This window comes from Vibrio sp. VGrn 2, from assembly GCF_009361695.1.
GTDB classification, from domain to species: domain Bacteria; phylum Pseudomonadota; class Gammaproteobacteria; order Enterobacterales; family Vibrionaceae; genus Vibrio; species Vibrio diabolicus.
Genome location: NZ_RBWD01000002.1, coordinates 1 through 57,671, shown reverse-complemented (window position 1 = coordinate 57,671; position 57,671 = coordinate 1). Strand labels below are relative to the sequence as shown.

The 57,671-nt window shown below is 43.4% G+C and carries 49 protein-coding genes and 1 pseudogene (1 of these 50 running past the window's edge); 31 read left to right on the top strand and 19 right to left on the bottom strand.

The genetic code is table 11. From position 1 onward, the window contains the following. The 4 genes from D8S93_RS04180 to D8S93_RS04160 form a co-directional block, all read left to right on the top strand. Positions 1 to 161 carry the 3' end of a cache domain-containing protein gene (locus D8S93_RS04180; RefSeq protein ID WP_152812145.1) on the top strand. It extends 1,879 nt beyond the left edge of the window, so 161 of the gene's 2,040 nt are visible here — the last part of the coding sequence; its start codon lies beyond the left edge, outside the window; the stop codon is at positions 159 to 161. Between the two features lie 217 nt (positions 162 to 378). After that, positions 379 to 1,971 (top strand): ABC-F family ATPase, encoded by a 1,593-nt coding sequence (locus D8S93_RS04170; RefSeq protein WP_012841837.1) that lies wholly within the window; start codon positions 379 to 381, stop codon positions 1,969 to 1,971. A gap of 1,122 nt (positions 1,972 to 3,093) precedes the next feature. Further along, positions 3,094 to 3,906 carry a hypothetical protein gene (locus tag D8S93_RS04165; RefSeq protein ID WP_152812143.1) on the top strand — a complete coding sequence of 271 codons (813 nt, stop codon included), beginning with the start codon at positions 3,094 to 3,096 and terminating at the stop codon, positions 3,904 to 3,906. A gap of 70 nt (positions 3,907 to 3,976) precedes the next feature. Then, the gene (locus D8S93_RS04160) at positions 3,977 to 5,725 is read left to right on the top strand and encodes a hypothetical protein (protein WP_152812141.1); all 1,749 of its coding nucleotides are present in this window, start codon (positions 3,977 to 3,979) and stop codon (positions 5,723 to 5,725) included. Between the two features lie 418 nt (positions 5,726 to 6,143). Here D8S93_RS04160 and D8S93_RS04155 read toward each other — a convergent pair whose 3' ends face one another. Further along, the gene (locus D8S93_RS04155) at positions 6,144 to 6,977 is read right to left on the bottom strand and encodes a formate dehydrogenase accessory sulfurtransferase FdhD (protein WP_319802958.1); all 834 of its coding nucleotides are present in this window, start codon (positions 6,975 to 6,977) and stop codon (positions 6,144 to 6,146) included. Positions 6,978 to 7,302: 325 nt separating this feature from the next. Here D8S93_RS04155 and D8S93_RS04150 point away from each other — a divergent pair, with 325 nt between their 5' ends. The 12 genes from D8S93_RS04150 (at position 7,303) to D8S93_RS04090 (ending at position 23,485) form a co-directional block, all read left to right on the top strand. After that, a complete protein-coding gene (locus tag D8S93_RS04150; protein ID WP_152812139.1) occupies positions 7,303 to 7,767 on the top strand; it encodes a DUF3305 domain-containing protein in 465 nt (154 codons plus the stop codon). After that, positions 7,757 to 8,386: a DUF3306 domain-containing protein gene (locus D8S93_RS04145; RefSeq protein ID WP_152812137.1), complete on the top strand. Its 630-nt coding sequence runs from the start codon at positions 7,757 to 7,759 to the stop codon at positions 8,384 to 8,386. The genes D8S93_RS04150 and D8S93_RS04145 overlap by 11 nt, the downstream gene beginning before the upstream one ends. Before the next feature lie 308 nt (positions 8,387 to 8,694). Further along, positions 8,695 to 10,356: a 4Fe-4S dicluster domain-containing protein gene (locus D8S93_RS04140; RefSeq protein WP_152812135.1), complete on the top strand. Its 1,662-nt coding sequence runs from the start codon at positions 8,695 to 8,697 to the stop codon at positions 10,354 to 10,356. Between the two features lie 9 nt (positions 10,357 to 10,365). Next, positions 10,366 to 10,992 (top strand): molecular chaperone, encoded by a 627-nt coding sequence (locus tag D8S93_RS04135; RefSeq protein ID WP_006742580.1) that lies wholly within the window; start codon positions 10,366 to 10,368, stop codon positions 10,990 to 10,992. Positions 10,993 to 11,065: 73 nt separating this feature from the next. Further along, positions 11,066 to 11,266, top strand: coding sequence for a twin-arginine translocation signal domain-containing protein (locus D8S93_RS04130; protein ID WP_005396171.1), 201 nt, complete (start codon positions 11,066 to 11,068; stop codon positions 11,264 to 11,266). 10 nt (positions 11,267 to 11,276) lie between these two features. Further along, on the top strand, positions 11,277 to 14,132 hold the full coding sequence (locus D8S93_RS04125; RefSeq protein ID WP_152812133.1) for a formate dehydrogenase subunit alpha: 2,856 nt from the start codon (positions 11,277 to 11,279) through the stop codon (positions 14,130 to 14,132). A gap of 11 nt (positions 14,133 to 14,143) precedes the next feature. Then, complete coding sequence (gene fdh3B, locus D8S93_RS04120) at positions 14,144 to 14,752, top strand: formate dehydrogenase FDH3 subunit beta (protein ID WP_005377536.1); 609 nt, start codon at positions 14,144 to 14,146, stop codon at positions 14,750 to 14,752. Between the two features lie 14 nt (positions 14,753 to 14,766). Continuing rightward, positions 14,767 to 15,819 (top strand): formate dehydrogenase subunit gamma, encoded by a 1,053-nt coding sequence (locus D8S93_RS04115; RefSeq protein WP_047008778.1) that lies wholly within the window; start codon positions 14,767 to 14,769, stop codon positions 15,817 to 15,819. Next, complete coding sequence (locus tag D8S93_RS04110) at positions 15,803 to 16,219, top strand: hypothetical protein (RefSeq protein ID WP_005396167.1); 417 nt, start codon at positions 15,803 to 15,805, stop codon at positions 16,217 to 16,219. The genes D8S93_RS04115 and D8S93_RS04110 overlap by 17 nt, the downstream gene beginning before the upstream one ends. Before the next feature lie 423 nt (positions 16,220 to 16,642). After that, positions 16,643 to 21,028 (top strand): RHS repeat-associated core domain-containing protein, encoded by a 4,386-nt coding sequence (locus tag D8S93_RS04105; RefSeq protein ID WP_193621572.1) that lies wholly within the window; start codon positions 16,643 to 16,645, stop codon positions 21,026 to 21,028. 1 nt (position 21,029) lies between these two features. Continuing rightward, positions 21,030 to 21,920 carry an immunity 49 family protein gene (locus tag D8S93_RS04095; RefSeq protein WP_031822097.1) on the top strand — a complete coding sequence of 297 codons (891 nt, stop codon included), beginning with the start codon at positions 21,030 to 21,032 and terminating at the stop codon, positions 21,918 to 21,920. Between the two features lie 344 nt (positions 21,921 to 22,264). Beyond that, a complete protein-coding gene (locus D8S93_RS04090; RefSeq protein WP_152812129.1) occupies positions 22,265 to 23,485 on the top strand; it encodes an ammonium transporter in 1,221 nt (406 codons plus the stop codon). A 32-nt stretch (positions 23,486 to 23,517) separates the two neighbouring features. Here the strand turns inward: D8S93_RS04090 and D8S93_RS24815 are convergent, their stop codons facing one another. Then, on the bottom strand, positions 23,518 to 23,691 hold the full coding sequence (locus D8S93_RS24815) for a hypothetical protein (RefSeq protein WP_193621571.1): 174 nt from the start codon (positions 23,689 to 23,691) through the stop codon (positions 23,518 to 23,520). 118 nt (positions 23,692 to 23,809) lie between these two features. Here D8S93_RS24815 and cobB point away from each other — a divergent pair, with 118 nt between their 5' ends. Then, positions 23,810 to 24,541, top strand: a complete 732-nt coding sequence (gene cobB / locus D8S93_RS04085) for a Sir2 family NAD+-dependent deacetylase (protein ID WP_053807417.1) — start codon at positions 23,810 to 23,812, stop codon at positions 24,539 to 24,541. A gap of 90 nt (positions 24,542 to 24,631) precedes the next feature. On the opposite strand, the gene D8S93_RS04080 is transcribed toward cobB, so the two are convergent. From D8S93_RS04080 to potA, 5 genes are all read right to left on the bottom strand, one after another. Then, the gene (locus tag D8S93_RS04080) at positions 24,632 to 25,669 is read right to left on the bottom strand and encodes an extracellular solute-binding protein (protein WP_053807418.1); all 1,038 of its coding nucleotides are present in this window, start codon (positions 25,667 to 25,669) and stop codon (positions 24,632 to 24,634) included. A gap of 247 nt (positions 25,670 to 25,916) precedes the next feature. Beyond that, positions 25,917 to 26,948: an extracellular solute-binding protein gene (locus D8S93_RS04075; RefSeq protein ID WP_012841832.1), complete on the bottom strand. Its 1,032-nt coding sequence runs from the start codon at positions 26,946 to 26,948 to the stop codon at positions 25,917 to 25,919. A gap of 106 nt (positions 26,949 to 27,054) precedes the next feature. Next, the gene (gene potC / locus D8S93_RS04070; RefSeq protein WP_152812127.1) at positions 27,055 to 27,825 is read right to left on the bottom strand and encodes a spermidine/putrescine ABC transporter permease PotC; all 771 of its coding nucleotides are present in this window, start codon (positions 27,823 to 27,825) and stop codon (positions 27,055 to 27,057) included. Next, the gene (gene potB, locus D8S93_RS04065) at positions 27,825 to 28,685 is read right to left on the bottom strand and encodes a spermidine/putrescine ABC transporter permease PotB (protein WP_012841831.1); all 861 of its coding nucleotides are present in this window, start codon (positions 28,683 to 28,685) and stop codon (positions 27,825 to 27,827) included. The genes potC and potB overlap by 1 nt, the downstream gene beginning before the upstream one ends. Continuing rightward, complete coding sequence (potA, locus tag D8S93_RS04060) at positions 28,666 to 29,781, bottom strand: spermidine/putrescine ABC transporter ATP-binding protein PotA (RefSeq protein WP_012841830.1); 1,116 nt, start codon at positions 29,779 to 29,781, stop codon at positions 28,666 to 28,668. The genes potB and potA overlap by 20 nt, the downstream gene beginning before the upstream one ends. A gap of 402 nt (positions 29,782 to 30,183) precedes the next feature. Here potA and D8S93_RS04055 point away from each other — a divergent pair, with 402 nt between their 5' ends. From D8S93_RS04055 to ttcA, 4 genes are all read left to right on the top strand, one after another. Then, positions 30,184 to 30,981, top strand: coding sequence for a hypothetical protein (locus D8S93_RS04055; RefSeq protein ID WP_005396476.1), 798 nt, complete (start codon positions 30,184 to 30,186; stop codon positions 30,979 to 30,981). Continuing rightward, positions 30,974 to 31,810 (top strand): glucosaminidase domain-containing protein, encoded by an 837-nt coding sequence (locus tag D8S93_RS04050; protein ID WP_048626391.1) that lies wholly within the window; start codon positions 30,974 to 30,976, stop codon positions 31,808 to 31,810. The genes D8S93_RS04055 and D8S93_RS04050 overlap by 8 nt, the downstream gene beginning before the upstream one ends. Before the next feature lie 13 nt (positions 31,811 to 31,823). Next, entirely contained in the window at positions 31,824 to 32,486 is a 663-nt protein-coding gene (locus D8S93_RS04045; RefSeq protein ID WP_005396478.1) for a DUF2987 domain-containing protein, read from the top strand. Positions 32,487 to 32,685: 199 nt separating this feature from the next. Beyond that, positions 32,686 to 33,579 (top strand): tRNA 2-thiocytidine(32) synthetase TtcA, encoded by an 894-nt coding sequence (gene ttcA / locus D8S93_RS04040; RefSeq protein WP_005377502.1) that lies wholly within the window; start codon positions 32,686 to 32,688, stop codon positions 33,577 to 33,579. A 138-nt stretch (positions 33,580 to 33,717) separates the two neighbouring features. On the opposite strand, the gene uspE is transcribed toward ttcA, so the two are convergent. From uspE to ccoN, 10 genes are all read right to left on the bottom strand, one after another. Continuing rightward, the gene (gene uspE, locus D8S93_RS04035) at positions 33,718 to 34,665 is read right to left on the bottom strand and encodes a universal stress protein UspE (RefSeq protein WP_053807422.1); all 948 of its coding nucleotides are present in this window, start codon (positions 34,663 to 34,665) and stop codon (positions 33,718 to 33,720) included. A 180-nt stretch (positions 34,666 to 34,845) separates the two neighbouring features. After that, positions 34,846 to 35,592 (bottom strand): FNR family transcription factor, encoded by a 747-nt coding sequence (locus D8S93_RS04030; RefSeq protein WP_005377497.1) that lies wholly within the window; start codon positions 35,590 to 35,592, stop codon positions 34,846 to 34,848. Between the two features lie 90 nt (positions 35,593 to 35,682). After that, positions 35,683 to 36,363: a sulfite exporter TauE/SafE family protein gene (locus D8S93_RS04025; protein ID WP_152812125.1), complete on the bottom strand. Its 681-nt coding sequence runs from the start codon at positions 36,361 to 36,363 to the stop codon at positions 35,683 to 35,685. An 8-nt stretch (positions 36,364 to 36,371) separates the two neighbouring features. Then, positions 36,372 to 36,536 carry a cbb3-type cytochrome oxidase assembly protein CcoS gene (ccoS, locus tag D8S93_RS04020; protein WP_012841826.1) on the bottom strand — a complete coding sequence of 55 codons (165 nt, stop codon included), beginning with the start codon at positions 36,534 to 36,536 and terminating at the stop codon, positions 36,372 to 36,374. A 15-nt stretch (positions 36,537 to 36,551) separates the two neighbouring features. Next, a complete protein-coding gene (locus tag D8S93_RS04015; protein ID WP_134646614.1) occupies positions 36,552 to 38,915 on the bottom strand; it encodes a heavy metal translocating P-type ATPase in 2,364 nt (787 codons plus the stop codon). 4 nt (positions 38,916 to 38,919) lie between these two features. Then, positions 38,920 to 39,396 (bottom strand): FixH family protein, encoded by a 477-nt coding sequence (locus tag D8S93_RS04010; protein ID WP_048626394.1) that lies wholly within the window; start codon positions 39,394 to 39,396, stop codon positions 38,920 to 38,922. Between the two features lie 105 nt (positions 39,397 to 39,501). After that, positions 39,502 to 40,476, bottom strand: coding sequence for a cytochrome-c oxidase, cbb3-type subunit III (gene ccoP / locus D8S93_RS04005; RefSeq protein WP_005396485.1), 975 nt, complete (start codon positions 40,474 to 40,476; stop codon positions 39,502 to 39,504). Then, positions 40,476 to 40,649, bottom strand: a complete 174-nt coding sequence (locus D8S93_RS04000) for a cbb3-type cytochrome oxidase subunit 3 (protein ID WP_005396487.1) — start codon at positions 40,647 to 40,649, stop codon at positions 40,476 to 40,478. Before D8S93_RS04000 ends, ccoP begins: the two co-directional genes overlap by 1 nt. 9 nt (positions 40,650 to 40,658) lie before the next feature. Further along, positions 40,659 to 41,279 carry a cytochrome-c oxidase, cbb3-type subunit II gene (gene ccoO / locus D8S93_RS03995; protein ID WP_005377475.1) on the bottom strand — a complete coding sequence of 207 codons (621 nt, stop codon included), beginning with the start codon at positions 41,277 to 41,279 and terminating at the stop codon, positions 40,659 to 40,661. A gap of 12 nt (positions 41,280 to 41,291) precedes the next feature. Next, positions 41,292 to 42,719, bottom strand: a complete 1,428-nt coding sequence (ccoN, locus tag D8S93_RS03990; RefSeq protein ID WP_005396488.1) for a cytochrome-c oxidase, cbb3-type subunit I — start codon at positions 42,717 to 42,719, stop codon at positions 41,292 to 41,294. Between the two features lie 257 nt (positions 42,720 to 42,976). Here ccoN and D8S93_RS03985 point away from each other — a divergent pair, with 257 nt between their 5' ends. The 8 genes from D8S93_RS03985 (at position 42,977) to D8S93_RS03955 (ending at position 52,585) form a co-directional block, all read left to right on the top strand. Continuing rightward, entirely contained in the window at positions 42,977 to 43,333 is a 357-nt protein-coding gene (locus D8S93_RS03985) for a hypothetical protein (protein WP_104974100.1), read from the top strand. Positions 43,334 to 43,446: 113 nt separating this feature from the next. Continuing rightward, positions 43,447 to 44,628 (top strand): FIST signal transduction protein, encoded by a 1,182-nt coding sequence (locus D8S93_RS03980; protein ID WP_152812123.1) that lies wholly within the window; start codon positions 43,447 to 43,449, stop codon positions 44,626 to 44,628. Then, complete coding sequence (locus D8S93_RS03975) at positions 44,618 to 46,339, top strand: ATP-binding protein (protein ID WP_048626397.1); 1,722 nt, start codon at positions 44,618 to 44,620, stop codon at positions 46,337 to 46,339. Before D8S93_RS03980 ends, D8S93_RS03975 begins: the two co-directional genes overlap by 11 nt. A gap of 217 nt (positions 46,340 to 46,556) precedes the next feature. Beyond that, positions 46,557 to 47,996 (top strand): site-specific integrase, encoded by a 1,440-nt coding sequence (locus D8S93_RS03970; protein WP_193621570.1) that lies wholly within the window; start codon positions 46,557 to 46,559, stop codon positions 47,994 to 47,996. Then, positions 47,980 to 49,353 (top strand): hypothetical protein, encoded by a 1,374-nt coding sequence (locus D8S93_RS03965; RefSeq protein ID WP_152812119.1) that lies wholly within the window; start codon positions 47,980 to 47,982, stop codon positions 49,351 to 49,353. The genes D8S93_RS03970 and D8S93_RS03965 overlap by 17 nt, the downstream gene beginning before the upstream one ends. A 19-nt stretch (positions 49,354 to 49,372) precedes the next feature. Next, positions 49,373 to 49,525 carry a hypothetical protein gene (locus tag D8S93_RS24810; RefSeq protein ID WP_193621569.1) on the top strand — a complete coding sequence of 51 codons (153 nt, stop codon included), beginning with the start codon at positions 49,373 to 49,375 and terminating at the stop codon, positions 49,523 to 49,525. Further along, on the top strand, positions 49,522 to 51,948 hold the full coding sequence (locus D8S93_RS03960; RefSeq protein WP_152812117.1) for a hypothetical protein: 2,427 nt from the start codon (positions 49,522 to 49,524) through the stop codon (positions 51,946 to 51,948). Before D8S93_RS24810 ends, D8S93_RS03960 begins: the two co-directional genes overlap by 4 nt. A gap of 70 nt (positions 51,949 to 52,018) precedes the next feature. Beyond that, positions 52,019 to 52,585, top strand: coding sequence for a hypothetical protein (locus D8S93_RS03955; RefSeq protein ID WP_152812115.1), 567 nt, complete (start codon positions 52,019 to 52,021; stop codon positions 52,583 to 52,585). A gap of 589 nt (positions 52,586 to 53,174) precedes the next feature. Here D8S93_RS03955 and D8S93_RS03945 read toward each other — a convergent pair. Then, complete coding sequence (locus D8S93_RS03945; RefSeq protein ID WP_319802957.1) at positions 53,175 to 53,495, bottom strand: helix-turn-helix transcriptional regulator; 321 nt, start codon at positions 53,493 to 53,495, stop codon at positions 53,175 to 53,177. Between the two features lie 103 nt (positions 53,496 to 53,598). On the opposite strand from D8S93_RS03945, the gene D8S93_RS03940 reads away from it, so the two are divergent. Both D8S93_RS03940 and D8S93_RS03935 read left to right on the top strand, forming a co-directional pair. Beyond that, positions 53,599 to 54,123 (top strand): hypothetical protein, encoded by a 525-nt coding sequence (locus D8S93_RS03940; RefSeq protein WP_152812111.1) that lies wholly within the window; start codon positions 53,599 to 53,601, stop codon positions 54,121 to 54,123. Further along, the gene (locus D8S93_RS03935; RefSeq protein WP_152812109.1) at positions 54,117 to 55,499 is read left to right on the top strand and encodes a DEAD/DEAH box helicase; all 1,383 of its coding nucleotides are present in this window, start codon (positions 54,117 to 54,119) and stop codon (positions 55,497 to 55,499) included. Before D8S93_RS03940 ends, D8S93_RS03935 begins: the two co-directional genes overlap by 7 nt. Before the next feature lie 139 nt (positions 55,500 to 55,638). Here D8S93_RS03935 and D8S93_RS03930 read toward each other — a convergent pair. Beyond that, positions 55,639 to 57,161, bottom strand: a pseudogene (locus D8S93_RS03930) (ISNCY family transposase). Positions 57,162 to 57,671 lie beyond the last annotated feature (510 nt).

Here is a 57,671-nt window from a genome sequence, read left to right as displayed (position 1 = left end):
AGCGAGAAGGTACAGGGTTAGGGCTGTCGGTCTCCCAAAGTATCCTCAGCCAAACGGGTGGTGAGCTAAAAGCCGAGTCGGAATGGGGAAAGGGCAGTAAATTTAGTATTTATTTACCTAAAAAAGCCGAGCTGATCCTAGAGGTGACGAATATCGCTTAGTCACTTTTTGGAAGTATTAATGAAAAAAGAGCCAGTGATGATGCTGGCTCTTTTTGGTATTCAATGACGCATTTGTGCTTGAGCTTTTTGCTTTGAAGAAGCACTGCGATGGTTTCACTAGCGATGAATTAATAAAAACAACACTTGCAGTATGTAGCATGAACAAGTACCGTTGCCCGGTTTTTCTAAATACACCCCAATTGCTAAGGTAAAGGTTTTGATCTCCACAGCGAATATTACTCAACAATTCGGCGCTAAGCCGCTATTCGAAAACATTTCAGTTAAGTTCGGCGAAGGTAATCGCTACGGCTTAATTGGAGCTAACGGTTGTGGTAAATCAACCTTTATGAAGATCCTCAGCGGCGAGCTTGAGCAAACCAGCGGTAACGTGAGTTACGATCCAAACGAGCGCGTTGCAAAACTAAACCAGGACCAGTTCGCTTACGAAGAATTTACGGTAATCGATACCGTTATCATGGGTCATAAAGAGCTATGGGAAGTGAAGAAAGAGCGTGACCGTATCTACTCACTTGCTGAAATGAGTGAAGAAGACGGCATGAAAGTGGCTGACCTAGAAGTTCAGTTTGCGGAAATGGACGGCTACATGGCAGAAGCCAAAGCGGGCGAGCTTCTTCTTGCGGTGGGTATTCCAATGGAGCAGCACTTCGGCCTAATGAGTGAAGTGGCGCCGGGCTGGAAACTTCGTGTGCTTCTAGCGCAAGTTCTATTCGCAGACCCAGACGTTATGCTGCTTGACGAACCTACCAACAACTTGGACATGGATACGATCCGTTGGTTGGAAGACACGCTAAATGCGCGTAACTGCACCATGATCATCATCTCGCACGACCGCCACTTCCTAAACTCAGTATGTACGCACATGGCTGACTTGGATTACGGTGAACTGCGCATTTACCCAGGTAACTATGATGAGTACATGACAGCAGCTTCTCAAGCTCGTGAACGTCTATTAAACGACAACGCGAAGAAGAAAGCACAAATTGCAGAGCTACAAACGTTCGTTGCACGTTTCTCAGCAAACGCATCGAAAGCAAAACAAGCGACATCTCGTGCTAAGCAAATCGACAAGATCAAACTGGATGAAGTTAAAGCGTCTAGCCGTCAAAACCCATTCATTCGTTTCGAACAGTCGAAAGAGCTGTTCCGTAACGCTCTGATTGTTGAAAACCTAAGCCAAGGTTTCGAAGAGGACTTGTTCTCAGACTTCAATGCAATTTTTGAAGTGGGTGAGCGCGTTGCGATCATCGGTGAGAACGGTGTGGGTAAAACAACACTTCTAAACACGCTTGCTGGTGTGCTTGAACCGCGTGCAGGTGAGTACAAATGGTCTGAAAACTCAAATATCGGTTACTACGCGCAAGACCACGCGCATGACTTTGCAGAAGACATGAACCTAACGGATTGGATGGGTCAATGGCGTCAAGAAGGTGATGACGAGCAAGTCGTTCGTGGTTTCCTTGGTCGTATGCTGTTTGGTCAAGACGACATTAAGAAGTCAGTAAAAGTACTATCTGGTGGTGAGCAAGGTCGTATGTTGCTTGGTAAGCTGATGATGCACAAGCCAAACATGCTGCTAATGGACGAACCAACCAACCACATGGACATGGAATCGATTGAATCTTTGAACACCGCGCTTGAGCAATACAAAGGCACGTTGTTCTTCGTATCTCACGACCGTGTATTCGTAGACTCGCTAGCAACTCGTATTATCGAAATTCGCGATGGCAAGATCACGGACTTCAAAGGCACGTACTCTGAGTTCCTAAAATCTCGTGGCGTTGACGCGTAATTACTCGTAAAGCGTTTAAAAAGCAAAAGCCTCGTATTTAGCCAAGCCGTTCTCTTAAATTGTTGAAAATTTAGCAATGAAAGACAATAAGACCTATAATTCAGTTAGTTAATGGATTATAGGTCTTTTTTTATGGGTAAGATATCTTTCCGAGAGGATTCTAAGGGCAAAGAACGGATACCCTTAAAAGAAGCTGATATTCAGGTGAATACTTGTAAAAATCCTAAATGCTCTCAATTCGGATTAGAGCCAGAGTTGAGGCGCAGTATTATACATAATTTCAATGACGGTCAACCTAAAAGAGATCCTTTTTATGCTATCAGCGGCTTGGCTGCTGACACTCCAGGGTTAAAGTGCAAGGCATGTAATGTTATCTCCCCAATCAAGAGCAATAAGGGCGTAAATCAAGAGTACAAGCGTCTTAGTCTGTACCTAGAGAGCCAAAAGCACGCTTGCCCTAACCATGAATGTAGTAATCATTTACTAGATGTAAATGCAAACCCAAAGTCATACTACAAATTTGGCTTGACCAATGGTTCTCAACGATTTCAATGTAAGTTATGTAGAAAAACCTTTTCTACAGGCTCAAAAGAAGAACCCAGAGGAAGTCTGAGAAGAACAAGCTGATTTACAGCCTACTCGTAAACAAAGTCCCAGTTAGACGCTGCTGTGAAATTGCGGGTATTTCACCAAGTACGTTTTACAAGAAGGTTGATTGGTTGTATGAGCAAGCACAAGGATTTGTTCAACTTAGAGAAAGGAAGCTTCTAGAACAGATATCTATTGATAGATTGTATCTAAGCACTGACAGACAAGTACAAGCTACGAACTTGGCTCAGTAGAACCGACAAGCGCAATACTGAAATACTTGGTATCGGTACGGCAGATAATCGCTCAGACTACGTTTTAGGCTGGCACTTCAACTTTGATGCATCTCTTAAGCCACAGGATATTGAAAGTGAAACCCTTGCTTTAGGCGACTATGATAAGGCAATACCTTTTAGAAAACACGCTCACCTTTGGCTTTCTCAAGATTATGATAAAGCTATTCAAGAGTCACAAGGTAGGAAAAAATCTAATCCACAAGGTTCATTAATAGGAGAGATCGAAGATAAATATTTAGTGGAGCAAGATAGAGTAAATATTGACTCAAGTGAACTATTGGACAATACGGTAATGTTGCCAAGCTCAGGCATGCTTGTTCGTAGCGAATACACCATGTATGCCCATTTTAAGCTGATGTCAGACCTATTGCGAAATGTTGAGAAAGTCAGATTCTATCTGGATCAAGAGTCAGGAATAAAAAATGCCTTTATGTACTCGTTCCAAGATAGAGTAAATACTGGAACGGCTGATGCGTTTTACGTAAAGGCGACAAAAGACCTGACCGTTGATCAAAAGCGAATGCTAGAGAGACAATGCCATCACTATATAAAATCAAAGTTTGGAGTTATCTACAGCCAACTATCATTCAAAGAAAAGCAATCCATAATACAGCAGCTTGTTATTGATGAAATCCCCAGAATCAAACGCATAGCTGGAAGCAAAGAAGACTGGCTAACTTATCCAGTGGTAACTCGTTCTGAGCCAGAAAAGATGGTAGCAGCACTTACCGATATTTCTCGTTATTCACTTGAACATCAAGCTAATCTATACAAACTAGCAACTCTTCATGGAATAGATCGCTTTTTTATGCAAGCGAGAAGGCGAGTTAACTTACTGGAACGCCCATTTTCTGTAGGGGCAAATGCTAGGCGTGTATGGTATGGATATAACGCTTATAACCCAGAAACGATCATTAAAGTCGCTGAACTTTATAGATTATTTTACAACTACATACATGATGCTAGAGGGGATAAGAAAACCCCTGCAATGAGATTGGGGCTGGCTAAAGGTAAGGTTACATACGAGAAAATAATCTATTTTGACCGATAGTTAGACCAAAAAACGCACAACCTGTGATATCATATAACTTCCTAATAATTATAAATAAAATGGATGAAACATGAATTACCTAGATAACTTCCCACTACCAGAACATCAAATTCCAGAAGTATTAAAATCACTTCTAATCCTTGAGGATACATCAAACCCAGCCAAAAACATCGATATTACAAACCGATTTGAGCATAACAAATACGAACGTAATTATGAGTATTTACATATGATTATGGCTGCGGTTCCTGAAAAAGATATTGACTCACTAGAGACCTTAAGTGAATCAACAGATGGTCTTGTGGCATCATCAACCCCGATATGTCGTCACAAAGGCGATTTGTTCGATATTAAGTACTCTATCTCAGGCTTTGACTACTTAGTTGCCTCATGGGGAGACAGTCTTCGCTTTTCATTTAATCTTGCAGAAAAAGTTTGGATGACAATGGGATTAACGCCAAGGTTAATTGGTGATTCCGAGCAGAAGATTATCTTTGATGACCTAACATTGCCTCAACATTCCGTGGCAGAGGGTATTGTTTCTAGTGAGTATCATTTTACCAGTAGTAGAGACGTAAAATGGACAATGAGAAACGATTACCTACGTAGGTTCTTATGGATGAATGGTTGTTGTGGAGTAAGAGTTTTCTTCTATGAGGCGTTTATTGAGCGAACAAAAGAGGTTGATGAATTACTTAACAAAAGTCCTCAATTCAATAAGGACTTAGGTTGGTGTGAAGTAGACATCAGAACTCATGATGAAAACATTTTGTTGCAGGTATGGGCTACTGTAGAAGCCATTAAGCCTGATTTATGCGATGAATTAGACGTTCACTCTCTTATATGGGCTGGACACACTAAGCCAATGACCAAGAAACGCACTCAGGACATTAGGCTTAACGAGTATTTATATGTATCGGATGAGTTTCTAGTTAAATATGAAAAAGACAATTTGTTCGATGCTGTACCATTCCGTAGCGGAAGTGAATTTTATTGCTCTCCATCTTACAAAGGACAGTGGAGCTTTAGAGACTGTGTAAGGGTTGGAAGGAACTTTGTAAAAATGCCTTTTTACGAGCTTTATAGAGGCGTACCAGATCAAGAAATTTATCATGTTTATCAATACGCAATACCTAATCATATCGCTGAAGGATTTGATCTTAACCAGGAACACATTGTCTTAAAAGCAAATAAGTTACTTATAGAATTAATTTCATTAGGAGAAAACCTAGTTTTTATCGGTAACAAGCTTAATTTAAATCTATTTCTAACAGATATTTTTGAATTCAACCGAGCAGAATATGAAGCTGAAGGGATTAGGAATTACCCTATCATTCAAAAGTTATCCCATGTTGCACCTAGTGACATGTATGAGCAAGATTTCCTATCAAGATGTAAAACTATTAATGAAATAATTAACAAAATAAAAGTCGGAACCTTACGAAAGATTCTCAAGGCTATGGGAGTTAATGCTAAAGATGTATCTAACTTAAAAACATTGAAGCTTCTCCAAGGAGTTTTAAATCTGGTTGAAGCTCTAAATGCTCAAAACGAAGACGCTGACATGCTAAGCGAAGCTGCGAGTCAAGGTGATTGGAGAATAAATAACTCAGCTATGGCTTCATTATTTATAAACAATGATCTTAGGAATGCAGAAGCTCATGAATCAGTAAGTAAGTCTATAGATTCATTGACAAAGTTAGGTTTGGATGGTGCGTCTTTAGATTCGGGGTATGCTCCAGCGCTAGATTTTATGATGGATAGAATTATTGATGCTTTTTCCTGTATTAATAAAAATATTGAAAAGATACAGCAATAGAAGCTAGAAGTTAGAAAGGTGCTGAAAGTTTTCAGCACCTTTTTTATGGCATGTGTAAATGTATCTTCAACAAATTAAGCGAACGGCTTGGTATTTAGCGAGGCTTTTTATATTGGTCTTAATCCTTAAACTGACCGGTTATATACGCATATATGCCGACGACACCAAATGTAATGATCATTGAGAGCATGATGCCACTGGGCGTGAGCAAAAAATTCCACAGTTGGTCATTGTCCATAGTTCACATCCTTTGTGAATGAGCTGTAGTTAGCATCAATTAAAGCAAGCGTTGTTATTGCTACAACACATGTTGCTATTTCTGACTTATATCGTTTAATTAAGCCTTCATAACGTGATGATTTACTTATCCCAATTGTTATAAGTTTACACGAATCGACGGTTTTGTATTATTTTCTCGTTAACGAGATGCACTTTCGCCTTTCACATCAAACTCAATCTTGTCGGCTCCGGTAAATACTTGGAAGCGTAAACCTTTTGCTCGCGCAATCGTCGTAATGCCAAATTGTTTCGCAAGATCTAACCCCATTTGAGTAACGCCAGAGCGAGAAAGCAGAACAGGAATGCCCATTTGAGCCACTTTAATCACCATCTCTGAAGTAAGGCGACCAGTTGTGTAGAAAATTTTATCTTCACCTGTTTCTTCTTTGAGCCACATCTCACCTGCAAGCGTATCCACTGCATTGTGGCGGCCGACATCTTCCACAAATGATAATACCTCATTGCCTTTGCAAACCGCACAGCCATGCACCGCACCTGCTTTTTTGTAGGTGCCGTTGTAATGAGTCAACGCTTCCAATGCGGAATAGATTTCTGATTGTTTAAGCGGAACTTGAGGCACTTGGTAATTCTCAAGTTGTTTCATCACGTTGCCATACATGGTGCCTTGACCACAGCCAGATGTGACGGTTTTCTTTTTCAGAGCGCCTTCTAAATGTTCGGTATTTTCTTTAGTAATCACTGCTGCGGAATGCGTTTCCCAGTCAATAATGACGGATTCAATCGCTGCTGGATCGGACAGGAAGCTTTGGTTTTTCAAATAACCCAGTACTAACGCTTCTGGACGCGAACCTAGCGTCATGAGCGTGACTACTTCTTTCCAGTTCAGCATGACCGTAAGAGGGCGCTCGCACGCGATTTGCTTCGTGAGCTTTTCGCCGTACTCGTCGTACACATCGACTTCAATGGTTTGCAGGGGATTTTCACTGGTTTTAATAATATTTGGTTTCAGCACAGTCGTGTCCTAGTGATTAAGAGCGTTAGGTTGCTACGCATTTAGCTTGCTAAGTGGTTAGCAAAGCAAATCTCGTTCCAAAATAGCGGTTCCCACAAAAATTGCGAGGTTTTATGTCAACAATGCATTAAAACTGCGAGTTCGCAGTAATGACACATCCGTACATTTGAGTTTCGGCTAGTTTGGTACTTATAGCCAGAGGACATGAATAGGCTAAGCTTTATCAGTGTGGCTCGTTTATTGCTTATAAGTCAATAAAATGGTCGAAAGTAAGGTCAAAGTGTCCTGATTGCTTTCAGACCAAAATAGAAAAACTGGGTGAGTTATGTCGGATAAGAAAGATTTCGAGAACAATTACGAGAAGACTGAAGACGCATGGCCAATTGGCGTAGAGCTTGTTGAGCATGAGATCAGTACAGGGATTTGGGTAACAACCCAATGGCAGTTGACGGGATTTGCGCTAAATCCGACGGAAGAGACTCCCGATGTTTGTCTATTGCAATTACACAAAGACCAGCGTACAGACTACCGCTTTAACTTAAGCTCTCAGCAACCTAAACTTTTTTTAGTGATGGATAACGTCGAGTCTGGTGAAAAACCAGCGATACAGCTACTAACGGCTTCACAATCTGTCGCGGCGCAATATATGGATGGCGACAACCTTGTACTATCCAACGATATGCCGTTAGCCGTTCAGGCTTGGATGGAAGCCTTTATCGGTCGCCACGGTGAGCTGTTAGAAGTAAGACGTAAGAAACGCAAAGGAGCGGGCAGAGCAAATGGCAACTAGTTTTTTAAGCCGTTGGTCGAAACGTAAATTAGAAGAATCTTCCCAATATGATGAAGAGATCACGCCGATAGCAGAGACGGAGCAATCCGAAGATTGTGTCACAGCGCTTTCAAACGCTGACGAAAGCTCAGACGCTTTGAACGTCAATGAGGTTAGTCAGGCTCCAGACATTACCGCGAGTGTAGAGACTGAAAAGCCCGAAGAAATGTCTGTGGCGCAACTGCTGGTTTCTGAAGCTTCAGAAAGCGTTAAGAAAGCCGCGCTGCGCAAAATGTTCTTGTCCGAAGAATTTAACGTGCGTGATGGCCTAGACGATTACGATGATGATTACAGTAACTTAAAGTCACTTTCTAAAGACGTCGCAGAGACGCTACGTGATTGGGTTAAAGAAAAAGTGGAAGAAGAACCAGACGCTGCAACGACGCAAGGATCTGAACTTAACGCTGACGATATCGCATCTGAAGTGGTTGAAGACACAGAACCAAACGCCGAAAAAAGTGCCGGAATTACCCAAGATGAAAATGAACTGTATATAAATACAGTGCCTGGTGGAAGTGATACTTTTGCTGAGGAATCACCGCCTAACGAGGTGAGACAAAATATACCACACAAAGAATAGGTACATTTTGACTAAACACTCAATGAACCGGCTGGGACAAAATGTCTCAACCGGTTTTTTTATCCCTACCATTTGTCGGTAAAATATCTAAGTTGTTGAATTTTAATTGATATTTTATTGGCATGACATTTGCTTTTTGTTGCTCAATACCAATCTGGTTGAAGTTAGTACGGACGCACTGCGTAGTATTCATCGCCTATAGATGGCGGAATAAGAATGCTCATTGATAAGTTAATCAGCAGAATCTCCGGCGCTAACTACACTAAGAGATGGAAAAGACTATCCATGTTCATAAATGGAATTGAGCAATGCTGAAACAATTATTAGAACAAGCAACTTCCAATAACGGTAAAGCGAGGCTGTACGCTTTCGAAAATACCGTAGAGTTGACCAATCTTATTCCACCAACCGTAAGCTATGAAAGCGGCGGTAATACTTTGATTGTGGGCCCAACGGCAATCATCGAAAGTGCGGCAGCGCAATTGTCGCAAATGAACAGCCTGACGCTGCTTTCTACCGATGGCGAAAAGGGCACAAATCCCGAGCTTTATTACGCCAATTCGGTTCAGGTTTCAGGGTTCTTAGGTACGTTTGAAGTTCTGATTGAAAATCATGGTTCGACCAACAATCTTGCCAAGGTCGCGATCAATAGCGATTGTTTCGATATCGTACTCGATCTTTGCCTTAACAGCTGCATGTCGGAAGAAGTCCCAGTACCGGGCTACTACCCAGTAGGTCGTGGCTATCCGAAACTGGCTGAAGCGTTGGAAGAGATTCCAACCTTAATGGGGACGTTCGATAAACCGAAATTCTTCCGTTTAGATACCGATTTATGTGCACACAGCTCTCGTGGCGTAAAAGGTTGCGAACGGTGTGTGGATGCTTGTCCGGCAGGGGCACTATCTAGTGAAGGCAGCGACAAAACGGGCCATCGCATCGAGATCAACCCATACCTATGTCAAGGCGTCGGTACTTGTGCTACAGCGTGTCCGACAGAAGCGATTCATTACGCATTGCCAAACCCCGAAGATACGCAAAAGTTTATTGAACGTACGCTAGCCAACTATGAGCAAGCGGGTGGTTTAGAGCCTATCGTATTGATTTGCAGTTCTCGCCACGAGAGCTACAACGTGATGGCACTAAAAGCACTGCCAGATAATGTGATTCCAATTGTGGTGGAAGAACTGCCTTCGGTTGGTATTGATACTTGGTTCGCTGCGCTTGTGAACGGTGCCACTCAGGTGCTGTTTGCGGCTTCGCGTTTTATGCCTCAAACCATTATTCGTGTGCTTAATAGCGAAGTAGGTATTGCTCAAGAGTTGCTCGACCAGCTTGGTATCGCCAAAGAAACCATCGACATTCTGTATCTAGAATCACTACGTGAAGGTGCTCCGACACTTTGTACCGAGTCTTTTGATTTGGCATTAGGTGATTTGCAAGGTAACAAACGTCAGCGTCTATTTACGGCGTTGGATGCGTTGTCATCATCGCGTATTCCAGTTGAGAACATTGTTGAACTGCCAGCAAACGCACCTTACGGCACGGTTTCTTGTGAAAGCAAAGATTGTACGTTGTGCATGAGTTGTGTGGCTGTGTGTCCAACACGTGCATTGCATACGGACGGGCAATCTCCGTCGCTTAAATTCGTCGAGCAAGACTGCATTCAATGTGGGCTGTGCGAGAAAGCGTGTCCAGAGAAAGTGCTGACGCTTACTTCTCGTATGAACTGGGTGAAAGAAGTACGCCAGAAAGCGGTTGTGATTCATGAAGAAAAGGCAGCCGAGTGCATTCGCTGTCACAAGCCTTTTGCTCCGCAATCGATGATCGACATGCTGCAAAACAAGCTTCGTGGTCATTCTCATTTCACTGATGAAGCCGCCATTAATCGCATCGCCATGTGTGAAGACTGTCGTGTGATCGACATGTTTGAATCGATGGCTGCAGATCCAATGAATCAATTGAAATACTAGGAGCTCGCAGTGGATACACAACAAGAACAAACACTGAGAACAGACATTTATCTCGTTCTATCCGCACTTTTTCGTAGTGCGCCAAGTGATGAAATGCTGGCGTTCCTGAAATCGCTAGAAATTGAACCGTCTGAGAGCGCGATGCAAAAAGCTTGGCTCGCACTGCAACAAGCCGCCAACGAAGCGCAGCGAGAAGCGTTAGAAGAAGAATATCAAGATCTGTTTATTGGCATTGGACGTGGTGAAGTCGTGCCATTCGGGTCTTGGCATCGCACTGGCTCGATGATGGAAAAACCGTTAGCGGAAATTCGTCGCGATTTGGAACTTTTAGGCATCGAGCGAGAAGAGAACGTGAAAGAGCCTGAAGACCATATTTCTGCACTGTGCGAAGTGATGGCAATGCTGACGGGTGAAGAGGAAGAACTTCAACAAGCGGTGTTTAACAAACACATCGCCCCTTGGTTCCAATCTTTTACGCGCCAACTAGAGAACGCCGAAAGCGTGAACTTCTACAAGCCAGCTGCGCAGCTTTGCGATGCGTTTTTAACGCTAGAGCAAGTGCGCTTTAGCGTGAACACCAAAAGCAGTAAGAGCAAATTAAAAATTGATGTGAAAAACGTCACTGATTACGAGTAATCGAGCAGTACTTGGTCATATCGATAGAGAGGCATGAGTCTCCAAAGATCTACCGTAAGGTAAGGAAGCAATTATGAAAGATAATAAAGAAATAAACACAAGCCGTAGGGATCTCCTAAAAGGCTTCACAACCGCTGCCGTTGCTGGTGCTGTTGTTGCGGGAACCACGAAAGTGGCCGTTGCTTCAGAAACGGTTGAGCCTTCTGAAAAAGACGTGAAGAAGAAAGGGTATCGTGAAACTCAACACATTCGCGATTACTACGACACACTTTAGGAGATAACGGATGAAACTTGTCAAACGCTCCGACAGTGTGAGCAAAGAAACGAACCAGCTTGGCGTGTCTCGTCGTGCATTCATGAAAAACACTTCGCTTGCCGCTGGTGGCGCAGTGGTTGGTGCTAGTCTATTCGCACCGGGAATGATGAAAAAAGCGCAAGCAAAATCCGTCGATCCAGAAGCGAAAACAGAAGTGAAACGTACTATCTGTTCTCACTGTTCAGTGGGTTGTGGTATTTACGCAGAAGTTCAAAATGGTGTTTGGACGGGTCAAGAGCCTGCATTCGACCACCCATTTAACGCCGGTGGTCACTGTGCAAAAGGCGCAGCACTACGTGAACATGGCCACGGTGAGCGCCGTCTTAAATACCCAATGAAGCTTGAAAACGGGAAGTGGAAAAAGCTTTCTTGGGATCAAGCGATCGAAGAAATCGGTAACAAGGTGATGGACATCCGCAAAGAGTCTGGCCCTGATTCGGTTTACTTCTTGGGAAGCGCAAAGCACAGCAACGAACAAGCGTACTTGTTCCGCAAAATGGCATCACTTTGGGGCACTAACAACGTTGACCACCAAGCGCGTATTTGTCACTCAACAACCGTGGCGGGTGTAGCAAACACTTGGGGTTACGGTGCGATGACCAACTCTTTCAATGACATGCACAACTGTAAGTCGATGCTGTTCATTGGTTCAAACCCAGCTGAAGCACACCCAGTAGCGATGCAGCACATTCTGATCGCAAAAGAGAAGAACAACTGTAAGATCGTCGTAGCGGATCCTCGTCGTACACGTACGGCAGCAAAATCGGATCACTATGTATCACTTCGTCCTGGTTCTGACGTAGCATTCATTTGGGGTGTGTTGTGGCACATCTTCGAAAACCAATGGGAAGATAAAGAGTTCATCCGTCAACGTGTATTCGGTATGGATGAAATCCGTGGTGAAGTAGCGAAGTGGACGCCAGCAGAAGTTGAGCGTGTAACAGGCGTAAGCGAAGAAGACGTTTACCAAACAGCAAAACTGCTTTCTGAAAATCGCCCAGGCTGTATCGTTTGGTGTATGGGTGGTACTCAGCATACTACCGGTAACAACAACACACGTGCTTACTGTGTGCTTGAGCTAGCACTTGGTAACATTGGTAAATCAGGCGGCGGCGCAAACATCTTCCGTGGTCACGATAACGTACAAGGCGCAACCGACCTTGGCGTACTTTCTGACACGCTACCGGGCTACTACGGCCTTTCTGAAGGAGCTTGGCGTCACTGGTCAAAAGTGTGGGAAATCGATTACGAATGGATCAAAGGTCGTTTCGATGACAACGCTTATAGCGGTCAGAAACCAATGCACAGTGCAGGTATTCCTGTATCTCGTTGGGTGGATGGTGTACTGGAAAACAAAGAAAACATTCGTCAACGCGAAAACATCCGTGCAATGTTCTACTGGGGACACGCAGTGAACTCTCAAACACGTGGTGTTGAGATGAAAAAAGCGATGCAGAAGTTGGACATGATGGTGATTGTGGACCCATATCCAACGGTTGCTGCGGTAATGAACGACCGTACCGACGGCGTTTACTTGCTTCCTGCAACAACGCAGTTTGAAACATACGGCAGTGTTACCGCTTCTAACCGCTCTCTACAATGGCGTGATCAGGTTATTGAACCTTTGTTCGAATCAAAACCAGACCACGAAATCATGTACCTGCTTTCGAAGAAACTGGGCTATTCCGATCTTCTGTTCAAAAACATCCGTGTTGAAAACAACCAGCCGGTGATTGAAGACCTAACGCGTGAATTCAACAAAGGCATGTGGACGATTGGTTACACAGGCCAAAGCCCAGAGCGTTTGAAAGCGCACCAACAAAACTGGCATACGTTCCACAAAACCACATTGGAAGCGGAAGGTGGCCCTGTCAACGGTGAAACCTACGGTCTACCTTGGCCATGTTGGGGTACACCGGAAATGAAACATCCAGGCACCCACATTCTGTACGATACGTCTAAGACGGTTGCAGAAGGTGGTGGTAACTTCCGTACGCGCTTTGGTGTGGAATTCGAAGGCGAGAGTCTTCTTGCAGAAGACAGCTACTCGAAAGGCTGTGAAATCAAAGATGGTTACCCAGAATTCACTGACAAGTTATTGAAACAACTTGGTTGGTGGGACGATCTAACCGCTGAAGAGAAAGCGGCAGCAGAGGGTAAAAACTGGAAGACTGACCTTTCTGGTGGTATTCAGCGTGTCGCGATCAAGCACGGTTGCATTCCATTTGGTAACGCGAAGGCGCGTGCGATTGTTTGGACGTTCCCAGACCGCGTACCGCTGCATCGTGAACCACTATACACACCACGTCGTGACCTTGTAACGGACTACCCAACTTGGGACGACAAAGATGCGATCTTCCGTGTTCCTACGTTGTATAAATCCATTCAAGAGCAAGACAAATCTGGCGAGTACCCAATCGTTCTGACTTCTGGTCGTCTGGTTGAATACGAAGGTGGCGGTGAAGAGACGCGTTCAAACCCTTGGCTTGCTGAGCTTCAACAAGAAATGTTTGTTGAAGTGAACCCGAAAGACGCGAACGATCTTGGCTTCAGAGATGGTGATGATGTTTGGGTTGAAGGTGCAGAGAAGGGACGAATCAAGGTGAAAGCGATGGTAACACGCCGTGTGAAACCTGGCTTGGCGTTCATTCCGTTCCACTTTGGCGGTAAGTTCGAAGGTGAAGACCTACGTCCTAAATACCCAGAAGGTACACAGCCTTACGTTGTTGGCGAATCGGCCAACACGGCAACCACTTACGGTTACGACCCGGTTACCTTGATGCAGGAAACCAAAGTAACCCTATGTAACATTCGTAAAGCGTAAGGAGTCTGACAATGGCACGAATGAAATTTCTATGTGACACCAAGCGCTGTATCGAGTGTAACGGCTGTGTTACTGCATGTAAGAACGAAAACGACGATGCGCTTGAATGGGGCATTCAACGTCGCCGCGTGGTAACACTAAACGATGGTGAAGCCGGTGAAAACTCCATCTCTGTTGCTTGTATGCACTGTACCGATGCGCCTTGTATGGCAGTTTGTCCAGCAGACTGTTTCGAACATACCGAAGACGGCATCGTTCTTCACAATAAAGATCTGTGTATCGGTTGTGGTTACTGTTTGTTTGCTTGTCCGTTTGGCGCACCTCAGTTCCCTAAACAAGAAGCGTTTGGCGAACGTGGCAAAATGGATAAATGTACTTTCTGCGCGGGCGGCCCAGAAACAGAGCCAGGCTCTGAGGAAGAACGTCAAAAATACGGTGCGAACCGTATCGCAGAAGGCAAGTTACCGATGTGTGCATCGCTTTGTTCAACCAAAGCACTACTTGCGGGTGACGCAGAGAAAGTCTCTGACATTTTCCGTCAACGTGTGGTAGAACGCGGCGCGAAAAACGCAGGTTGGACAGACGGAAACGATCTTTCTTACGATGCGACGAAAAGCTAAGTAAGGAGAGGCACATGTTAAACACGCTTAAACGTGCGTCTCTAGCAATGCTGTCAATGATGACAGCATTGCTGCTGACTTTCGCAATGCCTGCTTCAGCAGAGGAACAATCTTCTAAAGTTATTCAACAGGAGATCACGCAACTCGCCGGGGCAGACTATTGGCGCGAAGTCAGAGAGGGGCAAGAAGGCTACACCACGTCTCAATCGCCAGAACATGGCGTATTGATCAGTAAACCTGGAGAGACTTGGTACATTCTAAAAGAGAAATGGATGTCTCCCGCTGGTGCTGTCGCGATTTTCGGCAGTATTGCAATGGTAATCATGGCTTACGTACTCGTTGGCCCTTTAATGCTTAGCAAGCCGCGTACTGGCAGAAAGATGAAACGTTGGTCTCGTTTAGACCGCGCGCTTCACTGGAGTATGGCGTTTACATTCTTAACGTTGGCATTCAGTGGTTTGATGCTGGTTTACGGTAAGCACTTCTTAAAACCGTACGTTCCTACTGAGTTCTGGGGCTTTATCGTCATGTTGGCGAAGCAGTACCACAATTACATGGGACCATTGTTCTTCATTTTGCTGATGCTCGTGCTCTTTAAATGGTGGCGCAAGTCGATTCCAAACATGACTGATGTTCGTTGGTTCATGAAAATGGGCGGTATGGTTGGTAAACACAAAGGCACACATCCGTCAGCTGGTTTCTCAAACGGTGGCGAGAAGGCAATCTATTGGTTATTGATCTTCTTTGGTGCTATCGCGGCAGTGAGTGGCTTAGTTCTAGATTTTCCTATCTTTGGCCAAACTCGCCGTGACATGGAGCTTTCTAACTTAGTTCACGCGATTTCGGCACTGATTCTAATCTGTGGCTTTATCTTCCACATCTATATTGGTCTATTTGGTATGGAAGGTGCGTTAGAAGGCATGGTGACTGGTGAAGTTGACGAGACATGGGCGAAAGAACACCACGATCTTTGGTATGAAGAAGTGAAGTCCAAAGAAGCGATGGGCGAAACAGATACGGCACAAACGGAAGCAAAAGGAGCGAAAGCGAATGAACAAACCTCATAACGGGATTTGGGTTGCGTACATCCTGAGCTGTCTGACCCCGTTTACGTTTCTGATCTCAGGCGTTATCGCAATTATCTATGCTGGTTACCGATTAGATAAGGGAGAAGACAGCGACGTAGTGATTTCTCATTACTACGGTTTAATTCGTACCTTCTTTCTCTACCTGACGTTTTTTGTTGTGTTGATCGTCACCGTCGCGACTTCTAACGGTGTACTCGTTGGCGTGAGTGATTATTGGTTGCATAGTACTTTGCTTGAAACCATCGCTTACTTTATTCCTTGGATAGGGATGGTGTTTGCTGCATTAGCCATCTTGGTGTGGTTTATGCGAATGTTTCAAGGGATGCAACAACTGCGCAATAACCAACCACACAGACCATCGACAGGTCCAAACCTTTAATCAGTATTCTTTAAGCAAAACCGCCGTAATAGGCGGTTTTTTTGTTGCTGTCATGTCTCAAATATGAAGCGCAGAGTCCCACAGGTGATACTTGATGCAACTTATTGAGTGAATTTACGTAACTGGGCAGAAAATCATAGTTAAGTAAGAAACATGTAAAAAAATCGCGTCGCGATGAGACATTAGTCTCACTCACGCTATTGTTCATTTACTCAGGATTCATCGTCCCGTTAAAGTACGCTGCGCTCAGAAATTCAAAGAGTTGCATACGTGAAAATTGCCATCAATACATTCAGTCTACGCATACAGAGGAATCTCTATCGGAGGATGTTTGATTAAGGCATCTTGCTCTCACAAATAAAAAGAGCGAAACGAGCATTAAATGATGCGGCAAGGTAAGAAAAGGACAAACACGTTACGGCTATGATCCCTCAATTCGTCATTCCTATCACGAATCGCTTTGGCGAAAGTTATCACTTCTCTGGTCAGTTACTTACTAGCGGCGAACCTAAAACATTCGTGACCAAACAAGAGGCAATAGAGTTTCTTGAGAGCTTTGGTGAGCTTGACCTTCGCTCTGTCGAAGACTTGTTCTATTTGATTGGTCAATTCAAGCCAAACATACCTGACGGTGAGCTTGCTTCCCAACACTATAATTCAACGTTTGCCAATGCTTTGGTGAACGGTGACTTGCATGTCGCTCGAATTGTACCGACCGGAGAAAACTACGCACTCTCCTCTGCGGTTACGCCTCCACCGACTCAAAATACCGTCAATGCAAAACCATCGAAGGGAAAGGGGAAGTCGAATAAAAAGAGTGGAAGAAGTGCCGCATCTGCTAAGCCTCAACAACAAAGTAGCGAAAAACATGAGAAAGCCGGTGATCCTGTATCACTTGTGACGGGTGAAGAAATTCTCGAACTCTATGATATCGAGCTACAACAAGGTACTACTTGGCAGCGTACTTATCGCTCTTCGCAGTCGGATGTAAATCATGGAATGGGCTTTGGTTGGAGACATGCATTTCAGTTTGAATTGCACGAGAAGACGGATGAGAAAGACAACGTTATCGCTTGGGAGTTTGTTGACGATAAGGCAGATATCACAGAATTTGAGCCAGTAGATACTGGAGCAACAAGTTACCAGATATACGCTGGTGCGAGCTGTTATTTCCTAAATTCAGCAACTCGGATCGTGACGCTCGCTAATGGGCATCAATATCGATTTGAACAGAAAGATGATCGTTGGCTTGTTAAACAAGTCAGAAATGGTACGTTTTCAACGTTTCAACTGCAGTATTCTCGAAACCATCGATTGATCGAGATTGCATACAACAAGCGTCCGGTTCTTGAATGTCAATATGATAAGCAAGGACGCCTTGTAGAACTGCTTAATGCAAAGTCCCAAAAAGTTCTGACAACTTATACCTATGATGAGCACGATGATTTGGTCAGTGCAACTAATCATTTGGGCTTGAAGGAACAGTATCAATACCGCGGCCATTTAATTGTTAAGCGTGTACGACCAACTGGCTTTACTCATTATTTTGAATGGGATGGCGAATGTGCTAACGCGAAATGCATCAGGAACGTTGGGGACGCAGGAATTTATGACTATCGCTTCCATTATCAGGGAAATCATTCTTCTTATTCTGACTCGTTAGATCATCAATGGTCTTTCTTGCATGACGAGCAGGGTAACTTACTCGAGAAAATAAGCCCCACAGGTAAAACTTGGCGATGGCAATATGATGAATTAGGACGAAAAGCACAAGCTATCTATCCTGATCAGTCAACAGTCAATTATCAATATAATCAGCATGGTCAATTAGTTTCTAAGTTTCATTCCTCTGGCAAAGAAGTTCAATATGGTTATGACGGCTTAGGTAAGTTAGTTAAAACGGTTTCACCTGACGGGGATATCGAGAAGGCTTACTACAATAGCCTCGGGCAAAGAGTTTGGGATACCGATCAGTTCGGCTGTGTCACGGAATATGATTACGATAAACACGGTCAAGTCGTCAAAAAAGAGTCTGAAGATGGTAAGAAAAGTCAGTGGTGGTGGGATAAACAACAAAGACTTATCGCGAATGAAATAGACGGTACATTACTTCGTTACAGCTATAACGAAGAAGATCTGGTGAATGGCGTCGCTTATCCCGATGGGTGTATTGCTCAACTCGCTTATGATCAATTTGGCAGGCGTACATCAGTTCGTTATTTTAACGACGAAGACAAAGTCGGTTATAGCGAAGAATATTCTTACGATGAGCACAGCCGTGTTGCTCAGATTCGAACGCCAGCAGGCATTACCTCGTATCAGTGGGGAGCACTCGCGCAACAAGAAGCAGTCATCTTCCCCGATGGCAGCCATATTTCTTATGAATACGATAAACAACGTAACCTGACTAAATTAGTTCGGAGTGACGGCTTAGAATTCGAATTCCTGTATGACGATGAAGGCCAGCTATCAGGAACTGTTGGGTTTGATAATCTACAAAGCCAATTTGATTATGACGATATGGGGCGGATCCATCGTAAGCAAGTCGCCGATAGGACCGTGCTGTACCGCTATGACGCTGCGGGTTATCTCAAGCACGTCAAAGCAGGAAATGGTAGCAGTATTGTAGAGAACCACTTCAATTATACGTTTGGTGGGCGACTTACTTTCGCATCCAATCGCCATCAAACATTGCAATACCAATACTCTTCATTCGGGCATTTAACAAAGCGCATTCAAGGTCAGTTTGAGATAGCGCAGGAGTTTAACAGAGTTGGCCAACGCGTATCTCAGGTACTGCCAGATAATACGGAGCTGAACTTCTCTTACGATCGATATGGGCGTTTTTCAGCGATTCGGTTTGGAAACCTAGATTTACCTCAAATCAAATTTCATTACGATGAAATGGGACGAGTTTCCCAAATTGAAACGGCACATTTTAATGAGCGCATCATTTATGATGGTGTTGGTCGTTTGGTTGAACAACATTGGCCGGATAGAGAGAAAAAGTACGTTTACAATGCGCAAAACCGTATTTCATCAATCATTGATAATACGGCAGGAGCAACGCACTATCAGTACGATACCTTAGGGCAACTGAAACGAGTTAATGCTTCCGGAGAAGTGATTAAGTTTGAATACGATAGTTTTGGCAATCCTACTTTGCCATCTTCAGAGGTATTCGCTGATCGTATTGAAGTACACGATGATGTCCGGTTCAAATATGACGCGCAAGGAAACCAGACAAAACGTGAAGGGCAAGGACACGTTCAGACTCGCGTATTTGATGCGTTAAATCAGCTCATTGAAGTTCACACCGACGATGGTATCAGTCAATATGAATATGATGCATTAGGGCGCAGAACGAAGAAAATTACACAACAAGGCGTTACAGAGTTCTTGTGGGAAGGTGAACGTTTAATTGGTGAACGCTCTTCAGGTGCTTTCCGCTGGTACCTATATCAACCAGAAACCTACATGCCAGTGGCACTGCTAGAAAATGACGTTATTTATTGGTACCAGTGCGATCAAGTTGGTAAACCAGAGCGACTGATCGATTGCGAAGGGAATGTTGTATGGAGTGCAAGTTACGATGCTCACGGTTTTGCTCATGTACATATTGAAAATGTAGCAAATCCATTGCGTTTTCAAGGGCAGTACTTCGATCAAGAAACCAACTTACATTACAACCTCGCTCGGTATTACGATCCTAAGCTAGGACGCTTTATCCAACAAGATCCGATATCTATTGCTGGTGGCATTAACCATTACCAATATGCAGTCAACCCAATTCAATGGATTGACCCAACAGGTTTCCTATGTGAAGAAGGGCTAAAACGCTTGGGTCAAATGTTGGCAGAGTATCAGGCGCAAAGCGATGTTCCCCAAGAGGTTTGCGATCAGATTTTAGAAGCAGCAAAAGAGTCATCCGTCGGAGAAGATGGCGTTCGCTCGCAAGTCAAAATCCGAAAACCCAATGGTAAAAACAATATTCGATATGAATACGATTTAGACCATATTGATTGTGAGAAGAGCGAGATTACTTTTTATCGTCATATTAACTATTCAGATGGCAGCAGGCACGAAGTTCAGTATGTTGTTGGGATTGAGGAATTTGTCAATGCGCATGTTTTTGACTCAGAGAAAGTTGGCGGGGAAGAAGGTTGCACGATCTTCACTGAAGACCTTGTGCTGAATAAAGCAGAGTATAAAGAAAACTCTGAACTCAATACGAGTGATTATGAGCTAACAGAAAAAAACAAAGCAAAAATTGATGAATGTTTGAAAGACCGTCAAGAGGCTATGAAGGCTCGAACTGGCGAAGATGGATATAACGCTCAAATCGCCAAGATTAATCAGCAATCTGCAAAAATTGGTGAGTTGGCCGCGGATGATTTTGTTCGAAATAAATGTCCCAATGCTAAGCTGCTTCATCCTAAAGATATTGGAACCTCAATTTCGAAGCCGGGCGACTTTGATATGGTTTATGAGGTGGAAAAGCCACCACCAGGTGAAATTATAATTGTTGAGGCCAAAGGAGGGAGCAGCCCGCTGGGCAGCCGCAAGATTGGAAATATGGCATATCAGCAAGGGACAACGGAATACACTGCAGAAATCACCAGGCTAATGTCGAAAAATAAAGAAGGAACGACTGAAAAAATAACAGCAAGAAAAATTCAACATGCAGCTTCGTTCGGCATACCTATTCGATATATACATACTCAAACAAGCATCCCTGAAAGTGGAAATGCCTCAGACGTAATAGTAGATGCGGCAGAGTTTAAAATTGATTCCAAAGGACTAATTTAAAATGCAAAGTAAAGTTGTAGAACGCAAAGCAAATCCTGAGTTGAGTGAAAGTGGAGTTTCTTCTGAGAAAGAATTTATCAATAAGATATTAGATCAGCGCAAAGAAGGTCTTAAAATCAGGCGAGAAAACTTGGTTAGTTTTGGTGATTTTGCCATTGACCAGGTTCGCTGGTATACATGGTTTCAAACTTCACATGAAGACGAACAAATTTGTACATTACGTCTTTACGAAACTTCATTAATGGGGGCTTGTTATCATAGACTTGCTATGAATCCCAATGATGAACTAACTATAAAGATTCTCGACTATCCTGAAGTAAAGTGGGACGGGGAAGGTATTTTAAAAACGGGGTGCATAAATCCTAATAGATGGATTGATATGTATTTCATATCGACAATTGTGCGTGATAGACCAAGTTTAGACGCATTGGCGAACTTTCCAATTTCTTTGATGAGGCAGAGCTCTACCAAAGCGGGTGAGCTGTCTTATATGTTAGTAGACGTCATTCAGTCGTTCCATCACCGTACAGCAGACTACCCTGATAAACTGGTGGCCGCGATGGACGCAGCAGTTGCTCAGGGTGATGATTGGGCGTTAGAAATCGCCATGGGTATTTTGGAAACTTTTGCTGCCCTGACAACTGACATCGGTTATGACTTTGAAGAAGTACTCATTAAGAACCTTCAGTTCCAAGAGAAATACCAAATGAGGCTCGATAAGCCAGAGGACTTGATTTCTATAGAAACTTTCATCTCTTTCCCTTTGCTTGGTATGGCTTGTATGTGGTACGACAAAGGCAATCGTTTATCTATTGAAACCGGTTGGCTTCCTCCTTATCTCGTCGAGGGGCGCTGGTTAGAGGATGTAAAAGCAGGGAAGATCACTCGATAAACGCCTTTAGTTAGCAATTCAAGTATATAAGCCACCTCTCATGGGGTGGCTTTTACGTTTATCGTAGAAAGTTTGCTGTTTGTTGAGCTATATGGTGCGCATTATGTTGGTGCACTAAAAACCATATTGGTGCATTTATTAGCGTGTTAAGCACCATTTCAAGAATGCCTAATTTTATTAAAGTTCATACAAAACAATAAATTAAAGTGTAAGTGTTAGAAATGTAAATTATGGAATGAGAATTGCTCTGTTAGACGCTCTATAAATTAAGTTCACCAAATTGGTGATGAGCCTAACTTTGATGCACAGGATAAGTGCGCTACAGATCAACGGAGACAATCATAATGAGTGTAACTGCCAATCAGGTACACGGCGCTGTACAAACTCTCACGCAAAGTTCCGACACACTTTTCTTACTACTTGGCGCAATCATGGTTTTTTTGATGCATGCTGGTTTTGCTTTTCTTGAAGTAGGAACCGTGCGCCAAAAGAACCAAGTTAATGCTTTAGTTAAAATCTTGGCCGATTTCGGTATTTCCGCCATTGCGTATTTTTTCATTGGATACTGGGTCGCTTATGGCGGCACCTTCTTTGCTGATGCAGAGACATTATCTCAAGGCAATGGTTACGAGTTGGTGAAGTTCTTTTTCTTGCTGACCTTCGCTGCAGCGATTCCCGCTATTGTTTCAGGTGGTATCGCAGAACGAGCTCGCTTTTATCCGATTCTAATCGCAACATTTTTTACTGTCGGCATCGTATACCCGTTATTTGAGGGAATAATCTGGAACGGAAACTTTGGTGTTCAAGCTTGGTTTGAAAGTACCTTTGGTTATGGCTTTCACGACTTTGCAGGTTCAGTCGTTGTACATGGTGTTGGCGGCTGGATAGCGTTGGTTGCCGTTGTGTTTTTGGGCATGAGAAAAGGCAGAGTTCGAGCAGGAAAGCATACCAACTTTGCACCTTCGAATATTCCGTTTTTGGCTTTGGGAGCTTGGATCTTATGTGTGGGGTGGTTTGGCTTCAACGTCATGTCAGCTCAAACCGTGTCAGGCATAAGTGGCTTGGTGGCTATGAACTCATTGATGGCAATGGTCGGAGGCATTGTCGCGTCATTGTTGGCTGGTAAGAATGACCCCGGCTTTATTCATAATGGCCCACTGGCTGGCTTGGTTGCTGTATGTGCGGGTTCAGACTTAATGCATCCTATCGGTGCTTTAGTGACAGGTGCGATTGCTGGCGTGCTATTTGTTTATCTTTTTACCTACCTACAAAACAAAACCAAGATTGATGATGTGCTAGGGGTTTGGCCTTTACACGGTTTATGTGGCGCTTGGGGTGGTATTGCTGCGGGGATCTTTGGTCAAAGCGCGTTGGGTGGGCTAGGTGGCGTGAGCATTATTGTTCAGCTTCTAGGAACGCTTTTGGGCATTTCTATCGCAGTGATTGGGGCACTTGCAGTCTACGGCGCGATCAATGCCAGTATGGGACTAAGGCTTTCGGAAGAAGACGAATTCAATGGCGCTGACCTAGCCATTCATAAAATATCCTCTACCAACGAGGATTGAGGCCAATGTGGGAGCGGCGTAAAGCCGCTCTTTTAGCAATTGCCTTTTTTTGCTTGGCCAGGGGGACAGAAATCTCCATTACCACGATGGTTATCGTCATTGGTGCTGACTCTTACTTTTACGTCGTCCACTTCGCCTTCAACATTGGTTAGTTGGCAACCTGCTAAAGTCGTAAGTAATATAAGCGCTAGAGATACTTGGCTCATTGCTGTTCCTCTTAAATTGTAATTCTAATAGTGACCATTACGACCATGGTCTAATCCATATTACTACTGTTGCTATTCTTTCAGTGTTAAGCTAATGAAAAAACAGCAAGGATGAGTTATGAATTTCCCTTATAGAAATATTGTAGTACTTACTGGTGCAGGTATCTCGGCTGAATCTGGTATTCAAACATTTCGTGCGCAAGATGGCCTTTGGGAGAATCACCGTATTGAAGATGTAGCAACACCTGAAGGGTTTGCTCGCGATCCGGACCTTGTTCAAGATTTTTACAACCAACGCCGCAAGAAACTTCAAGACAATGCGATACAGCCTAATGCAGCGCATGAAGCATTGGGTCGTCTAGAGGCTGAGTTAGAAGGTAAAGTGACGGTCATCACTCAAAATATAGACAACCTTCACGAAAGAGGCGGCAGCCATAACGTCATTCATATGCACGGTGAGCTTTTAAAAGCGAGATGCAGTGAATCAAACCAAGTTATAGAACATAGTGAGGACATTAAGACTGGTGAGCTTTGTCACTGCTGTCAGATCCCTTCACAAATGCGACCACATATTGTTTGGTTTGGTGAAATGCCACTGCGAATGGGGGATATCTACGCGGCTTTAGAAGAGGCAGATTTATTTATTTCTATCGGAACTTCTGGCGTCGTATATCCCGCAGCGGGTTTTGTTCATGATGCAAAAATGCATGGCGCACATACCATTGAAATTAACCTCGAGCCTAGTGCGGTAGAAAGTGAATTTGAGGAAAAACGCTACGGAAAAGCAAGCGTCGAGGTTCCAAAATTAGTTGACGAGATACTGGCTCTAGAAGGAAAAGAAAGAGCGTAATAATTCTCACAGAGGAGAGCTTTTGTCTTGTCATTAAGAACAAAAAAAGCGGCTCATGAGCCGCTTTTTCATATCTTTAAAACTAACGAATTAGTTGTTCACTTTTAGCTTTTGGAAGTACTCATCGTACATTACGCTCGCTTCGCCAACTTCATCTTGCCAAGTACCGCTGTCCATCACTTCTTGTGGTGGGAAGATGCTTGGATCGTTAGCAAATTCTTTCGGTAGCAGTTCGTGTGCCGTTTTCACTGGAGTAGGGTAACCAATCTCTAGTGCGATCTTAGCTGCGTTTTCTGGGCGAAGTAAGAAGTCAATCATCTTATGAGCCGCATCAACGTTCTTCGCGCCAGTTGGAATTGCCAGGCTGTCCATCCAGAAGATCGTTCCTTTTTCTGGCCAGATGATGTCGATGTTCGCGCCTTCTTGACGAGCCATGTAAGCAGAACCGTTCCAAAGCATACCAAGTGAAACTTCACCTGCTAGGTAAGGGTTTGCAGGAAAGTCTGAGTTAAATACTAATACGTTTGGCATTAGTTTCTTCAACTCTTCATAAGCCGCTTTGATTTCATCCGGGTTAGTGGTGTTCGGTGAGTAACCAAGTTTAGTCAATGCAATATGGAATACTTCGCGAGAATCATCCATCAACATTAGTTGACCTTCCCACTTGCTATCCCAAAAATCATCCCACTTAGTAACAGATGATTTGTCTAGCATGTCAGCATTGATACCAATACCTGTCGCACCCCAAATGTAAGGGATAGAGTAGTTGTTGTTCGGATCGAACGGCTTGTTAAGGAAGTTAGTATCAAGATCGGCAAAATGAGACAATTTCTCTTTGTCGATCTGTTGCAGCATGCTTTCTTTACGCATTTTAGAGACGAAATAGGTAGACGGTACTACCAAGTCGTAACCAGAACCTTGGGTTTTAAGTTTTGCGTACATACTCTCGTTAGATTCATATGTAGAGTAAATAACTTTGATTCCAGTTTCTTTTGTAAAGTCTTCAAGAACTTCGTTTGGAATGTATTCCGACCAGTTGTAGAAATACAGTTCTTGATCAGCAGCCATTGCAGGGGTAGCGATGAGCGTCGCTGCACATAGAGCGCTTGCGTAGAATTTACTTTTCATTTGTTTTCCGTTTTGTTTCGCGATTGGACAAGTCAATACTAGCTGGAGTTATCAAGTTGATCCAAATCGCAGTAAGCACAAATCTGTTTATTTAGCTCGAGGGCTGTATCTCCGCTTTGTGAGAAGATAAAACTAGACATCGAGCCAGATAAACCTAGCAACGCATAATTATATCAGTCAATTACAAAAATAGGCAGCGTATTGCTGCCTATTTTCTTTTAGTCGATGACTTGTTACACAAGCTCGATTACTGTCCCGCTTTCAGCTTTAGGAAGTAATCTTCGTACTTAACGGTTAGATCACCAACCGCATCTTGCCATTCCACTCGATCAAGATCTTCTTGAGAAGGAAATAGCGGTGCAACATCTTTAAACTTAGCGTTCGATTCCTCTACCGCTGTTAAGTAACCAGTATCACGAGAGATTTGCTCTGCGATTTCTGGACGTAGTAGGAAGTCGATCATCTTGTGAGCTGCTTCTACATTCTTCGCACCGGAAGAGATAGCGAAGTTATCAACCCAACCGATACCGCCTTCTTTAGGAAATACGAGTTTAAGGTTTAGGCCTTCATTTTGAGCAGCTGCAGCGCTGCCATTCCAAAGCATACCAACGCCCACTTCACCAGACATGTAAGGTGCGCCTGGGTTGTCAGAGTTGAAAACTAGAACGTTTGGCATCAACTTTTGTAGCTCAGCGTACGCTTCATCTATTTGTTTAGGGTCTTTTGAGTTGCCTGAATAGCCAAGTTTACGCAGAGCGATATGGAAGACTTCACGAGTGTCGTCCATCAGCATTACTTGACCTTCAAGCTCAGGCTTCCATAGATCTGCCCAGCTTTGGAAGTCGTTTGGATCGTACATATCTGCGTTAACCGCTAGACCTGTAATCGCAACAACGTGTGGAATAGAGTAGTCGTTATTTGGATCGTAAGGCTTGTCTAGATAGTTCTTATCTAGGTTGCCGAAGTTTTTAAGCTTAGTCTTATCGATCTTTTGTAGCATACCTTCATCGCGCATTTTTGCTACGAAGTACGTTGAAGGTACCACTAGATCATAACCTTGGTTATGAGTTTTTAGCTTTGCGTACAAAGTTTCATTCGACTCGTAAGTCGAGTAGATCACTTTGATACCAGTTTCTTTGGTAAATTGCTCTAGGATATTACTGTTGATGTAAGGCCCCCAGTTCATAAATACCAATTCTTTATCGTCCGCTGCTGCTGAACCTGAGAACAGAGAAAGCGCACATGCACTACCAGCTAATAGAGTAGCCCATTTTTTCATTGACGTTAGCTCCAAACCAAACGTTGTCCAAATCATTTTGGACGGTAGATAGAAAAACAGAATGGCATGTAACCATTCTGTTTCGTGATGTTAACGGATGTGGATTTTACTTTACTTTTTCTCTTGCGAGCAACTGAGAAATTACGACAAGAATTAAAGAAACCACCAACATGACCGTTGCAAGAGCATTCACTTCCGGTGAAATACCCACCTTAACCATCGAGTAAATTTTCAATGGTAGGATTTCATACGTTGGACCTGTTACGAACGAACTAATAATTACGTCGTCCAGAGACAGGGTAAAGCTAAGCAGCCAGCCTGCCGCAACTGCTGGTTTTGCAAGAGGAAGGATGATCTGCTTTAAGATAACCCATTCACTTGCGCCAAGATCTTTTGCTGCTTCCAACATCTTCACATCGAAGCCATTTAAGCGGCTGTATACTGTTACCACCACAAATGGCAAACAGAAGGTGATGTGGGCAATCAATAGAGTAAAGAAGCCCAGCTGTGCGCCTAATACTAGGAACAGAGCAAGTAATGAAATCGCCATGACAATATCTGGAGACATCATTACGACAAACAACATACCGTTTACAGCACCTTTGCCTTTGAACGAGTATCGGAATAGGGCAACAGCTGTTAAGCTACCAATAATAGTAGCCGCTGTCGCAGAAAATACCGCCACGTTCAATGAGTGCCATGCAGCCTGCATTAGGCTGTCGTTGTTGACTAGGGTTTCATACCATTTCGTGGTGAAACCACCCCATTTCATACCAAATTTATTGGTGTTAAATGAGTTTACGATTAGTACAACGATTGGCAGATACAAAAATGCATAAACCAACGCCATAAAGCTAAATCTAACTGTGCGTCCCATTAGTCTAGCTCCACTTTCTTATTCAATAATTTGCCTGCTCGGTAGTAAGCGTAAAGCATTACCGCCATTGCGAAGGTGAGGGCGATACTGGTCGCAGCACCAAATGGCCAATCACGAGCGTTCAATACTTGGCTCTTAATTACGTTACCAATCAGTAGGTTCTTCGCACCGCCTAGAAGATCTGAGATGTAGAACATACCCAGCGCAGGCAGTAGAACCAACAAACAGCCACCGATAATGCCAGGCATTGTCAGAGGTAGAATTACTTTAGTAATGGTTTGGAGCTTGTTCGCACCGAGGTCTTTTGCTGCCTCGATGTAAGTGTTGTCCAACTTCTCGATTGCCGAGTAAAGCGGCAGAATCATGAAAGGAAGTAGGATGTATACAAGACCAATCATTACAGCCGTTTCGGTATACATAATACGCAACGGCTTGTCGATGATTTCCATTGCCATCAGCGACTTGTTCAAAATGCCCTGTGTACCGAGAACAATCTTCAGTCCGTAAGTTCGAATCAAAGAGTTCGTCCAAAACGGTACGATCACCAAAAACAGCATAAACGGACGCCATTTTTCAGGCATTTTCGCTACGATATAAGCAAACGGGTATCCAATGACTAAACACAACAACGTTGCCACAATTGCCATGTAGAACGAGTGCATCAGCACTTTCGCATACAGTGGGTCCAGCAGACGCAAGTAGTTGTCGAAAGTGAATGTCATTTCGATTAAGTTTGCTTCATCACGCGTTAAGAAACTGGTACCAATAATCATCACGTTTGGTACCAACACAAACAGTGTTAGCCAGCCTACGATTAAGGCAATGATCGCGTTCTGAAGATTAATCTTCTTGCTTATCATTGAGTACTACCTCCCAGCTCTCAACCCAAGTGATAGCGACTTTCTGGCCAAGTGAGTGGTCCACATCAGGATCATCTTCGTTAAAGAATTCGCTTACCATTACACGCATACCTGAATCCAATTGGATAACAGAATCTAACGTCATACCTTTATAAGTACGCTCAGTTACGTGACCAACAATGCCTTTTTCTTCAGACTCTTTGATTTCTTCGATACGTAAGTCTTCAGGGCGAAGTAGTACTTGTAGTTTGTCGCCTTTCTGTGCTTCCTTATCGTAGTAAACGACGGATTCAACACCTTCAATTTCTGCGCGGATGCGTTTGTCATCGATGCGCTCTAGCATGGTTGCATTGAATACGTTGATCTCACCAATAAAGCGAGCAACAAACAGGTTCTTAGGCTCTTCATAAATCTCACGCGGAGATCCATCTTGTTCGATAACGCCATCACGCATCACGATAATGCGGTCTGACATCGATAGGGCTTCTTCCTGGTCGTGTGTTACAAAGATAAAGGTAATACCAAGTTGACGCTGAAGCTGCTTCAACTCGATCTGCATTTGTTTACGCAACTTGTAGTCCAGCGCCGATAGCGATTCATCGAGCAGAAGTACTTTTGGTTTATTAACAACTGCACGAGCAATTGCGATACGCTGTTGCTGGCCACCAGAAAGTTGGTGCGGTTTACGCTGTGCCATTTTTTCTAGACGAACCATACGTAATGCTTCCATTACTCTTGGTTCAATCTCTGCTGCAGGCGTTTTTTGCATACGAAGACCAAAAGCGACATTCTCATATACGGTCATGTGTGGAAACAGTGCGTAACTTTGAAATACCGTGTTGACGTGTCTCTGCTCAGCAGGAACCTGTGTTACATCTTGGTCATCCAAAATGATTTGACCGTTATCCGCCGCTTCAAAACCAGCGATCATTCGTAAAACTGTCGTTTTACCACAACCAGAAGGTCCAAGAATCGTCAGAAACTCACCATGATTAACATCCAGATTTAAATTACCGATGATTTCCTTACCATCGAAACTTTTACTAATACCAGATAAACGAATAACTGGCTTTCCTGCTTGCGGTTTTGCGTTCAACGTCTGTATTTCCCCCCACGTTCAAGCTGGGATAATCCCAGCTGATGTGACACTAGCCATTCACTTTTGAGGCGCGCATCATAATCACCAAAATTGTGAAATTAAAGCATTTTCTTATCTTGAAACAGAAAAAATTTTGCAGGCAAAAGTCATCATTCCTTACCATACTGTTTTTATAAGATTAATTGGCATTTAAACACAGTTTGATAGCACTAAGCTCTGTTCAATAATTGTTTTCAATTTCATAACCTTGTGAGTGGTTAATTATCAACCATACAGTTGAGATTGCAAGGATAGTACGTGAGTTGTGATGTTAGATGTGGAAAGATTTCTTTATAATAACGGCCACATTAATTGACTGGAATTCCAGTGAAAATTTTACAAGTTAATCTTGGATAAACTATGAACGACGATTTTGAGAAAGATTTCAATCTTGGGGGGAGTGTAGAGCGAGCTTTGTCTGGCAACTACGAGCTTAAAGCTGGGGCTGTTTTCAATGAGGCTTGGCGAGCAACCATCCAGCACTTTTTATCCTTTTCTCCTGCTATTATTGTATTGCTTTTTGTCCAGTTAGGTATTTTCTATATCGCGTTACAACTGCAGTTGGGTGATCTGACCGTTATTCTTGATGCATTTGAGAATCCAGAATCATTCACTAACGATATTGTGTCTTCTATTTATGTCGCGAACTTTAGTTATGAGGTGATCAGCGCCCCAATTTATGCAGGGATCAGCTTGATGGCGATGAGCCATATAGCGGGCTTAAAGACTAAGTTACGCCATGTAGGTAAAGGGCTGCAGTTTACTATTCCCGTGATCCTAGCAACGCTGATGAGCCTAATGCTGCAAGGCGTAGTTGGTATGATCTTCCCTCTACTGTCCCTGTATCTTTCTTTAGCGTTTAGTCACTCTATCTTGTTGATTTGTGAAAAAAGAGTGCCACCAATGCAGGCGCTACTGTTATCACTTCGCGCTATTAACAAGAAGATTTTTGTTGTCGCAGGGCTTTACTTAGGCGTGATGTTGATGTTTATTATCGCTGCGATGTTCTACGGTATTGGCTTGATTTTTGTGTTGCCATTCTTCTTTCATTTGAAAGGCATACTCTACCGCGAAATGTTTGGAATTAAGCTCAAGATCGTTGCAACACAGAAAAACGACAATGATCACGATGGTAACTCACAGGTGTTTGATGCCTAATTCTTTAAAATCAATAAGTTTACGAGTGGCGGCTACCTGTATAGCCGCCACTTTCATTTCTATTGGACCGTATTTACACTACGAGCAACAGTTTAAATATGTTGAGAATCCTGATGTGCTGTCCGGGACAATTAAGCATGTCGATTTGTCTCATTTGCCACACATTGGTGATATCCCTGACTTCAACGCAATAAAAGACACCAAAGAGAAAAAAGCGGCGTTTTTTGATTTTTTAAGGCCTAAAATAGCACTTGAGAATCAACGAATTCGCCATGAACGAGCGTTTCTTACTTCTTTAAAGGTGGGCCAAATCACTCAAGAGCAAGAAGAGTACGCTCAGCGACTAGCGGCTCTGTATTCTTTGCCTTTGAGCGACAACAAAGTCGATCGCGCGTGGTTGGGAGAAATGCTTGTGCGAGTGAATGTCTTACCAGAAGCGCTGGTTCTAACTCAAGCAGCAAATGAATCTGCGTGGGGCACTTCTCGTTTTGCCACTCAAGCGAACAACTTGTTCGGCCAATGGTGTTATAAAAAGGGTTGTGGAATTGTTCCTGCGCAACGTGGCGCAGGCAAAGCTCATGAAGTTGAAAAATTCGATTCTGTACAGCAGTCGGTTCATGGCTACTTTATGAATGTTAATCGAAACCCAGCGTATGCTGAACTGCGTGAAATCAGAGCTTCTCTAGCCGAAAAGAACAAAGACCTGTTATCGGTCGCAACGGCGTCAGAGTTAACTCATGGATTGCTAGCATATTCTGAACGTGGCATTGCTTATGTACACGATCTTCGCGCTATGATTCGTCATAATAACGCCTACTGGACACAATAAAATAACGGATAAAATGAAAAAGTTAAGCCTAAGTCTATTGGGAAGTGCGGCGCTAATTCTTGTATCGCCAATAACCCAAGCTCAAGAGTACATGTTCACATACTCAAAGTTATACACCCAACTCAAAAACAACAATAAAGAAGGGCATGACGACGTGAAAGTTGGCGTCTTCTTTGTGGACGCGAAAACTAAGCAAATTTGTACAATAGAAAAAGCTTGGATGGAAAAAGAAGAGCACTATGAAGAGTTTGTTATCCCTGCTTCACAAGAGTTGCCTCTGCCAGTCGATAAAAACTTAAAGTCAGCGAATCCGTTGGTTTTTGTCGATACTCCAAAAGATACTCGCTGCGATTACTCACTTGTCGTGATGACCAAAGAGCCATTACAGGGTAATGTTTCTTACGAGCAACTTAAGCCTCTTCTACCTCAAATGCAGACGATGCTGGAAGATTTAGGCGGTATGTTTGCGGGTTGGTTTACACCTGAAGTTCAAGGTGTGACGATGGAGTTTGCAAATCAACTGAATGATAAAGTGATTTTCTCAAACGGAACCGAAAAGCCAATTGTCAATGGCAAGATACAAGTCGCACTAAGTGAAATAGGGCAAGGTGGCACAATGACACTACCAGAACCGACGATGCGAGTGCTACCTTATCTGCCTAACGCAAAGAAGTGAACACTGAGAGTTTAGAAAGGGCTGCAATTGCGGCTCTTTTTTCATTTGTGAGGGTAACTAAGCTACCTTTCGTGTCCTTTTCTTAATGTCTCAATAAGACAAGCATTTAATCCTGCGTAAAAAGCTCGTATAATCCACGCCCCAAAGAAACCCATGTTAGGAAGTCCTAGTCGATTTATCGGCGATGTGAGAGCCCGCAATGAACCAAATAGATACAAGAAAAGAAACCCTAGAATTCAACAAGCTTCAGAAACGCCTGAGAAGACATGTTGGAAATGCCATTACTGATTACAACATGATTGAAGAAGGCGATGTTGTGATGGCATGTATTAGCGGTGGTAAAGATTCATTCGCGATGCTTGATATCCTGTTGAATCTTCAGAAAGCTGCGCCAATCAAATTTGAAGTGGTTGCGGTAAACTTAGACCAAAAACAACCGGGCTTCCCTGAGCATATTCTGCCTGAGTATTTCGAAACACTGAATATCCCTTACTACATCGTAGATAAGGACACGTATTCAGTCGTAAAAGAGAAGGTGCCAGAAGGCAAAACCACTTGTGGTCTGTGTTCACGCCTACGACGTGGTACGTTGTATTCATTTGCAGAGAAGATTGGTGCAACTAAGCTTGCGCTAGGTCATCACATGGATGACATCGTCGAAACAATGTTCTTGAATATGTTCCACGGCTCTCGCCTTAAAGCGATGCCACCAAAGCTGCGCTCTGATGATGGTCGTAACGTGGTCATTCGTCCATTGACTTACTGTCGTGAAAAAGATCTGATCAAATACGCTGAACACAAGGATTTCCCAATTATTCCGTGTAACCTTTGTGGTTCTCAAGAGAACCTTCAGCGTCAATCTATAAAAGCAATGTTGATTGAATGGGATAAGAAGACGCCAGGGCGTGTGGAAGCGATCTTTAAATCAATTCAAAACGTAAGCCCAAGCCAACTAGCAGACCGCGAATTGTTCGACTTTGTTAACTTACCGCTAGACCGTGAAGGTAACCGCGAAGAGTATGAATTTAATGAGGCTGTCGTTTCTTCGACGAATATTGATGAATCAATGTTCATCGATGTTACGAACATCTAACTCGTAAAAAGGAGGTCAACTAGACCTCCTTTTTTGTATTCAACGCTTTAACTGTCCCCAAACAAAAATCCCCATTTTATTAGGGGGATTTATTAGCGTCTGTTTGAAAGCGCTCAATATAGCAATGCTAAAGAGAGATTAGGTTGCTGTATTTGGATCGAGAGGGCTAATGTAGCCTTTTGGTTTTAGAGCCAATACATCGCAATTTATTTTATCGATCACGTGCTCAGCTGTATTACCAATAAAGACAGCAGAAAGCCCGGTTCGCCCTGTGGTGCCTAAAATAACCATTGCAGCATTCAAGCGCTCTGCTGCTGCTGGAATGACATCTTCAGGTAAGCCTTGCTCAACAATCGTTTGCTCTTCATCAAGGCCGTGTTTTTGGCGTAATGCTTTCATCGCAGTTAAGTGATGACCTCGAACGGCATCGGTATAAGTCGTTGGATCAAACTCAGGAAGTTCAATGGTAATGTTCGCCGGTGTAACGGGATACGCATTAACAAGGTATGGTTTGGCATCCAGTCGGGTGGTGACTTCTTTTAGTCGCTCGACCATGGCATCGTTGAGATCAATATGAGTTGGATTTTCAGAGCCTACGTGCACCGAGGCAAGAATGCTTGCTTGTTCTGGCCAATCTGCATTTTTAATCAGAAGTACTGGGATAGGGCATTTACGTAACAAGTGCCAATCGGTCGGAGTGAAAATCACAGATTCTAACACGTCATGCTTACGTGTGCCTTTAATGACTAGGTCATGGCTGCCTGCATAGACCTCAGCGATAATTGCTTCGTAAGGACGGTTGTGCCAGACGACACATACATCAAAGTCAAAGCCATCGTTTAGATAAGGTTGAGCAATTTTACGCATCCACTGCTCACGTTGATGGATAACACCTCGACGCATAGCATCTCTTTCATCCACTGATAGCATTGACGTCATGTCATAAGAGAAATCGTAAATGGATAAAAAGAAAGTGATTCGGCTTCTAGATACACTTTTTTGAGCTAATTGAACAGCTCTTGCAAGTGCGGGCTGCTCATCATTATTGATGTCAGCTACAACAAGGATCTTACTGTATATACTCATAACTAAGCCCACTTCTATTGCAAAACCAGATACTGAATATAAATTAAATCAGTATTTTGGAGTACTCACCGTACATTTTTACTGTAGCTTAGTTTGGGTAACTTTTTGAGGACTTTCGAAAGGAATTTATGAGAAACATGATGTAGCTCATTTTCGAGCTACATCAATAATTGGGGTGTATTATTCTTTAGTTACACCAGCAAGTTCCATCAATGCATCGTGGTCTAAGATAGTGATATATTTACCTTTTACACTTAGGATCTCGGATTTCTGGAAACGACCCAACAAGCGACTGATTGTTTCCACTGTAAGACCAAGATAGTTACCAATATCACCACGAGTCATCGTTAAACGAAACTCTCTAGGGCTGAAGCCACGTTGAGAAAAACGAGTTGATAGGTTGTATAGGAAAGCCGCTAGACGTTCTTCTGCATTCTTTTTAGAAAGAAGCAAAATCATTTCCTGATCACCTTTAATTTCGTTACTCATCAAACGCATAATTTGCTGGCGAAGCTTAGGCATTTTACCTGATAGGTCGTCTAAAATTTCGTATGGGATTTCACATACCATCGACGTTTCAAGCGCTTGAGCAAAGCTAGGGTGGGAGTCACCTGTAATGGCATCGAAACCAACTAGGTCTCCGGCCAAGTGAAACGCTGTGATTTGCTCATCACCTTGCTCTGTGATCGTATAGCTCTTGATGGTACCAGAGCGGATAGCGTACAGAGATTTTAGCTCGTCACCAGCCTTAAAAAGCTCTTGTCCTTTTTGGATAGGCTTCTTACGTTCGATGATTTGGTCAAGCTGATCAAGTTCTGCCTCATTCAGAGTGAACGGGATACACAGCTGACTAATGCTACAATCTTGGCAATGAATGGCGCAACCGCCTGATTGGATACGCTTTGTTGCAGGTTTTTCAGAAATCATAACAACCTTTCACTATTTGATATACATCAATATTTTAGCATCGCTTAATCCTAAAGGGTAGCAAAAATGTCACCTCAATAGAGTTTAACGTTATATGAAACCGAGTAACTCCATGGCTCCTACAGCAGTGTACGAACCATACCCAATAAGGATTAATGCTGAAATATTTCTAAATATTAACGATTTTTGTAATTTCTGAAAATGGTTGGCACCATATCCAATAATAAGCATTGCCGGAAGTGTTCCGAGGCCAAACGCGAGCATAATAAGACCACCGTTTATTGCGCTGCCTGAAACCGCCGACCAAGTTAGCGCAGAATAAACCAAGCCGCATGGTAACCAACCCCAAATGAAGCCAAATGGTAAAGCATGAAGAGGGTGCTTTAACGGCAGCAAACGCTTACCTGCAGGCGAGATAAAGCGCCAAATGTGCTGCCCTAACTTTTCTATTAACAGTAAACCTTGCCACCATTTAGCAATATAAAGCGCAACCAGAATCATGAACAGTGCGGCAATCAGCCTTAACCAAGCAAGAGAATGCGTTAACCCACTTAGCTCAGATAAACCTGATATAGCCCCACCCACCAATGCACCTATTAAGACATAACTGATCAATCGTCCGAGGTTATAGAAGAGAGGGATAAGAGGGGTACTTTTATTTTTAGTAGAAGAGCCCATGGTAAGCAGAGACGCGATACCACCACACATTCCCATGCAATGACCGGCCCCGACGAGGCCGATCATCAAAGCACCAATAAAGTCAGGAGTCATAAAGGTTGCTATTTTTTATCACTATTAGATTTGTCTTCTTCATCAAGAAGAATGTTATGTCCTTGTCGTTCTAGATCTTCAAACTGATCACTTCTTACTGCCCAAAGAAAAACGGCAACAGCAACACAAACGAGAACGATAGCGATAGGAATCAATATATAAAGACTTTCCATGTTTGCTTTCTCTACTTATTTCTCTTTGAGCAGGCGCAAAGAGTTAGATACAACGATAATTGAGCTTGCAGACATGCCAACTACTGCAATGTAGGGAGCCACTAAACCAGCGACAGCTAAAGGCAAAATTAACAGGTTGTAACCCAAAGACCAAGCCAAGTTTTCTCGAATAATCTTTCTTGTACGCAGTGCAAGCAAGCGTGCCTCTAGTAGCTTTTCGAGATTATCCCCAAGTAACGTCATATCAGCAGAAGCTTTAGCGACATCTGTACCACCGCCCATTGCAACTGAAAGATGAGCTCCGGCGAGAGTAGGTGCGTCATTGATGCCATCGCCAACCATCATAGTGATACTGTCTTCATCAAGACTCTTAAGATACGCGAGTTTGTCTTCTGGTTTTGCTGACGCAACGACGTGATCGATACCAATTTCATTCGCTACAGGTAGAGCGTTTGAGAGAGAGTCACCTGTTAGCAGCGTTGTCTTAATTCCTGCGTCAGCAAAACGTTGAATAAAGGCTTTGCTTTCTTTTCGGATAGGGTCGCGGTAGTAAAAGCTAGCGATATGCTCGCCATCAACTGAAAGATAGACCGCGTGGCTTTCTTCGTTTTCCTTGCCTTGAACAAAAGCCGCACTGCCTATCTTCACGACTTTTCCATTCCAGATCCCCTCAATCCCTGAACCAATCACGTTTTGCACTTCATACACAACAAAGTCATCATTGGCGTAACTTGCAAAAGAGCGAGCGATAGGATGGTTTGCATGAGCTTCTAATGCTGCGGCTAGAGAGAGACAATCTTCTTTTGGAAGATCACTCAACACTTTTGTATCACAGATCTCAATATCGCCTTTCGTCAGAGTACCTGTTTTATCTACAACTAAGTGGTTGATCTTACATAGCGTCTCGAACACATGACCTTTACGAAGCAAAATGCCAAAGTTTCCCATACGAGAGGTAGCACAAGTTAGAGCAGTTGGAGTCGCAAGAGATAGGGCGCATGGACAGGTGGCTACCAATACGGATAGCATGATCCAAAACGCATCATCTGGTTTTGTTTGATGCCAGTAAAACCAAGTACCAGCAGAAATAATAAGAATTGCTCCAACAAAGTAACGAGCAACAACGTCTGCAATTTCTGCGATTTTAGGTTTGGAGTGTTGAGCTTCATCTTGTAAACGCACGATATTGGAAATCATTGAGTCGGCTTTGGAACTCATGACCTCTAGCTCAAATGACTCATCACCGTTTAGTGTTCCTGCATAAACCGCATCGCCTTCTCGTTTCACAACATGTACGGATTCACCCGTTAGCATGGATTCATCAATATGAATACGACCCGAAATAACTTTGCCGTCAGCTGGGATATGTTCACCAGGAAGGACGCGAATACGATCACCAACTTTTAGAGTTTTCACTGGTATTTGCTCGCCATCCAGCGTCGTGGCGATCGCTGGGATCAACTTTAATAGGTTACCACTCGCCGCTGCGGCTTTGCGACGCGCTCGCATCTCTAAAAATCGTCCAACCAATAGGAAGAAAGTGAACATTGAAATCGATTCGAAGAAGACTTCGCCCTGTTCTGTAACGGTTGCTATTAAGCTGGCTACATAGGCAAAAATAAGTGCAATCGAGACAGGCACATCCATACCGAGGGTTCGGCCTTTGATGCTTCGCCACGCATTTAAGTAAAACGGAAGAGCCGAGTAGAGTAGGACTGGCGTAGCAAAGATCAAACTTACCCAACGAAAGTAATTTTTAAACTCCGGTTCTAGGTCACCAAAAACTTCTAGGTACAATGCGACGGCTAGCATCATAACTTGCATGGTAGCTAAACCAGCAATACCTAATCTGTATAAGTATTGCTTCATCATTCGATGATAAGAGGCTTCTTGCTTATCAGCTTCAAATGGTGCGGCTTTATAACCCAATTTATGAATGACAGATAGGAGCTCACTTAATCGCACCTGAGTTTTGTCCCAGGCTAGTAATGCGCGGTTAGTGGTTGTATTCACGCGGATAGACACTAACCCAGCCGTATTAGAGACTTGCTTTTCGATTAACCACGCACAAGCTGCACATGAAACGCCTTCTAAAGAAAGAGTTACTTCAGAGACATTTTCACGATTTCGCACAAATTCTGATTGTACATCTTCATTATCATAATGAATTAAAGCTTGGAGTTGCTCTGGTACTAAATCTGCTTTTTCCGCAGGCGCAGTTCTATATTGATAGTAGGATACTAAGCCGCTGTCTACGATGGTTTGAGCAACCGTCTCGCAGCCAGGACAACACATCTTGCGGGATTCACCGAGTATATCAACTTTAAAATCCGTGTTGGCTGGTACATCTTCACCACAGTGATAACAGGATTCACACATATGCTTACTTCATTAACGGTGTTGACGAGGCTGGAAATTCAACTTTACCTTGGATCATCCATTGTTGGTCATGTGGTTGTAGTTCGACAAACCAAGGGCCTTGAATAGATTCTTCTGCCGTTAGCCGGTAATTACCAGATGCATCCGCCGTAACGAGCTTTGTAAAGTCACGATCAGGAAGAGTACGATGAGTGAAAGTGGCCGTTAGAGCAGGGTAATGAGATAGCTTCCCTTTAGCGAAAACAATCACAACATTGTTATTTTTAGAGGAAATCTCAGCGTTAAGACCTAGGTCACGAGCGACATTCATTTTACTAATGTCGATGTTAATGCCTTTGCCTTTTTTATAGTAATCCTCGGCGACTAAAGAAACAGAGTTGTTCGAGAAAACGACCACAGTAATCACAGTCCAAACTACGACAGTAAGAGGAAGGATGATTAGGAACCACGGCCAAAATTGTTTATACCAAGGCTTTACCATAAAAAAGTTCTCAACAGCTAAATGAAAAAATGTAAGGCGTTAAATTTAAAGGAAAGACAGCCCCTATGAAAGGGGCTGTTATTGCTATGTTACTTAATATCTCAGTTACTTACTCTCTGAGTTACTTAAGCTCCAGACATAAGAGGCAACGAGCTGAACTTTATCTTCACCCAAAATGTCTTTCCACGCGGGCATTACACCTGAGCGGCCGTTCATTACGGTTTCGGTTACAGCTGCACGAGAGTCGCCAAATAGCCAATCTTGGTCTGTAAGATCAGGTGCACCGACTGCAGGGTTACCCTTACCATCAGTACCGTGACAAGCTGCACACACGACGAAACGTGCTTTACCTGCCGCTGCTTCACGAGCATTCACTTTACGACCAGATAGGCTAAGTGTGTAGCTTACAACTTCTTGCACACCTTGCTCACCAAGCGCATCTTTCCATGCTGGCATTTGACCAATACGGCCATGCATGATGGTTGTTACGATTGCAGCTGGTTCACCGCCGTATAGCCATGCATCATCAGTTAGGTTAGGAAAACCTTTCTGACCACGAGCATCAGAGCCGTGACATTGAGAACAGTTTTGCAAAAACAAACGTTGGCCAACTTTCAATGCTTCAGGATCTTGCGCAATTTCAGGTATTGGGCGCAAACCACTATCATTGTGCGCAAGTTTACGGAATGCTTCGCCGAAGTATGCATCTGCGTCATCCAGTTCTTTTGCGTATTGGTTTAGTTGCTTGTTCTCTTGTGCTTTAGCGATGGCTTCTTTTGACTCTTCCAGTGAACGTACTGTTTGAGCAGAACTCTGCCAGTTTAAAAAGCCCTTGAAGCTACCTAGACCTGGGAATAGGGCAAGGTAAACTGCTGCAAACACAAATGTACTTACAAACAGATAAGTCCACCACTTTGGTAGAGGGTTGTTTAGCTCGCGAATACCATCGTACTCGTGGCCCATGTCTTCCCCTTCCTCGACGCCCATTTTATCTTTAGCGCACCAAGTTAGGAGAATCGCACAGCCTACCAGCGTACCGACAGTAATCACGATAATCCAGAGACTCCAGAATGTAGTCATTACTTCTTCACTCCTTGGTTATTTGGGGTCGTTTGTTCTTCGTCAGCAAACACCAAGTTGGCATCTTCTTCAAAGCGTGCTTTACGCTTTTTACTAAATGCCCACCATACGATGCCGATAAAACTAGCGAAGAGTACAACGGTATAAATACTATGAATTGTACCGAAATCCATATGATCCCCTTACTTCATTGCATGACCAAGAGACTGAAGGTAAGCGATGATTGCATCCATCTCTGTTTTACCTTCTACTTCTTTAGCCGAATTCGCGATCTCTTCATCAGTGTATGGAACACCGAACTGATCACGAAATAGCTCAAGTTTCTTCTGAGTTAGCTTACCGTCTAAAACGTTTTCAGCTAACCACGGGAAACCTGGCATGTTTGACTCAGGCACAAGCTCACGAGGATCTAGTAGGTGAACGCGGTGCCATTCATCAGAATAACGACCACCAACACGAGCTAAATCCGGACCTGTACGCTTAGAGCCCCAAAGGAATGGGTGTTCCCAAACACTCTCACCAGCGACAGAGTAGTGACCGTAACGTTCAGTCTCCGAGCGGAAAGGACGAACCATCTGGCTGTGACAAACGTTACAACCTTCACGGATGTAGATGTCACGACCTTCCATCTCCAGGGGAGTGTAAGCACGTAGATTCTCTACAGGTTCAGTCGTTTGCTTTTGGAAAATCAGAGGAGTGATCTCTACAAGAGCACCCCAGCTGATAGCAAACACGATAAAAATAGCCAACAAACCGACATTACGTTCTAAGATTTCGTGGCGATTATTAGAATTATTACTCATTCTTAAATCTCCTTATGCCGGATGTGGGATAGCTTTTAGGCTTTCTTTTGGTGCACTTACCGTTTTGTACGTGTTGTATGCCATTAGGAACATACCAGATAGGAAGATAAATCCACCTAAGAAACGTACAAAGTAGAACGGATAAGACGCTTCTACAGACTCAACAAAGCTGTAAGTTAGCGTACCGTCAGAGTTAACCGCGCGCCACATCAGACCTTGCATTACACCAGAGATCCACATCGCAACGATGTAAAGAACGGTACCGATTGTTGCTAGCCAGAAATGCACATTCACGAGACCAACAGAGTACATACGCTCTTGGCCAAATAGGCGAGGTACTAAGTGATATACAGAGCCGATAGAAACCATCGCAACCCAACCTAACGCACCAGAGTGAACGTGACCAATGGTCCAGTCTGTGTAGTGAGAAAGTGCGTTAACTGTCTTAATCGACATCATTGGACCTTCAAAGGTAGACATACCGTAGAATGACAAAGAAACGATTAGGAAACGTAGGATAGGGTCATAACGAAGCTTATGCCATGCACCAGATAACGTCATAATACCGTTGATCATACCACCCCAAGAAGGAGCAAATAGAACCAGCGACATCACCATACCTAGAGACTGAGTCCAGTCCGGTAGCGCTGTATAGTGAAGGTGGTGAGGGCCTGCCCAAATATATAGAGAAATAAGCGCCCAGAAGTGAACGATAGATAGACGGTAAGAATAAACAGGACGTTCAGCTTGTTTAGGAACGAAGTAGTACATCATGCCTAGGAAACCAGCGGTGAGTAGGAAACCTACCGCATTGTGTCCATACCACCACTGAACCATCGCATCCACTGCGCCTGAGTAAATCGAGTAAGATTTACCAAGTGACACAGGAATAGCCATGCTGTTCACGATGTGAAGTACTGCTACTGTGATAATAAAGGCACCGAAGAACCAGTTTGCCACATAAATATGTGACGTGTTTCGCTTCACCAGTGTGCCGAAGAACACCACCGCATATGATACCCATACTAGCGCAATTGCGATATCAATAGGCCATTCTAGCTCAGCATACTCTTTACCCGATGTTAAACCGAGAGGCAAAGTAATGGCTGCTGCAAGGATGATTGCTTGCCAACCCCAAAAGGTGAAGGCAACGAGTGGGCCACCAAAAAGACGTGTTTGACATGTACGCTGTACAACATAATAAGACGTTGCGAACAGAGCACTTGTACCAAACGCAAAAATTACCGCATTAGTATGCAGTGGACGTAAGCGACTGTACGTCAACCACGGCGTATCAAAGTTTAGCTGTGGCCAAACTAATTGAGCGGCAATCAAAACACCAACAGCCATACCAACTATGCCCCATAAAATGGTCACAAGGGTAAATTGGCGAACGACTGTATAGTTGTAGTTTTGTTCAAGCTGCTTTACTTGGCTCATTTGCATGCTTCCAATTTCTAATTAACTACACTTTTACTTCCAACACGACTTGCGTCGTAACACCACCCAAGTAAACTCTAGAATTCAAGTGTTATCATCACCTTATTTCCATTGCTGACTTTAATAAAAAGTGGCATTTTCAGCGTGACACTATACTTGAATTAACAATTCAATGACAGGGTAGTAACCTTACTGGCCCCCTGGAAATCATTTTTTATTTAAAAAGTTTGAAGTTTGTAACAAGGATATTAGTAATTATGCCTGCACAAAAGTTAACAAAGGCGCGACTTGCACAAATCTTAATCATGCTCAGTGTGTTAATAGGCGCATTTTTCTGGCGTACCTTTACACACGAGAGCGTTACTAGCATTGACTGTTCACAAAAAGAACGATGTGATGTAACAATTGAAGGTGAAATAATCACAATTAATCGTGACTCGGCGGGAATTTCGCTCGAAACGATGAAAAGTAGCACTCTAAAAATTGATCTAAATCAATCTGGCGAATTTATCAATCTCGATCGGGAACATAAGAAAATAGAATGGGACACAATACCTGAATCAAAAAAAATCACCTTTAAAAAAGGCGAAAACATTGTTGTAGTTCAATTATAAATACGATCTGTCACGAGATAATCGCAACTTCTTAATGAAATTTTCACCTTCTTACCTAGAGAAAATTGGTTGGAATGGTATAACAGCAGAGTGATACCCAATTATAAAATCGTATGCATTGCCAATCAGTTTTTACTCATATTAAAGATGAAGACTCAGCGATAGAAACGCTTAGGTCCGAGCTGACACAACAGAACTTGTCTTACGTGATGTGCTACTACACGGAAGAGTACGACTTCGAGTTAATTCGAGAAGCTTTTCTTGAACATTTTCCTGGAGTGCCTTTTCATGGAGCTAGTTCATGTCAAGCCGTAATGACAGACCGGGGGTTTCATTCGGGCCCAGTGATTGCGGCGCTCGCAATTTATGATTCAGGCCCTCATGCTTATGGCACTGGTATTTCTAACCATGATTCAGGTGACAGTGTAACTAGAGCCTTAGATATGGCTCTTGAGAACGCTAACCGCGTAGGAGAAGCGCCAAACTTAATACTGCTTCATGCAACTCCAGGGCAAGAGGAATCAATCATTGCATCTATAGATGAAAGGTTTGGTACGCTGATCCCAATTATTGGTGGTTCAGCCGCTGATAATCATATCGCGGGAAAATGGTCTGTTATTACCGCCCAAGGATCTCAAACTGCAGGTTTAAGTCTGACATTATTTTACTCCTCACAGCCTGTTGATATTGCTTTTAGTGCTGGGCACACTCCAACCAATATCAAAGGGGTTGCAACCAAAACTAACGATAGGTGCTTACTAGAAATTGATGACGAACCAGCCCTCAATGTTTATAGAAAGTGGACAAACCATCAAGATAACCAACTAGGCAAAAACAACCTGCTATTTACAAACTCGAGCGCTTATCCACTAGGGCGTGTCGCTGGCCACCTCTATGAGCGTCCATATTACAAATTGTCCCATCCAATTCGTGAGACGCGAGATGGAGGAATTGAGCTATTTACACGAATAGAAGAGGGTGATGAACTCACTTTAATGAAAGGAAGCAGAGAACACCTCGTTGCACGCGCTGCTAAAGTTGTAAATGCAGCCTTTAATCAAAAATTAGAAGAATCTCGAAAAATTGGGGTGATAAACATCTTTTGCGCAGGTCCTATGTTGCACTTAATGCAAGACATGAATAGCGTTTGTGAACAAATTAACCAAGAACTAGAACAGTTACCTTTTATTTGCCCTTTTACTTTTGGTGAGCAAGGTAGATTTATTGGTGGTGAGAATGGACATGGAAACCTGATGATTTCATCAGCGATATTCCATAAACCTTATGAAAGATAAATACTTAGACATATACCAACAGGAAGCGCTGCAAGAAGCGTTAGTCGAACTAAAACAGGCTAGGCAAAGAGAACGACTGCTCGCCGATGAGAATAAAGCTATTCTTTCAGCGATATCCGCGATGAGTGAAGCAAAAAACCGGCACGAGATATTTACGGGATTAAATAATGTCCTTAAGAAGTACATCAACTTTGATGATTTTATCGTTCTAACTCGTGATGATGAGAGGTATCCCTTCAAAACGTTGATATCGACAAATAGTGTATTTGATAACATATCTTGGTTACACGGTAACGCATCTGAGAGGGCGCTGAATGGCGAATGTATTCTGCTGTTCGAACCAGATAGGCTTGCGGAGTTTATTAACCTGAACAGCTTTATAAAAAGCCATGTAAACTCGGTAGTCCTAACGGGCATACGTTCAGAAGTAACACAAACGGTCATCTTACTTATTGGTGCTAAGAAAGGGCACTTTAGCATAGAAAATAAGGAAACCTTAAGACGCTTTCGGCCTTTAATTGAGAGGGCTGTCATCGATATTGAAACCAAAGAGAAGTTACAACGTATTGTTGAAGTGCGAACAACTCAGCTTGCTAAAGCAAGAGAAGAAGCAGAGCTTGCAAATCGCTCAAAGTCAGAATTCTTAGCGATGATGAGTCATGAAATTAGAACCCCTCTAAATTCCGTCCTTGGAATGCTCGATATTCTGAAACAATCCACCTTATCAGAAGAGCAAATCGATGCCCTGAGCCAAATGGAATGCTCAGCGGAGTTGCTTCTCGCGATTATCAGCGACATCCTTGACCTCTCAAAAATTGAATCAGGTCGCTTTCAACTCAATGAGCAGTGGGTTAATTTAAGAGACACTGTCACTTTTGTTATTTCTCAACAAAAACAAATAGCTAAGAAGAAGAGCCTTCAATTTAAACTCAATTGCATGGTAACTACCGACAAACAGTTTTGGATTGACTCTACGCGATTATCTCAAATCCTGTTTAATCTTATTGGGAATGCAATAAAGTTTACTGATGAAGGAGAAGTAAAAGTTTCAGTATCTGAGCAAGACTCCGAGCTTGTAATTTCAATATCAGACACCGGAATTGGTATATCTAAAGCCAAGCAAGAACATCTATTTACGGCATTTCATCAAGGTGATCGTTCCATCACGAGACGCTTTGGTGGTACAGGACTAGGGCTAGCAATAACCAAGCATTTAGTTGAAATGATGCGCGGCAAGATTATCGTTAAAAGTGACGAGCATGTCGGCTCAACATTTACTATTAAGATTCCCGTTTTAACTCGGTGCAATCAAAATCGTCCAGTTAAAATAGAAAACAACCAACCAATAAAAGCGATGGATCTTCTCGTAGTCGAAGATACCGAGTCGAATCAGTTTGTAATAAAGCTTATTTTAAATAAGCTTGGTCATAATGTTCATATCGCAAGTCATGGAGCAGAAGCATTAACGTTCTTAGAGGAAAATGAGGATTTAATCGACCTGATTCTTATGGATGTCTCGATGCCAGTGATGGATGGGATTACTGCAACAAGGCTCCTCCGAGATAAAGGCTTCAAGACTCCAATCATCGCATTAACCGCTCATGCGCTAGAAAGTGATAGAGATAAATGCCTTGACGCAGGTATGGATGGATTCATTTCCAAACCAGTTCGAAGACAAGATATCTTTGAAGCTATACAGCCATTTCTGTAAGTAGAAAAAGCATTAATATAGATCTTAACAATCGATAGATTATTAAGATCTATATTAAGTATTTTATGGTAAAGTTTTTTGGATCTCTATTCTGTACACCACTCCCTCGCAATCCAAAAGAATCAATTACTTACCTAACTCAAAAAAAATTGGCAATTATAAATCTATCTACCTAGTCTTGTACATATACGCAAAATCTATGAATGGTAAATTGTTCATGTACAGAGTTGAAAATTGTGGTGATGAATTTTATTGCCTACTGGATACGGTAACCACCATGCCGCCTCTCTTGGCGCTGCGGTGGACGGAACAAGAGTTATTGGAAAAGTCGCTCGGGACTCAAAAAAGTTATCTCAATTCGGTGAAACTATTCTACGGTTTCTGGTTTACAAAGCATGGTGTGTCACTCGACTTTGCCTTTCATCGCAGTGATTATCAGGATGTAGAGGCTCTGACTGACGAGTTAATGCCATTCTGGGACTACTTACTCGCCGACAAAGAGATTACTAATGTGGTGATGTTGCCATCGCCCAACGCTAGGCAGAAAGATCTCAATAAGAAGAAACGCACCGCCGCTAAGCACTGTCAGGTGGTGTGTCAATTTATTCATTTCTTGTCAACAACATATCTGACTGCGGCCTATCTTGATGAGGATCCTAATACCCTTCGCCGCTACCGCCAGGAAATCAGACTAAAACTGAAAGACGCCAAGAGAAAGTTCGGGAAATGGCAAAAATCGAATAAAAAGGTGCCCGCATTCGCCACACTTCATAGCTTAACCTCGGAGCAATATCAGGATTTCATTCGTGTTCTTCAGCCGGATGTGATGAAAGGTGTAAAAGTTGAACAGCCCGATGGCAGTGTCCAAGTGCAGTTTGAGATGATTAAGGAGAATCCACTTAATCCCATCATCAGCTTTGAAGTTCAGATGCGTAACTATTTGCTCATCACTCTGTTGGTACGCTATGGTCTCCGCGTTGGCGAGTCCTTATTGCTGCGCGAGGGATCCTTTCTTCGCTCGAGAGTGGATCCAAACAAGGTTATCATGCGCGTCCGCAGCTTGGATGACGAATATTTTGATGACGAAAAAATGGAAGACACCCGAAATTACAAACCACAAATCAAGACCGTAGACAGCATTCGCGATGTGGAGGTAGCGGCGGAGGATCACAAAAAAATTATGTTCTACTACCAGTTCATTCGCTCAAATGACTGTAGCCACGACTTCATTTTCGCCTCCTCACTGAAGCCTTATAAACCTGTGTCTTACGCAACCATTCATTCTCAATTTTCTGAAGTTGTACAGGCGTTTAAAGAACACTTTCCAGACCATTTTGACCCGCAGTATGCAGAGGCCATTATCGACAAAATAACCCCTCACTGGCTGCGCCACACATGGGCCTACGCAACACTGGCTGCCATTTATAAAAAAAAGAAGAAAGATTACATCCAATCAGGCGTGATCAATTTAAAGGGTTTGATGGAAGACGCTAAAGACCAACTTAGAACTATCGGAGGTTGGTCAGACAAGTCGAGCATGCCGGGTAAGTATGCGAAGCGATTTGTTCAGGAAGAAGCAAACCAAACGCTCATGGAAGTGTATCGCAACCACTTTAAAGATTCAGATGAGGATGAATGGAATGAAGTATTCAGTTAAAAAAACGCCCCAACAAGATGAGGTTAACCTCACTCAAGAGCAGATTAAATTCATTGAGGCGCAGACATTACCAAGTGTGATGGAAATTACTCAAGCCTCTAACTTTGATACGCCTTATGTGCAGACAAAAGCTGACGTTTGGGAATTTGTCCGCTTAGGTAATACTTACAAACATCATTTTGAACTGGATGAACACAGCAATAAACTGCTTAAGATCCTTTACGTAAAGTATACAGAGTCGCACATAGCCCCTATGGGGAAAGGCTTTGATGCAATCAAAGTATTCCTTAGAGATGTCGATGAATTATCATTTTCTTCTGTTCTCAAGATCTTGGAAAGTGAGGCGAAAACTAATCGCTCAAGACCCTATTATGACATAAAATCCTCGGCTAAATCCCTTATTCGTATGGGCTTTCCCGGATTTGACATCGATGACGAAGAAACCCTATTACGCGTAGCAACCCCGAATGTGTCGAACCCCTTTCTTCGCTATCAGGAAGTCGAAGATACCTTGCCTTCTCACTTAAAGAACCTTATCGCCAATCGCTTGGTGGAGTTTGGCACGATGGAAGGTCTTACGTCATTGTCAAATGTTGAGTTGAAAAACCTCTGTGTGCTCGGACTGGCCTTTGCTATAGGTCCGCGCCCAAAGCAATTTTGCATGCTAAAAGGTGACTCAGTGAAGCTCATCGCCGTCAATCACAAAACCAATTTAAGGCGTTACCAAGTGGCCGTGCCATTAGCGAAGCAGCCAACAGTGCCTGTTGACGAACCTATCGTTGCCTTGAGTCAGGAAATCGGCGTACTGCTTGATGAATACAAGCGGCGTTTTGAAATTACTGGCGAAGATGCCTTGTTCCCGTTCGATGCAAAAAAGAAGACGGCGTTGTCCCGCGAGATTTATTGGGCCTTAAATGACGCTTTACTTTTCATCCAGACAGATGAAACAAAGGGCAAAATAAAACGTAACGAGATGCATCGTCCACTCTATACCGTCTATGATTTTCGCCACAACATTGGCCACTCTATGGCAATGTTAGGGGCTAGTGCGGAAGAAATTGCCGCGGTGTTAGGTCAAGTTACCACGGTTGCCGCGCAATATTACATCATGTCAACACCGGAGTTGGCTCTGCTGAAACATCAGGCGCTCGGTCATAATCCAGTCTGGAAAGACATGGTGGGTCTGCTACTTACGGGCTATCTCACCAACGAAGATGATTGGAGGGGTAAAACGGTCTCTGGCATGCTCAAGGGAAGGCTTATCCATCGCATTGGGGGGGTGCGCCCGACAACAGGCACAATGCCACCTCGCTTTAGTGCGCTCGTGCTATGGCTGCTTCTACTTCCGCCCATTTAAAGACTTGAGAAAGCATCGAATGGTACATCAAATTATCTCGCACGAGCTGTTTGCATTGGTTAAAGAGTCGCATCATGCAGGCCAGCGTAACAACCCACTGATAGATGCGGCTACTCAAACCAAACATGAAATCGAAATGGTCATTAACCGTCTTAAAGGGGGCTTACAATGAAAGACAAACACCAGGCCTTGCGAGACTTTATCACCACGCAGAAAGCCTTTTTGGAAGCCGCTTTATTGCCCGAGGTTAATGCGGGTATCCAAGACCCGAATGACCATTATTCATGGGCGACCAATACTTGGCGATACGGCCCCGGCCAATCTGGGTTTCTGTCAAGGCCAACGCTGAGTTGGATGTTTGATGAAATGACTTCTGCTCGGTTGCGAGGTCTATTTAAGTCAGATGAGTCACCCTTCAAGACGTTGAAAATTGAACAACCTTATGCAGATTTCATAAAGGCTTTCTGTGTCTTGCTTTATCGGGGCAAAAACCCATCGGCAATAGCGGTTTATCAGCAGCAAATACTATTGAAGCGTGTCTATGTCCGCATGGTGATGGCGGGGCTTGAGCCGCACCCAGTCAACATTACATCCGAGTTTCTGCAAGAGGCGGTCGATATGCTGGCACAGTCGCGTGGCGGTCCAAGCAAGATTACCAATGCAGCAAAAGACTACGATTACGCCAATGTGATCGCCAAGAACCTCAATTACTATGGGATCACACTGGTGCCTCTTGAAGTTAAAAAGAAGCAAAAAGGCGTGGCTACCAGGACAACCAAGGCGGGAAAAAAAGCCAAAAAGGCCCAATACGCCGAAGACCTTGACCAAGATGAGCATGAGCGGAACCTCAGCATCCAGACCTTCTTGAACGTGGTGGCGCTGCGTAGCATGGTAGAGGAAGATGGCGAGAAAATTGTGTTGAATCTCGTATTGCTATTGATGGTGACCGGATTTCGTTTCATGGAGGCCGGGGGGCTGCGCTACAACAGTTTTAAAGTTGTGGAAATCGAAGATAAAACTTCTCGAGCACAAATGGAAGCGCTTGGTCTGCCAACCATTTTCGTTGGTATCGTCTATCTGGGTGAGAAAGGGGCTGGTCATCGTACACACTGGATTGAACCACTCGCGGTGGAGATGGTCGATGAAATTTGGGTCGACACCTTGGTGTTAACCGAGAAACTTCGCGCACAGATTGAGTACGTGCGTAATACAGGCTTTGAGTCATACCTGCCGAAATCGTGGCATGCACGCGATGACAATGTAGTCGAAATCAGTGAGCCTTTAGTCGTCCTTGATCAGATAGTTGATGATGTCTTTGTGCCATTAAAACAGAACACTCTATCGTATGCCCGAGTAAAGGGCGCACTAGCACAGAAATTGAAAAAGGATTTTGGAATTTTGGTTCATTCCAAAATCCGTGATGGTAGACGCGTAAAAAATTACTATATACAGGACGATGTAGAACATGCGATTCGCCAAATCATCAAAAGAGACAGACGTATAGCGGAGGATTTCATATATCGGCAAACAGACTCAAAGACCAACTCCGTGAGCATAACGCCGTACGAAGAGTTGTTGTTCATATTTCCATTAGGCAGCGGTAGCCCAAATCTCATAAACATGAATACCGTGGTACCCCAAGTCATAACTGGGGCCATTCTTCAGGCCTTCCTTGGCTATGGCCGGGGAGCTGGTCGTGAATTAAGCATCTTCGCTAAATATGGCCTTACTGATGAAAATGGCGAAACTACTTTCATGCGCAGCCATACCCCGCGCCACGGCATCAACACTTTTTTTGCAATTGCGGATGTCTCCGATCATTTGCAAGCGATGTTTATGGGACGGGTAGAGCTAAGACAAAACAAATCCTATCAGCACCTTGCCATTGCAGAGAAAGCCGCCTCCTCGGCGCTGGTGACAGCAGGTAACTCAGAGTCACTTTTAAAGCAAGAGAGCGCATTAGAGCGTATCAAAGCGGAAGCCCAGATGGGTATGAATCCAAAATTATCGCCTGCGAACGCCATGGCGCAGGGCATGCATACTCACACCACCGTAGAGGATAAAACGTCGTTTTTGATTGATATGGGGCGTAACTCAGACAGTGAGGTCTTCGCGGAGTTTGACGATCTATTTAAAATGATGGATGAAGCAGACATGCGCAAGGCGGCAATGCCCCATTCCGACCTTTATTTGATGGAAATCGGTAGTTGTATGCGCAAGCTGTACAATTTCCAGTGTCCCTATAACTTGAAGTGTCAGGATGGCAGTCCATGTCCATATTTCACGCTTACTGGCCGTGAAGGGGAATTAACAAAAATTAAGGCGCTGGCCGCGTCTATTGAGTCTGAAATTGCGGTGATTAATCAGATGAAAATGACGGGTGAGATGGCAGTGAATGAGGCCGATGAAATCTTAGCAACTCTAAGACTTCGCAAGGAGTACGTCCAATATCATCTCGGTCAATCAGAAGTGTTTGAAACCGAGAAAGTCCAAATCAACCTGTTGGAGTTGGACAACATGAAGAAGCCTAAAATGCTATCAACCCTGTTCGCCCTTGAGCATCGCAAGATAAAAAAGCCAAGGATTCATAGATAAACCGCGGATAGATTTAGGGCCGCTCAAGGAAAATCGCTAATGCCTAGCAAATAGCGAGTTGTGCGAGCGTGTGAGTGGCTCAACTATTTTACTTGAACAGCATAAGAAGAAAGCAAAATTGTCGCTGGTATTGATTACACGAATTGTCATCAATACCATTCTAAGCCATTCGGGAGTTAAAGTGATGGATAAAGTCAAAGGGATTGAACTAGATAGAGTAATTGAGAAGGAATTAATCCTGATGTGTGATGAGGGCTTCGAACAGTCCCCAATCACACAGGCCAACCTTTTTCGGCGCCTAAAGGCCAAGGAGGTGATTAATACCCGCTCAACCTTGACCAGCAGAAAGAATCTCATTGAGAATTTTGCCCAGCAACAGAAGGAGGCTGTGTCAGGTCCGCTTGGCGAAACCTTAAAAAAAACCGCATCTATGAAACGGTCAGAGTTAGAAAAGGCCAACGCTCGCCTGATTGAACGTGTTGATGAGTCGCGTAAGATGCTTCAACAAAATACCAAATCCATCATTAATATGGTCAAAGCCATTAGGCTGCAAACCCAAGCGAAAAATATTGAGCGTTGTTTGTCTCCATACCTCATCCGTGAACTACACCAACAAGAGGAGCTAGATAATGACTGAGAAGATGTCTAACCTTGATAAGCTCCATGCTTGGCGGCGGTCTTAGGGGGAAATAGATGGGAAGTTACGCATACGATTACCTGAATGACTCATTGATACTAGATCGTTCATTGATTACTAGGCTCTACTCGGGAGTCTCAGACGCAGCTCTAGAAAAAGAACTGCGTGATTACCGCGAGTACTGTTTGAATGTACTTCCTGAGACAAGAAACAGCATAAAGGCGAGCGACACTTTTCGCTGTATGGTACACGGGTACAAATCTCATGACTACAAATCCAAAAGAACAGCAAATCCATGCTATTTCTTATGGAATGTAAAACAAAAAGCTAAAACCTAGCGCTATCTAGAGGGAATTTGTTAAATGATAGTTAAGTGTGAAAGACAGCAATTTATCGATGATATTGCGAACCTGACAACAGCCTTAAACTGTAGCTATTAGAAAAATGCTTTTCAAGGCATAAGCACAAAGGCTTTTCCAACAATTTTTCTAATCTCCACATCAGGTGATACGTGATTGAGCGCTGGTGATATAAAGCAATAGACAGTTGACAGATTTGTGTAAAAAACGCTCATGAAAGCAAAAGTTAGTCACTCGTCGTCGGAAGAAAAATCATTGATGATATCAAGCAAATGTTTTTTCTTTTCCACCGACAGCTTTGAAATAGCTATTGCTAGCTCTGCTGAAAACTCATCCTCACAGAAAAAGTAATTCAAGGGTACCCCAAGCTCATCCGCAATAAGCTTCAAGGTCTGCACATCAGGAGTATGCTTACCTTTTTCATACTGGTTCATCCTAGCGCTAGCAGTACTCTCATCCATACCTATACGTATCCCTAGCGCCTTCTGGGAGAGGTTTGCTTTTTTACGCGCTTCTTTGAGACGCAACGGTATTGGGTTATTGGTCGACACTTATTTTTCATATCTTTAATCTCAAGGTAACTAAGATTTTCTTAGTTTTACTCATTTCTGTATACTAAGCAATCCTTAGTTTTTTGGATTTTATGAGTAAGAAATGGTACGTCCGAAAAGAATCAGTGCTGTAATGCACAAGTTGTTGATTGAAAATGGAATGGATGGTTTTTCAGTTGTTGAGTTAAGAGATGCTGCAATTACTATTGAAGGCCTAGACTTAAATCTATATGAAATGCGTAAAAAGGTTTATCGACAGATCTTGCGTTTCGAGAAGAAAAGTTGGCTTCAAAGCGAAGGTTCAGGCAGACAGAAAAGGTACTATCAAACTGATATATATAAGGAGTATCACTCAATAAATAAAGGTGAAAACACTTTGCTTAGCCAGTCAAAAATTGACGATTATCCGACTTTGAAGCGTGAGCGAAGTGAATATAAAGGGGAGCTATCGATAGTATTAGGCAAAATTGACATGTGCCAATCACTAATGACGCGTTTTCCAGAATTAGAATCAATATTGACTCCATTACTCCACGAAGCTCGTGAGAACTCTGCCTCTTTGCTTGGAAAAGTAAATCTTCTGACTCAAGTTATATGTGTGCTTTCAGAAGGCCAAGAAACATGTTGAGATTTTGGCAGATAGAGTGCTCTGAAAAAGCGCTTCGAAAGTATAGACAGAACCAAAATCATTTCTTTTGTCAGGCCACGCCCGGAGCAGGAAAGACAGTATTGGCTGCAACAATCGCTTCAAGGTTATTACAAGATGATATGGTCGACCTTATACTGTGTTTTTCTCCGTCCCTAACGGTTTCCGATGGAATAAAAAGAACATTTTCACAGATCCTCAATTGTACCTTTAATGGAGGGCTAGGTTCGATAGGGCAGTCACTGACATATCAATCCATCCAGTTCCTCAACGAAGAATTTTGGCAGACATTACGTAATCATCGTGTGTTTGTCGTTTTTGATGAAATACATCATTGCTCTGGTACTGGGATAGAAAATGCAAATGTGTGGGGGCATCAAATTCTGACTAAGATTCAAAGTTTAGCCACTTATACACTCGCAATGTCTGGTACCCCTTGGCGTTCTGACTCTTTACCCATAGTAATGGGTAGATATAGCGCCCAAGACGGACAGCTTCTAGTTGATTATCAATATACGCTAAAACAAGCAATTACAGATAAAGTCTGTAGAGCTCCGAAGATTGTGTTGGTTGATAACGAACATTTATCTGTCACTAATGATGAGAAAGTCGAGTCATTTTCTTCGATTCTAGAGATGATGAAGCAGACCAAGACTTCGTATCAAAGTGTTATTAATAATCAAGAAGCTATGGAGTATCTGCTCGCACTAGGTTGCAAAAAACTGGCAGAGATTCGAGTTCATTCTCCGAATGCGGGAGGTTTAGTTGTTGCCGCTTCGGTCCAGCATGCTCAGACTATAAAAAAGATACTTTCCCAAAAATATGCGCAAACTGTAACAATAGTAACGTACCGTCACGAAGATCCTTTGGCTGAAATTGAACATTACCGCCAAAATGATTCTCAGTGGATTGTTAGTGTTGGGATGATTAGTGAAGGAACTGATATTCCACGCCTTCAAGTATGTTGTCATATGAGTTCAGTAAAAACGGAGCTTTATTTTAGACAAGTGCTTGGACGTATTCTTCGAGAAAATGAATCTATAAACCAAGAAGCTTGGCTCTTTACGTTTGCAGAACAGAGCCTGATAAATTTTTCAGAGCGAATTGAGGAAGATATACCCGAATCATGCATGTTTGCAAAAATGAAGAGTAGGGAAGAGTTTGAGTCAGTCACTCTAGCTAGTAGTTTAAATGGAAAAAATCTTTACGAAGAACAAGATGTAAAGGGTTATGCACTGACATGGAGTAGCACGTCTAACAGTGATACTAATTCACACAGGTCATTTGGTACATTCGATGAAATAAAATTAGGCACTTTTAAACAACGTGTAATTTCAGCGTTTTTAGTCGCCTCATAGAGTTGATGTAAACACTTTGGTGGGAGAGATAGTGAGCTAGCTTCAATCAAGGCTTCAAGATACTTTGTGATTACCAAGGGAGCCTGACGGGATAAATCCCAAGCGACTTTGTCGTTCACCTTTAAGTCTAGCCCACAGGCTAGACTTCTTTATTTAATGCCGTTGAGCGCTGTATTCTCAGCTCTCTGGTATTCAGTGCCTCGCGCTTCCAGATATTTCGTATCGTGCAACTGCTGACGGTGATGTTGTACTCCTTCTTTAGCATGGTTCTCAACTGTACTGAGGTTTGATACGGATTGTTTAAGGTCAGCTCGATAATTTTGTGTTCGGTTTCTTCAGGTATGCTGTTTTTACTGCGGTGCAGCGGTTTGTTAATGCGCTTAAGGCCAAGTATGCCTTCCTCGGCTAATACCTTTTGATAGTTATAGATACTTCGGCGTGAGCAACCAGTGATCCGAGCGGCTTCCGTCGCATTACCCAAGCGGTCGGCAAGCTCGATGACATCCAACTTGCGCTGGACTTCCATCCCATACTCACTCGCTCTTGGTGGCTCTTCTAACTCGGTAATATGCAGTTTTCGGTGACCAAAATAGGCTGAGAATGCACCATCGGACTGGCAGCGTATTTCCAGTTTCTGATTGACGATGGAGTGCCGTATGGGCGAGTCGATGAGATACATTTTATTGTTATAACTGAAGGTATGATCTCGGCGAACCTTGCGATATTCCTTGTGAACACAGATCGTATCAAGGTTGATGTGTTCAGGGACAACCTTAAACGCCGACCTTGGGTTCTTCGCCTGTACCGCGATTTTCTGTTGCCAGTACAGTGGAATGAACTGCTGTTGAAGATACTCGTTGGCGCTTTGAATATCAGTAATATGGTGCAGCCGAAGCTCTGGGACCAATCTGTCTTGGAACGTATCGAATGCCCGTTCGACCCGTCCTTTACTTTGGGGCGAATTGGCAAAGATGATTTCGATCCCTAGCTCTTCACAAGCGCGTTGCATCTGAGAGAAGTTACTGCGTTTTGGACCACCGAATATACCCGCTCTATCGACATAGAGCGTCTTAAACAGCCCACGCTTTTCGATATATGCCTTCATGACTTCATGCAGCCTTCCGTGGTTTCGGAAGGGAAGAACTCGGCATGGATATCACTGGTCGCATCGTCGATGATGGCAATCAAGCATGAGCGATGCTCACCAAACCATTGATGCGGACTGCCGTCCATTTGCAGCATCAGTCCAGGCTGTTCCATTCGTTCTCTGTACTTTCTTACTCGGCTACGACGACGCTTGGCTCGCTTCACATGATGGATAGCGTGCGCCCACTTTCGCAAGGTTTCCCGCTTGATGGTCAAGCCTTCATTGGCCGAGAGCAATTCGGCGAGATGCTGCAAATTGAAATCGAAGTACTTAGTTTGGATCAGTTGCTGAACCTGTCTTTTCAGTGAATCAGGGGTTTTATTGACAGGCTCACGACCTTTATTGCCATGGACAACAAAGCGTATGCCTTCACGGCGATAGCGGTGGAGATAACGCTCTATGGTACGACGGGACTTATTGAGGAGTTTGGAAGCACTGTGAATGCTGATCTTACCTTGAGTGACTTTAGCGATCACATCAACAGTAAGCTGGGAGCGAGAGTCCATGATGATCATCCTTACTAACCCCTGAATAGTGATTTGACCTATTCAAAGGGATGGATCCGTCATTTTCCCTTGGTAATTAGTCGACCGACAAAATCGGTTGGTAGTTAAGGTACGACAGAATCGCTTGGTGATCACATGTCAGCACAGTATCGGCTGACACGAATCTGCCCCAAAACAATTCAGAGCAAAAGCTCTTACTTACTTCGAATCTATAATTTTCCCCTATTAAAAGTTATCCGAAGAAGCTTGGGTAACAGCATTCTTCTGAAATTATAAGGCATCATGCAATCTAATCTCTGTTAACTTTCGTTAACCTATTGATTACACATTGATGTGTTATTAAAAAGGTTGCATCATAGCAATATGAAAGGCGGCTAAAAGCCGTCTAGAAAGCGTTATTTCCGCAACGGATCTCTCAGGCTGAATGTACGTGATTGTAGCCTAAGAGTGAAAGTGGCGGGGTAATAGGGTGGAAAAGCGGCGAAAAGGGCGAATATTGGTCATTTCCATGCTAGCCTT

Coding starts and splice junctions, on each gene's coding strand:
- D8S93_RS04160 (WP_152812141.1), top strand. CDS start 3,977: ATGAATTACCTAGATAACTTCCCACTACCAGAACATCAAATTCCAGAA.
- D8S93_RS04150 (WP_152812139.1), top strand. CDS start 7,303: ATGTCGGATAAGAAAGATTTCGAGAACAATTACGAGAAGACTGAAGAC.
- D8S93_RS04145 (WP_152812137.1), top strand. CDS start 7,757: ATGGCAACTAGTTTTTTAAGCCGTTGGTCGAAACGTAAATTAGAAGAA.
- D8S93_RS04140 (WP_152812135.1), top strand. CDS start 8,695: ATGCTGAAACAATTATTAGAACAAGCAACTTCCAATAACGGTAAAGCG.
- D8S93_RS04130 (WP_005396171.1), top strand. CDS start 11,066: ATGAAAGATAATAAAGAAATAAACACAAGCCGTAGGGATCTCCTAAAA.
- D8S93_RS04125 (WP_152812133.1), top strand. CDS start 11,277: ATGAAACTTGTCAAACGCTCCGACAGTGTGAGCAAAGAAACGAACCAG.
- fdh3B (WP_005377536.1), top strand. CDS start 14,144: ATGGCACGAATGAAATTTCTATGTGACACCAAGCGCTGTATCGAGTGT.
- D8S93_RS04115 (WP_047008778.1), top strand. CDS start 14,767: ATGTTAAACACGCTTAAACGTGCGTCTCTAGCAATGCTGTCAATGATG.
- D8S93_RS04110 (WP_005396167.1), top strand. CDS start 15,803: ATGAACAAACCTCATAACGGGATTTGGGTTGCGTACATCCTGAGCTGT.
- D8S93_RS04105 (WP_193621572.1), top strand. CDS start 16,643: ATGATCCCTCAATTCGTCATTCCTATCACGAATCGCTTTGGCGAAAGT.
- D8S93_RS04095 (WP_031822097.1), top strand. CDS start 21,030: ATGCAAAGTAAAGTTGTAGAACGCAAAGCAAATCCTGAGTTGAGTGAA.
- D8S93_RS04090 (WP_152812129.1), top strand. CDS start 22,265: ATGAGTGTAACTGCCAATCAGGTACACGGCGCTGTACAAACTCTCACG.
- D8S93_RS24815 (WP_193621571.1), bottom strand. CDS start 23,691: ATGAGCCAAGTATCTCTAGCGCTTATATTACTTACGACTTTAGCAGGT.
- cobB (WP_053807417.1), top strand. CDS start 23,810: ATGAATTTCCCTTATAGAAATATTGTAGTACTTACTGGTGCAGGTATC.
- D8S93_RS04080 (WP_053807418.1), bottom strand. CDS start 25,669: ATGAAAAGTAAATTCTACGCAAGCGCTCTATGTGCAGCGACGCTCATC.
- D8S93_RS04075 (WP_012841832.1), bottom strand. CDS start 26,948: ATGAAAAAATGGGCTACTCTATTAGCTGGTAGTGCATGTGCGCTTTCT.
- potC (WP_152812127.1), bottom strand. CDS start 27,825: ATGGGACGCACAGTTAGATTTAGCTTTATGGCGTTGGTTTATGCATTT.
- potB (WP_012841831.1), bottom strand. CDS start 28,685: ATGATAAGCAAGAAGATTAATCTTCAGAACGCGATCATTGCCTTAATC.
- D8S93_RS04055 (WP_005396476.1), top strand. CDS start 30,184: ATGAACGACGATTTTGAGAAAGATTTCAATCTTGGGGGGAGTGTAGAG.
- D8S93_RS04050 (WP_048626391.1), top strand. CDS start 30,974: ATGCCTAATTCTTTAAAATCAATAAGTTTACGAGTGGCGGCTACCTGT.
- D8S93_RS04045 (WP_005396478.1), top strand. CDS start 31,824: ATGAAAAAGTTAAGCCTAAGTCTATTGGGAAGTGCGGCGCTAATTCTT.
- ttcA (WP_005377502.1), top strand. CDS start 32,686: ATGAACCAAATAGATACAAGAAAAGAAACCCTAGAATTCAACAAGCTT.
- uspE (WP_053807422.1), bottom strand. CDS start 34,665: ATGAGTATATACAGTAAGATCCTTGTTGTAGCTGACATCAATAATGAT.
- D8S93_RS04030 (WP_005377497.1), bottom strand. CDS start 35,592: ATGATTTCTGAAAAACCTGCAACAAAGCGTATCCAATCAGGCGGTTGC.
- D8S93_RS04025 (WP_152812125.1), bottom strand. CDS start 36,363: ATGACTCCTGACTTTATTGGTGCTTTGATGATCGGCCTCGTCGGGGCC.
- ccoS (WP_012841826.1), bottom strand. CDS start 36,536: ATGGAAAGTCTTTATATATTGATTCCTATCGCTATCGTTCTCGTTTGT.
- D8S93_RS04015 (WP_134646614.1), bottom strand. CDS start 38,915: ATGTGTGAATCCTGTTATCACTGTGGTGAAGATGTACCAGCCAACACG.
- D8S93_RS04010 (WP_048626394.1), bottom strand. CDS start 39,396: ATGGTAAAGCCTTGGTATAAACAATTTTGGCCGTGGTTCCTAATCATC.
- ccoP (WP_005396485.1), bottom strand. CDS start 40,476: ATGACTACATTCTGGAGTCTCTGGATTATCGTGATTACTGTCGGTACG.
- D8S93_RS04000 (WP_005396487.1), bottom strand. CDS start 40,649: ATGGATTTCGGTACAATTCATAGTATTTATACCGTTGTACTCTTCGCT.
- ccoO (WP_005377475.1), bottom strand. CDS start 41,279: ATGAGTAATAATTCTAATAATCGCCACGAAATCTTAGAACGTAATGTC.
- ccoN (WP_005396488.1), bottom strand. CDS start 42,719: ATGAGCCAAGTAAAGCAGCTTGAACAAAACTACAACTATACAGTCGTT.
- D8S93_RS03985 (WP_104974100.1), top strand. CDS start 42,977: ATGCCTGCACAAAAGTTAACAAAGGCGCGACTTGCACAAATCTTAATC.
- D8S93_RS03980 (WP_152812123.1), top strand. CDS start 43,447: ATGCATTGCCAATCAGTTTTTACTCATATTAAAGATGAAGACTCAGCG.
- D8S93_RS03975 (WP_048626397.1), top strand. CDS start 44,618: ATGAAAGATAAATACTTAGACATATACCAACAGGAAGCGCTGCAAGAA.
- D8S93_RS03970 (WP_193621570.1), top strand. CDS start 46,557: ATGTACAGAGTTGAAAATTGTGGTGATGAATTTTATTGCCTACTGGAT.
- D8S93_RS03965 (WP_152812119.1), top strand. CDS start 47,980: ATGAAGTATTCAGTTAAAAAAACGCCCCAACAAGATGAGGTTAACCTC.
- D8S93_RS24810 (WP_193621569.1), top strand. CDS start 49,373: ATGGTACATCAAATTATCTCGCACGAGCTGTTTGCATTGGTTAAAGAG.
- D8S93_RS03960 (WP_152812117.1), top strand. CDS start 49,522: ATGAAAGACAAACACCAGGCCTTGCGAGACTTTATCACCACGCAGAAA.
- D8S93_RS03940 (WP_152812111.1), top strand. CDS start 53,599: ATGGTACGTCCGAAAAGAATCAGTGCTGTAATGCACAAGTTGTTGATT.
- D8S93_RS03935 (WP_152812109.1), top strand. CDS start 54,117: ATGTTGAGATTTTGGCAGATAGAGTGCTCTGAAAAAGCGCTTCGAAAG.